Consider the following 51,708-nt stretch of genomic DNA (forward strand, 5'->3'; position numbering starts at 1 on the left):
AGGCCCCGATGCGGATAGCGTCCAGGTCGTGCCGACGCCCGACGGGGATGCTGTTTGCGGATGCAGGTGCTTGCTTGGGTCATGCCGTCATTGGCCCTACAGTGCCGCGCAGGACCAAGACTGTGGGGACAGCCGCCAATGCCGAGGGGACGAAACGGTGAGGGCTGTGACGAACGGCAGGCTGTCTGTGATGAATGGAGCGGACCTGAAAGACCTTTGGCGCGGCGGTGGTCTGATTGTCATCGGCGCGGCGCTGGCCGTGATCATCAACACGCTGACGACACTGTGGGGTACGCCCGACGCCAAACGCTGGGAGCCTTTGGTCTGGGAGGCGTCCAGTCTGGTTGGTTTGGTCGCGGCCCTGTGGGTGCCATGGCTGGCCGCGGCCAAGGCCTCGGCGGACGAAGTGCTGGCGGCGGGATGGCGGCCCAAGGTGCATTTCGTCGTGGTGCATGTTGCGGGGCTGTTCGCCTATACCGCGCTGCACGTTGGCCTGTTCGTGCTGATGCGGAAGCTGGCCTATGGTGTAGCGGGGCAGGCCTATCAGCTGAGTGATGGATTCTGGTTCGAATTCCGCAAAGATCTGTTGTCCTACCTGCTGTTTCTGTCGGTGTTTTGGGCCGTGATGCATGTGCGTAGAAACGCCAAGGACGAGGTTCGGCCCGTCAGCTTCGACATCCGCGACGGGGCACGGATCATCCGTGTACCACTCAATGACATTCTGGCGGTGACAGCGGCGGGCAACTACGTCGAGTTCGTGCTGGCCGATGGTCGCAAGCCGCTGATGCGCGCGACCATGGCGGCCGTAGAGGCTCAGCTGGCTCCGGTCGGGTTTGTGCGCACGCACCGCTCGTGGCTGGTCAATCCCGAGCGGATGACAGGGCTGGAGCCGTCCGGTTCAGGCGATTGGACGCTATCGCTTGGCGCAATGGATGTGCCAGTGTCCCGTCGTTATCCGCAGGCGTTGGAACGTCTTCGGGCTTAACGCTGGAACGGATAGAAGTCGTCGCCGAGGTGAAGGATGGACGTAAGTTCGTCCAACGCGCCTCGCGTCTCTGCCAGTAGGGCCGGATCGGCCAAATCGGCAGGACGCAGTTCCTCCCGATACCAGCGCAGCGCCCAGATCGTCAGGCGGGCGTGCAACTCATCGCACATGCGCATGGCAGGGTTTGTCGCGGCCAGTTCGGCTTCGGTCAGCACGACACGCAGGCGCAGACAGGCAGGGCCGCCGCCATTGGCCATCGACTGGCGTACGTCCACATATTCGACGCGGCCAATCGGACCGTTGGACGCGGCGATCTTTTCGGCCACGGCATAACTGCGAGGGTTGTCGCGGGTTTCCGTCGGACAGATCAGCGTCAGGCGATCTTCACCCGGCACGCGAATCAACATGGAGTTGAACAGATAGCTGCTGATCGCGTCGGCCAGCGGCAGGTCGGCGGCAGAAACCTCAATGAATATCGGCTCGAAGCCCTTGGCGGCTGCGCGGATGGCGACCTTGGTGGCCTCGGTGTTTTCAAACGCCAGCTCGTGGAAGAACAGGGTATTCAACGCTCCCACACAGACCACGTCATTGTGGAAGGTACCGCCCGCAATCGCTGCGCGCCCCTGACGGGCCAGCACCACGCCGGATGCTCCGTGACGGCGCATGATGGCGTCGCAGGCCTCGCGGGTCTGACGAGCAGGGAAGGGGCCGTCCCACGCCTCGAATGCTTCGCGTCCCCAGACGAACAGGTTCACCCCTTGCTCGCCGTGGTCGGCGCACAGTCGGACGTGATTGGCCGCGCCCTCATCCGCCAGATGGCTTACCGGCGTCAGGGCGGGATGGACGGCGAACTTGCTGGCGTCAGGGAAGAGGGCGTTCAGCGCGGCTTGCGTCTGCTCGTGTTCCAAACTGCGGTGCAGGTTGGTGACGAGGTTGGCGGGCGTGAAGTGCACGCGGCCATCGGCGCTGTCGGCACTAGGGGTCACGGTCGCCGCATTGGCTGCCCACATAGGGGAGGCCGAACAGGCGGCGGCGGCAAAGGAGGGCGCGTCCTTCCATGCCTCTTCCAGCACCTGCGCGTCGGTGCCAGCGAACCCTAACGATCGCAGGAAGGGGATGTTCGGACGCTCGTGCGGGGGCAGGACAAACTGCGGCAGGCCGAGGTCTGCAAGCCGCTTCATCTTGTCGATCCCCTGCAGGACCGCCGCACGCGGAGACGAAGCCTCGCCCTTGTTCAGGCTGGACGCCAGATTGCCCGGCGACAGGCCCGCATAGGAGTGCGTCGGCCCGATCAGGCCATCGGCATTGGCTTCGACCGCGTGCGAGGACATTACATCAGGCCTTTGATTTCACTGGCAATGTTCTTCACGCCCTGAGCCTCGAAGCTGGCGATCGGATAGGCGCAGTAGTCGGCGGCGTAGTAGGCGCTGGGGCGGTGGTTGCCGCTGGCACCGAGGCCGCCGAAGGGCATGTCACCCGCTGCGCCGGTGGTCGGGCGGTTGAAGTTCACCACGCCTGCGCGGATGGTGGTGATGAAGCGATCCCACAGCGTGGCATCATCGCTGATCAGCCCAGCCGACAGGCCGTAGCGGGTGTTGTTGGCGGCCTCCAGGGCGTCGTCGAAACTGTCCACACGGATGACCGACAGGAACGGCGCGAAGATCTCTTCATCCGGCACGTTCACGCCCGTCACATCGATGATGGCGGGTTTGACGAAAGCATCCGCCAAGCCGTCAATCGGACCCGAGGCGCGGATGACCTTGGCTCCCAGGTCGATACGTTCCTGAAGATCAGACAGAGCCTTCTTGGCGGCGCGTGCCGAGATCAGCGGGCCGCCGTAAACCTCTTCATCGCCGTTCCATGCGCCGTACCGCAGGCGGTCCGACAGTGCTGCCACAGCCTCGACTACCGCGTCACCCTGCGGGCCGTTCGGCACGATCAGGCGACGGGCGCAGGAGCAACGCTGGCCCGAGGTGATGAAGGCGGACTGAACAACGTGAGTGGCCGCAGCCTCGGGATCGGACACGTCCCAGACGACCAGCGGGTTGTTGCCGCCCAGTTCCAGCGCGAGGATCACATGCGGATCATCGGCGAACTTCTTGCGGAAGTGGGCTCCCGCTGCGCCCGATCCGGTGAACATCAGGGCGTCGATCTTCTGGTCCAGCAGGGCCGCGCCGACGTCCTTGCCCCCCTGTACCAGATTGATCACGCCGTCCGGCACGCCCGCTTCCAGCAGGCATTGCACCATCAGTTCACCCGTCTTGGGGGCTTCTTCCGAAGGTTTGAACACCACCGTGTCGCCCGCCAGAAGTGCCGGCACGATGTGCCCGTTCGGCAGGTGGCCGGGGAAGTTGAAGGGGCCAAGCACTGCAGCGACGCCATGCGGGCGGTGGCGCAGGACGGCGCGTCCAAACGCGGTGTCGCTGCTGCGTTCGCCCGTGCGCTCGTCATAGGCGCGGATGGAGATGTCCACCTTGCCCTGCATGGAGCCGACCTCGCCTTGCGTCTCCCACAGGGCCTTGCCTGTCTCGCGGCTGATGGTCTCGGCGATCTCGGCGGCGCGTTCCTTCAGCTTAGCCTGATATGCCTTTAGGATGGCGACGCGCTCTTCGCGCGGGCGTAATGCCCAGTCGGCCATGACCGCGCGGGCCTTGGTGACGGCGTCTGCGACCTGTTGCGGCGTGCTCTCTGCGCCTTCCCAGACGACTTCGCCGGTGGTGGGGTCGATGGATTGGAACGTGGTCATTGCGGCAACTCAGACTTTAACGCGGACGGTATCGCCAGCCTTGACCTTCAGGGCGGCGGCGGCATCTGCAGTGATGGTGACGGTTTCGGGATGCAGGTCGGCCTTGACGCGCACGGCGCGGAACCTGGCCAGACTGTCGGTGGAAATCAGGGCGGGCAGGTCGGCCTGAATATCTTGACCGATCTGGACCTTCAGCGGACGGGCATCGCGCACGGTACGGATGTTGTCGCGGCCGCAAGCGACGGTGGGACCGGCATCGAAAATATCGACGAGGCCGTTGGGGCGGAAACCTTCGGACTCCAGCAGGGCCATGGCGGGCACGCCTTGGGGGTGGACCTTGCCGATCACCGCACGGGCGGGTTCCGGCAGCAGCTCGACATAGATGGGGTGGCGGGGGGCCAGATCGAGGATGAACTGTTTGTCGGTCGATCCGGTCATGCGGTCGGCGTCGTCAAAGTCCATCGGGAAGAATTTGTGTGCGACGTGATCCCAGAAGGGGCATGCCCCGTCCGGCGTGAAAACGCCGCGCAACTCCGCCAGCACATTCTCGGCAAACATATCAGGCTGTGTGCCCATCAGCATATAGCGCGACTGTGCCAGCAGGCGACCGGCACCGCCGCGACGGCGGTCGGCCTTGAGGAACAGCGAGCCAACTTCCGACCAGCCAGCGCATTCGTTCACCAGCACCAGCGTCTGATGGTTCATTTTAACACCCAGAGAGGGCGATTGGGTGATGTTGTTCACGAGGCGGAAGGAGAAGAAGGGACGCTTCAGACCCACGGTCGCTTTGACGCCGCCGATGCCGTCGACATCGCCTGTGTCGCCATCTTCAAGCATCAGGGTGTACCAGGCTTCTTCCCACGGCAGTTCGCCACTGAAGGACTGTTTGCTGGTCTCCAGACGCTCGCTCAGGACATCGGCATCTTCGGGTAGGCTGGTGAAACCCGGACCTGAGAGGATCGCCAGTTCCATCAAGTCGTCGAGGTCCGTCGGCATAGCGGGGCGAACAATAAGCATGGCTTACAGGGTCTCCAGACGAAGCTGTTTCAGCCGTTTCGCATCGATTTCACCAGACGCGATCTTGCTGAGAATAAGGGCAGACAGGCGGGCGCGCTCAAGGAAGCTGTCAGGCCACGCATATTCCTGATCGGAGTGGATATCGCCGCCGATGACGCCCAGCGTGTCGACATTGGGCAGCCCTGCGGCGTGCAGGTTGTTACCCTCGCAGACGCCGCCCGAGGGTTGCCAGCGGATAGACTGGCCTAGCAGGTCGCCCGCCGACTTCACCGCGTTGAATAGGGCGGTCTGGCTAGCATCGATCGGTTTGGGAGCGCGGGTCATCCCGCCATGCAGATGCAGCGAAATGCCGTCGAAGGGGGGCTCGGATGTGATCTCGGCAATGGCATCGACCACCCATGAAGCAGACTGGGCATCGGGCACGCGCACGTTGAAGCGCACCACGGCATTGTCGGCCACGACGTTCAGCGGTGATCCGCCGTCGATCTTGGAAACGTTGACCGTCACACCTTCGCGCTGGCCGTTCAGAGCGTGCAGGCGGGTGGCGATAATGGCGGCGGCGGCAATGGCATTCGCACCTTCGTGGAAGGCGCGGCCCGCGTGGGCGGCCTTGCCGTTGACGATCAGGTGGTAGTTGCCGCTGCCTTTGCGTTCACCCGCCAGTGTGCCATCGGGGAGGGAAGGCTCATACGTCAGGCCAATATGACCCTTGGCACCCAGTTCAGCCAGCAACGGTGCGGAGCCCGGCGAGCCGATCTCTTCATCCGGCGACAGCAGGGCCGTCCAGCCGACATTGTCTTTCAAGGGGTGGGCCTCGAATGCTTCGAGGGCACCTAGCATCACACTGATACCGCCCTTCATGTCGGCGATACCCGGGCCGTTCAGCGCGCCGTCGTCGCGGACGCTCAGTGTCTGGAACGGGCTGCTGGCGTCAAAGACCGTGTCATAGTGGCCGGTCAGAACCAGTTGAACAGGGGCGTCAGGACGGCATGAGATTTTCAGCGCAGGGGCATAGTGGTCGGTTGTTATCGAACCGTCCGATGCCACCGATGTCGATGTCGCCGTACCTACACGTTCGATCTTTGCGGGCAGGGGCGAAAAGGCGAGTTCCAGCGCATCAAGCACGCCAAGCAGGCCATCGGTGTGTCGACTGCCCGAGTTCACGTTAACCCACGCGATAGCCCGTTCGATCAACTCTCCGGCACGCGGTGCCAGAGCAGCAAGGACGCGTTCGTCGTTCGGATGCAGCTCCATATCCAGCAGCCTATAGGCCCGAAGAACAAAGGTGAAGGAGCGATGATTTATGGCGCGGCGGATGGGAATCCGTGCAGTGCAGCGATAGGTTTTACCTCTTGAAGGCCGGAGTCGCGCATGAACCGTCGTTTTGTATCCCCGTTCGCATCTCTCGAATCGCGCCAGCAGGCCGAGTCGATGCAGGCCTGTTCAGTGACAGGGTTCGTGCTGTGGGCTGTTACGCTGGGAGTATTGGCGACGGCGATACTGGCAGGGATGGGGTCCGAACCCGAAGCCTCGCGAGGGGCAGCGGCAGGGCTATGCATATTTATGGCGGTGGTGGCGGCGGCCGCTGGCTGGGTGCAGTGGCGCAAGCCTAACCGCATTTTGCCGTCCTTCGGCGTGGCTTGGTCTCTGTATGAACTGTCTTCGTTGATGGTGGGCCTAATGGTGGGAGCACCCATGGCCGCGGGCGGGCTATCGTCCGCCTTTGCATGGGGAACGGCGGCTGTATTGGTGGTGTGCGCCGCACTGCATATCGGCGCTCTGCGGGCGACCTTCTATCTGGCGCGCGCACAGTAGGGCTCGAGCCGACAGGCTCAGACTTATTGCAAAGCTTGATCGAGCGCTTTAACACCGCTGCTATTCGTGGCGGGGGAACTACAGTGAAATCAGCGGGTTTTGCCGTCTGGCGGGCGTTCCTCCATGCACCGTCCACGTATGCGCAAGCTCGGTTTATGGCCAGAGTGGCCTGCGCGGCTGTCGCAATCCGCGCAATCTACACAGTCTATGCCTTTCTTGCCCTGCGGCCTTCCGGTGAAGAGGTCATTGCCGAACTGAGACGGGTTAAAGGGCCGGTGACGCTTGATGAAGCGGCCATCGACCAGGTGATCTTCGAGCGTGTCGCGGACATATTCGTCTGGCTCAGCGGAGGGATGACCGTAGCGGTGGTGGGCCTCTGCGCCGGGCTGGGAATCTGGCAATGGCGTCGTCCGGGGACGGCGATGCCGCTGACGTGCTTGTGCATCATCGCCTTTACTGTCCTGGTAACTCTCTTCGGTATCCAGAACGAACACGTGAGGGCCGCAGCACTGGAGCCTCAGAACCTGATCCTGCTGATGATGAAGCCGGTGCTTGTCGTGATGCTGTTTGCCGCCTATCGCGGAGGACGTTTCTGCCAACTCTATCGGAAGGACACGCCGTGACCGTGACCGTGACCGTCTATCACAACCCGAAATGCTCCACGTCGCGCAAGGCGCTGGAACTGCTGCAGGAAAAAGGCATCACGCCGACCGTCGTTGAATATCTCAAGACGGGGTGGGATGCGGCTACTCTGGATCGTCTGGCCAAGTCGACGGGGAAAGGCTTTGCCGGCATGCTGCGTATGCGCGAGGACGAGGCCAAGCAGTTGGCGGCGGATGGGGCATCGGACGATGTGATCCGTGCGGCCATGATTGCCAATCCGGTGCTGGTTGAACGCCCTATCGTCGAGACAGCCAAGGGGGCGAGGATCGGTCGTCCGCTGGAGACGGTGCTCGAAATCCTCTGACAGCCAAAAGAAAGGCCGGGCGATCTGCCCGGCCTTTTTGTTTAGCCTCTAGTCTCGCTCGCGACGCCAGCGGATCGAGATGTTGGAGGTGTTGTCACCGCTGAAGGCAGAGGTGACAGCGATATTGCGCCGGACTTGCCACTCTACCCGTACCGTCGCACCGGCTTCGCCGCCGCCGATGATTTCGAGGTAGAGGTTTTTGCCCAGACGGCGTCCACCGGCGATGGTCATGTTGGACGCCTCGCCCCCGAAGGACAGTCGATCCAGACCGGCCAGTTCGCGCAAGTTGCCGATGATGTCGAGGCCGCCACCCCCTGCGAGCGATGCCACACCGGAGGCCAGTTGTGCAGCCTCAAGAGCCGACAACTGCGAGACCGAGCGCCCGAACAGGACCCGCGCAAGGATTTCATCCTGCGGCAGTTCCGGCTCTGAGGTCAGGGCAATCTTCGGGCTGGCTGCCGTGCCGGTCACCTTGATGATCGCGGTGATCGACGGGTCCTCGCGGGTTGCGGTCAGGTTCAGCAGTATCTTCGCCGGATCGGTCGACAGGGTGATGCTGCCATCGTCGTCGAAGGTGAAGCGCTTGCCGGCGAAGTCGTAGTCGCCACGTACCACATTGGCCGTGCCCGAGAGCTCGGGCGAGGCGAGCGTGCCGCGAATACGGGCATCGGTGCGCAACAGGAGATCCAGACCGCGACCGCGCACTTCGATCTCGTCCGCCGTCAGATTGACGTTCAGAGCAATCGGGGTGGATAGCAGCGGGGTTGCCTCCGAACGTGAGCGGGTGGCGACCGGACGGCGCACCGCGTTGCGGTCGGTGACCGGCGCGCGGATGATGCCGTTGGAGCCGGGCAGGTTGGGCGTGATCTCTGCCTTGTCCACGTTCAATGTGCCGCGCAGGGTGATAGCGCGGGCATAGCGTTCCACCTGCACCGTGCCACTGGTGTTCACAGTGGCCACGTCGTTTTCGACGAGACGGAAGTTCTTCAGACCCAGCGTCAGGTTACCCAACGAGGCATCGGCATTGCGGTTGCCGCCAAGACGGTTGTCGGTCACCAGATCGCAGGTGAAGGTCTCGTTGAAGGTATTGGGCAGGGCCGCACCACGGCGCTCGAACCACAAGGTACCAAAACCGCACAACTGGCCGTTACCATAGTCCTTGGCGCTGAGGCGGGACAGGCGGACGCCTTCCTGATTGAAGTCGGCGTTCAGGAACACGTCCTTCAGGCGCAGGCCGGTAGAGCCTTCGTTGAACTTGCCGTCGGTCAGCGCAACGTTGCCGACGATGGTCGGCGAACGCACGCGACCGCTCAGGGTGACGTTGGCGCGTAGATTGCCCTCCAGCTTGCGGTCGATACCGTCCACCAGATCCCACAGCGGTTTGATCTCGCCATTGATCTTCAGATCGCCGGACAGGTTGAGCGTTTCGTCGGTAACCAGCTTGGCCGGATTGGCTTGGTTGATCATCGGCAGGGTCAGGTTCAGCAGGGCGAGAGCCCCCTGATTGGCCTGATTGAGCGGATCGCAAATCCCGCCGCGGTTGCCGTAGGCGGCACAGGCGCGGATGTTCATCTCGCGGGCTTGCAGGTCCGCAATCAGACGACCGTCGACAAGGACGTTGTTCTGGTCCGCACGCACGCTTGCGCTACCGGCGTTGGAGAAGACCACGTCGGCACCCCCATCCAGTGACGGTGCGCCGGTGTTCGACAGATTGGCCGTGCCGGTAATCAAGCCCTGCAGGTCGCTGTTGAGCGAGTTGAGCGGTACATTTTGCAGGTTCAGTTTGGCATCCCAGCCCGTGCGGCCACGACCGAGCGGGCGCGGGTCCAGCGCCAGTGTGGCCGTGCCGTCGCCCAGCTGTGCCGCAACCAGTGCGCGATTGGTATCACCACGTCGCTCCACAAAGGTGCTGGGCAACAGCTGAGCGCGGATGCCGCGAAAAACCGCATTTCCGCTGCCTTCCAGACGGTGGCCGTCACTCAGGCGGCGGTAAACCAGCGGGCCCTGGAAGGAGATCGGGTTTTCGCCCGTCATAACCAGATTGGTATTGAGCGTCAGCGCCGACAGATTGCCCTGACCAACCACTTCGATGCGGCTGAAATGCATGTTGCTGCCACGCAAAATCAGATCGCGGGCGCGAAGCGACACATCCACGCTCTCGGGACCGGCATTGGCAGGCAGCTTAATATAGCCGCGAACCTCGCCACGCTGGATGAAGGCACCGGGACGACCGGTGACTTCAAGGTCGGCGGTGGACGGGATCAGGTCCGACAAGGTGATGAACCCCTTGGCGGTGATGCCGCCGGCGTTCACATCCACATCGCTGAGGGCAATGGTGTCCTTGCCCAGACGGAAGCGGGCCTGACCGCGCGCGGCCTGACCTCGGTTCATGCCTGTCAGGGTGACGAAGCCGTCCGACGACCCGTCGCCGACGTTGAATTCCAGTCCCATCTTGGCGGCGTTGAGGATCAACTGGCCGATGGCAACTTTCTCGAAGTCGGCGTTGAAGCGGGTGCGCGGCGTGTTCAGCTTGCCAACGATAAAGCCGTCGCCCGCCATATTGCCGTCAATGGCGACAGGACCGACGCCAAACGGGCCGCGTGCCTTCCAGTCCAACGCAAGATTGAGCTGGTCGCCTTTGAGCGTACCCTTCGCCGCAACATCGGCCTTCTCGCCAATGAGGCGGCTGCCTTCAGTGAGGTGGATCGTGCCGTTGGCGAGGCTGCCGTTCAGCTTCAGCTTGGGCGAGCGGCCCAGCAGACGGTCGACCTCTTCAATGCCGAAGAAGAAGTCGCGGCCGCCACCGTCAAAGTTCAGTCCCCATGCACCGCCGGAGCGGGGCATGCTGCCACGCAGCTTGCCGCCAAAACGACCGCGCGCACCGGGCTTGATGACGCCGATATTGTTGACGTCGAAGTCTGCGTTGAATGACAGACCGCCCATCAGGTTGCGACGGCCCGAACCCGTTAGATTGAGCGCCGAGCCTTTCAAATCAACGTCTTGCAGCAGGATGTTGCCGTCGTTGAGGCGCGAGGCCGTTAGGTTCAGACGAGGCGAGCTGCCCAGCAGTCCGCCGATGACGCCCTTGGTTGTGCCACCCGCTCCGGCGAGCTGGCCTTTGACCGTATAGGTCTGGTCTTTGGCTTCCAGTCCCAGCGGGCCGCTGAGCCGGCTCAGGCCATAGCCCGCCAGTTCGGCATTGCGCACATCCACCGAGCCGTTGAGGGCAAACTTTTTGGCGTCGCCGCTGAACACGCCCTCATAGGCGGCGGCGTCGCCGATCTTGGTGCCTGCCAGACGGGTCAGGGACGGGGTGCGAACCGTAAGCTTGATATTTTCGGCATAGGATCCGCCAGTGGTGCGAACATATCCCGAAGCCGTGGAAGTGATGTTCTCTGCCACCAGCTTCCATGCCATGCCCTGATAGCCCTCGCGCTTGCTGTCAGGCGCGGCGGCAAGGCCGATGCTGGCCGTGCGGCCAAAGCGCTGGATGAAGGGCTCCATCAGGTCGGAACCCGAGAAGTTCACATAGCCCGACATATAGGAGTTGGCCTCGGAGAAGTGGCCGTTGATGCGCAAGGGCGTGAACTCGCCGGTGGTCATCACCATGCGCACGTTGCGGCCATCCATCAGGCCGGTCGCCGAGAAAGGTTGGTCCGGCGAATAACCGAGGCTGCCAGCCAGAGGTCCGCCCTTGGCTTCCTGCGCCTGCAGGTTCAGGCGGATATCTTCGGGTTTGTCGCTCAGTACGGCCTGAACTTTGAGGAAGTCACCCGGCCGGCTGAGGCTGAGGGCATCGACCTTGATGTCTTTGTTGCCGGTTCGCGGCAGACCCGCGCTGCCGGACAGCCGCCATTTGCCGTATTCCTTGGAGAAGTCCTCCATCAGTTCGACGTCAGCGGCGAATTTGTCGATGTCGATGGACAGCGCCTGCGGGCCGGAGGGCTCTAGGCTTGGTTCGAGTTCAGGACGGCGGATTAGGTGGATCGACTTGGCCGTGATTTCATCGGCATGGAAGCGTTTGACCAGAAGCGACCAATAGTTCCAGTCCACGTGAACGTCACGGGCTTCCAGCCACACGCCATCCTTGTCCGTTACTGTGACGCGCTGGATCGTGAAGTCGTCAAAGATATCGCCGCGAACGCCTTCGACATTGATCGCGCCATAGCGACCGATCTTCTTGCCGGCGACAAAGCTGGTGATCAGTTCGCGCCCCGCGTCAGACACCAGATAATAGCGGCCGCCGACCAGGGCGATGACCCCGATGCCGACGAGGGCACCCATGCCAATGCCGGTGAACACGGCCACCGTGCGGATCAAGGAACGCTTGCGCTTGGCCTTTTCGCGAGGCGAGGGTGTCGCCGCGTCGCTTGCGGAGTCAGGCGTTTCGGATTCGGGCGTGTCCGGCGGCAGATCGGTCAAAACGATTGGCCAATGCTGATGTAGAGTTGGAAGCTGGAGTCGCCCTCACGCTTGTTGAGCGGGAAGGCCACATCGGCCCGAACCGGACCGAACGGTAGTTTGTAACGCACACCGACGCCTGCGCCATAGCGCATATTGCCGAGGTTGGGGGCTTCGTCCGGGCCTGTGGCACCGCCGTCGATAAATCCGACGGCTTGCCAGCTTTCGCCGATGTTATGGCGCACTTCGAGAGAAGTTTCGAACAGGCTGACGCCCCCGCGGGGCGTGTTGTCCGGCAGGCGGGGGTTGATGCTCTGATAGGAGTAGCCGCGAACCGAGCCGCCACCACCCGAGTAGAACAGGCGGTCCGACGGCACATTCAGCTCGTTACCGCCGACAATGCTGCCAAGCTTGAGCCGACCGGCCAGAATGGTGCGACGGGCGCTGCCAATCGGGTAGTAGGCGGAGCCCTCGGCATGTCCGCGCAGGAAGTAGACGTTGTCCTCGCCCGCCACGATGGTCGGTTGCAGCGAACCGGAAACACGCCAACCCTCTGTCGGGTCCAGCAGGTCATCGGACCGGTCCAGCAGCGCCGATGTGCGCAGGGTCAGAATTGCGAGATTGCGGTCCATAGCAATCGCGTGCTCATCAATGGGGTCGTATCGCAGTTCCTGATAGCGACCGGCATCAAGCCCGATCCCGTACGAGAACCACGAGTTCGGCCCCCAACGCTGGTTCAGGTCGGCCCCAAAGGTCACGGCCTGACGCTGATAGGCGTCGGTATCTTCATTTACCAGCCATCCGCTGAGGCGCAGGGTGCGGTTCACCCGGCGGAAGTGCGGCAGGCTGTATTCGGCACCCAGGCGGCTGTCGATCGAGCCCCAGTGTCCGCCATAGGTCAGGGTCTCTGCGCGTCCGCTGCGGTTCAGGCGATTACGATACACACCCGCGCTAAAGCCGTCGTCGGTGGCATAGGTAGCGCGAGCGTCGATCTGGTCACGGCTCTTGTCCACCAGACTGACCGAGATCGGGACTGTAACCTCGGTCGCGGTGCGGACTTCGGGAGAGTTACCGTTGGGCAGGCTGACATCGACCGAGGCGTAGACGCCTGTATCGACCAGACGGCGCTCCATCTCTGCGAGAGCCTCCGGCGAGTAGATGTCGCCGTCCTTCCACGGTATCAGGCGTTCGACGAATTCCTTGCGCGTGCGGGTAGGCACGCGCGCGTTCTCGTTGGCGCGGTCGCCCGGGCGACGGCGACTGATGATGTCGCCGCGAATGTTGCGCTCCAGCCTGACCAGTGGGCCGGGGTCCAGATGGAACTCGGGACGCATCTGGTGATCGACAACGATATCGGCGTCGGGAGTATCCAGCGTCGCGCGTTCGCCCGTAGTGCGCGACAACGAAACATCTTCGATCTCCAGCAGACGAGGGTCGGCGGCGGCGTAGGCGAAGCCGTTGTTCTTGAGGACCACAACACCGCGCGCTTCGGCCGCCAGTACCGGCTCGAGGCGGGCAGGGGTGCCATCCTCTAGCTTTACGGCGTCGCGGGTTTTGGCGACGATATCGATCTCGGGGTGAACAGGGGCGGCGCCGAGGCGGACATAGGGAATGTCACCCGAAGCTTCGGCCATGCCCTCCGGAATGCGCACCTCGCCATCATCGTCGGTATCGAGAGAACTGTCTTCGGGCGCGACAGACTGACGACCGCCAGCGGCGTCGGGCGTGGCTTGAATGGCGGCTGTGGATGCCGAAGGCACGGTAGCCACGTCACGCGGCACACCGTCGGTCCACACCAGTTTTTGTTCGCGAATGACGAACTGGGGGCCGGGGTCGACCAGAACAATGGCGCGATTTTCCTCCACCGCCGTGGTCACTACTGGGCGGTAGTAGCCTTCGGTATTCAGGATAGCGACGGCCAGTTCCTGCGCGGAGCGCGCGCGGCGGCGCGCTTCGAGTTCGGACTGGGGGGCGTTGTCAATTTCGCCCACGGCCCGCTCCAGCTTGGATTGCAGGCCGTCGGGGAAGGTCACGCCCTCGGCGGGACGGACGTCGGCTCGGGGAACATCGGCGTGGGCGAGGGATGTGAACCCCATGAGAGCGCTCACCGCGCCGCCACAAAGAAGAAGCCCGATTTTCAAAGCCAAACCCCGTTTCTTAAGCCGAAAAGCCGCGAGGGGATCGCGGCGTCAGATCGTCAAAGTATGACGGGGGCGCATAGCACCCCCGACTGTCATCAATAGAAGAGGGTTTCGCTTTCCGGCTGAACCGACTCTTGGGAGGACTTCGGCTCCACCGGTACCGATTCAACCGGAGCAGCGTCGGTGGCCGGAGCCGGAACTTCGGCCGCTGCAGGCGCAGCCTGTTCGGCAGCTGCCGGAGTAGCCTCTTGGATTTCCTCGACTTCCGTTACGACCGGCTCGGAAGGCTGCTGCGGGTTATCGCACGCGGCCAGAGACAGGCTTGCCACAACGGCGAGGGCAGCGGGGATCGAAAGGAGTTTCATGCGCATGTTCATTTTTGACTCTTGAAGAACCGAAACGCGGGCTGAGGGGAGGGGGTTCCAGACTTAACCCACGCGGTTTGTGCAGACTTTGCCATGAATGGATTATGAAGTGATGACAGCCAACGGCACAACTTGCGGTGTGCCTGTTGATGAGGTGCGTTTGCTAGCGTCCACGATGGTGAGTCGAGAATCACGGCCCGCCGGTTCGATTCTAATGCGCCTAAAAACAAAGACTTCTGTTATCTGTTGTCCGTAACAGCTGAAAATCGGGTCTGATTTCTGCTCGAGCGCTAAAAAACGCATGGAAAACACGTTTTTTGTCGACGGCGGGCATAGAGGCCCTTGACCAACGAGGCGGAATACAACAGAAAGCCGCCTCACACGGAGCGGTCGCCGCGGTTCTCCACGGATCGGCAGCTAAGTGGTTGTTTTTACAGTGTGCGCCCCTAGCTCAGTTGGTTAGAGCATCTGACTTTTAATCAGAGGGTCCTCGGTTCGAGCCCGAGGGGGCGTACCACTGTAAACAGCCCGACTTCTTCCCCACATTACGATCCTTGCACTGCGCTCTTGTCGTTGATCGACAATGATTTTCGCAATGTCGACCCGAACGGGAACGAACCTTGGCAGGACGGGTTATCCCGCCATGAAAACTTCGAAAATCGCTATTCTCGCAATCGCAGGTCTTTCACTCTCGGCTTGTGCCACGACGGGTGCGACCTCTTCGGCCACGCGCGGCGTTGACCAAGTCAACGCGGGCCTCGGGAGTGCGCTTCAGGCACCGCTGGAAGATTTGAACCTTGTCCGTCAGGAAATCCCTGCCGTTCTGAACGAGGCCGCTGCAGCACCGTATAGCGTTTCGGGCATGGGCCGCTGTGCCGCTATCGCAGCCGAGATCGCGCGTCTAGACGAAGCGTTGGGTCCCGATCTGGATGTCGTCCAGCAGGCCGAGGAGACGGCTGTTGGCGATCAGGCCGCCGACGCTGCGGCGGACGCTACCCTGGACGCGGTACGCGATACGGTAACGGACTTCATTCCGGCGCGTTCGTGGGTACGCCGACTTACCGGCGCACATCGCCACAGCGAACAGGTCAAGGCTGCTGTGCGCGCGGGCCTGCAACGCCGCGCCTTCCTGAAGGGAATCGGGCAGCAAAAGAACTGCGCCCCGCCGGCGGCTCCGGCCGGATTTACCCGCCGATAACGAAAAAAGGGAGCCGGTTGGCTCCCTTTCTTTATTCTCTCACGCCTTGAGGTGGCGGGCGCGGAAGTCCTTGCGGAACTGTTCAAACTCGCCCTTTTCGATGGCCTCGCGCATGGCTGCGGTCAGGGCCTGGAAGAAGGCGATGTTGTGCCAGCTCAGCAGAATCTTGCCGAGGATTTCGTCGGCGCGGATCAGGTGGTGGATATAGGCGCGGCTATAGTCCTGCGAGGCAGGGCAGGGGACCATCGGGTCCAGCGGGCTTTCATCCTCGGCAAAGCGGGCGTTCTTGATGTTGACGGGGCCATCCCACGTCCATGCCTGACCGTGACGACCCGCGCGGGTCGGTAGCACGCAGTCGAACATGTCCACGCCGCGATAGACGGCCTCGACCAGATCAATCGGCTTGCCCACGCCCATTAGGTAACGGGGGCGCTCCTTCGGCAGAAACTCCGGCGCATAGTCCAAGACTTCACACATGGCCTCATGGCCTTCACCGACAGCGAGGCCGCCGATGGCATAGCCGTCAAAGCCGATTTCCTGCAGCCGCTCCGAGCTTTCCTTGCGCAGGTTCTCATAGGTCGAACCCTGTTGGATGCCGAACAGGGCCTGAGTGTCACGGGTGCCGAAGGCGTTCTTGGAGCGCACAGCCCAGCGGGCCGACAGTTCCATACCCTTACGGGCGCGCTTTTCGTCGGCCGGGTAGGCGACGCACTCATCCAGTTGCATCACGATATCGGAGCCCAGACGATCGGCCTGAATCTCGATCGAGCGTTCCGGCGTCAGGACGTGTTTGGAGCCGTCGATGTGGCTGGAGAAGGTCACAGCCTCTTCGGTCAGCTTGGAAATGCCCGACAGGGACATGACCTGAAAGCCGCCGGAGTCCGTTAGGATTGGCTTGTCCCAGCGCATGAACTTATGCAGGCCACCCAGACGCTCCATGCGCTCTGGCCCCGGACGCAGCATGAGGTGGTAGGTGTTGCCGAGGATGATGTCGGCGCCCGTTTGCTTCACCTGATCGACCGTCATGGCCTTGACCGTCGCGGCAGTGCCAACCGGCATGAAGGCAGGCGTGCGGATGTCACCGCGTGCGGTTTTCAGGACGCCGGTACGGGCGCGGCCATCGGTGGCCTTGATATCAAACGGGAAGGTCAAAGTGTTCTTACGCGGTTAGAGCAGGCGCTGAAGCTGTTCGGCGCGTTGCAGGTCCTTGGGGCGGCCAAACAGTTTGCAGGTTTCGATCTGCTCGGCGACGGAGGGGATATAGATGCGTCCGCCGTCGACCGCCACAGGGATACGACTATTGAAGGTCATCATGGTCCATTCGCCGCCGTTGCGGACTTCCATCTCGGCCATGACCTCGACGGGAACGGGCGTGGTCAGGATTTGGCCGAACACGCGCGAACGGAACATGCCTTCACCCGGATCGGGTGACACTTCGCCATACAGGCCCTCAATCAGTGTCTTGGCGTCCCGCGGGCTGCACAACACATCGACGTCCGGCACATGCCATTCCGTCAGCCCGCTGAGCGCCATCGCCGCCCCGCCAAACACCCACCAAGGATCGCGCAGCTCCGTGGCCGCCGAGGCCAGAATGTCGAGAGCGGCAGAGAGATCTTCGGGCAGGGTGTCGTAGTACGTAGGCATAAGACTTCTATAGTCCGCGAAGGTCAGCGAACGAAAGATCGCTGCTACCCGCAGACACAAAAAAGCGACGGCCGTGGCCGCCGCTCAATGTGATTGACCTTGGTATCAGCCGTATTTCTGCGCAAACGCCTGATCACTCATCGTGACGTAGATAATGGCTTCGATGAAGGCGATTAACGACGGGATGAAGGTCCAGCAGAAGAGCAGATAGATAATTCCCCAGCCGACGCGACCGAGATAGAATTTGTGAGCTCCAATACCGCCAAGAAGCAAAGCGAGCACTACGGCCATAACTTTGCTCTTTTGACCGGTCGCCCCGGCGACAATCTGCGGAGCGCCGCACTTAGGGCACTGGAAGGCGTCCTTGTGAAGAACAGTAGCGCAGCCACTGCAGTATTTTTGGCCGCCCATAATGGCATCAGTCATTTGATTTTCCCCGACTCATATTGTCTGGAGAGAAGTGTAACGCTGATATTCTTAACTGCGACCAAATACCGCAAAGCTTCCTTCAATTAGTGGGCTTTGAACAACAGGCTCCCGTCGCCATACGAATAGAAGCGGTACTCGTTTTCAATGGCGTGCTTATAGGCCGCGTGCATGGTCTCGAACCCTGCAAAGGCGCTGACCAGCATGAACAGGGTCGACTTCGGCAGGTGGAAGTTGGTCATCAGCACGTCGACCGCGCGGAACTTATAGCCCGGCGTGATGAAGATGGCGGTATCGTCGTGGAACGGACGGATGATGCCGTCCTCGCCGGTCGCGCTTTCCAGCAGACGCAGCGAAGTGGTGCCGACGCAGACGATGCGGCCTCCCTTGGCGTGCACTTCGTTCAGGGCATCGGCGGTTTCTTGCGAAACCGTGCCCCATTCGGAGTGCATCTTGTGATCCTTGGTGTCGTCAGCCTTCACCGGCAGGAATGTACCGGCACCAACGTGCAGGGTCACGGCATGGGTAGAGACACCGCGCTCCTTCAAAGCCGCGAGCAGTTCAGGCGTGAAATGCAGGCCCGCCGTCGGGGCGGCGACAGAACCGTCATGCTCGGCATAGACGGTCTGATAGTCCTTCTGGTCCTGATCGTCCTCGGGGCGCTTGGCCGCGATATAGGGCGGCAGGGGCATGACACCGACGTTGCGGATGGCATCGTCCAGCGCAGGGCCAGCCAGATCGAACTTCAGCGTGACAAGGCCGTCGTCGCCCTTGGCCTCGATGGTGGCGTCAACGCTGCCCATCTCGCAGGCGCGGTCGGTATCGGTGCCGAAACGCACGCGGTCACCGACTTTCAGCCGCTTGCCCGGTTTCATGAAGGCCGACCAGACATCCGGCGCATCGCGGTGGTGCAGGGTGGCCTCGACCTCGACCGTCAGCGTCTCGCCTTCGGGACCGACACGCTCGCGGATGCCGCTCATGCGGGCAGGGATGACGCGGGTGTCGTTGAACACCAGCGCATCGCCGGGCTGAAGCAAGTCCGGAAGATCGCGGACGATGCGATCCTCTAGCTGGTCATCCTTGACCACCAGAAAACGGGCGCTGTCACGCGGGGAGACGGGCCGCAGGGCAATGCGGTCCTCGGGCAGGTCGAAATCGAAGTCGGAAGTTTTCACAGGGCGGGGTGAACACCTGACCGCGCGGGCGGTCAAGTGCTGCCTTTATCGACCGTAGCGCGAAAGGTTCAGATCGCCCGTCTCGATGGCCGGTGTCTTGCCTGAAATGAGGTCGGTGACGACGGCCGCCGAGCCGCACGACATGGTCCAGCCCAGCGTGCCGTGTCCGGTGTTCAGCCACAGGTTGGAATAGCGGCTGGCCCCGACGATTGGCGTACCGTCCGGCGTGTTAGGGCGAAGGCCACACCAGAACTCTGCAGTCTCCAGATCTCCGGCACCGGGGAAGAGGCTGCCAACCGAATAGTTCAGCGTCGCACGGCGTCGAGCGACCAATTCCTTGTTGAAGCCGTTCAGTTCAGCCATGCCACCGGCGCGGATGCGGGTACCCAGCCGCGTGATGGCTATCTTGTAGCTCTCGTCCATCACGGTCGAAACGGGCGCGCGCGCATCGTCAACGATGTTGGCGGTGATCGAGTAGCCCTTCACCGGATACACCGGCAGTTTCAGATCCAGGTCCTTGACCATCTGCGGCGACCAGGAGCCCAACGCCAGCACATAGGCATCGGCCTTCAGGGCCTCCTTGTCGGTCACCACGCTGACGATCTTGTCTCCTTCGCGGTTGATCGACTTGACCGTCTCGTTCCAGCGGAACTTTACGCCAGCAGCTTCGGCCATCTTGGCAAGGGTTTGGGTGAAGATACGGCAGTCGCCCGTCTCGTCACCCGGAAGGCGCAGAGCGCCTACATACGGCACATCCGAGAAAGCCAATCCAGGCTCCGCACGTCGGCAACCATCGGCGTCCAACAGCTCATACGGGACACCCTCGGACTGAAGTACCGAGACGTCCTTGTGCGCGTCCTTAAGCTGCTTCTCGGTACGAAACAGTTGCAGCGTGCCTTGCTGGCGACCGTCGTACTGTATGCCGGTCTGTTTGCGCAGCAGGTCCAGTTCATCGCGGGCGTACTCGGCGAGGCGGACCATGCGGCCCTTGTTCACCGCATAGCGGGCAGGGGTGCAGTTACGCAGCATCTGTAGCGTCCAGCGGATCATCGCCGGATCAAAACGGGTATGCAGGATAAGCGGCGCGTGGCGCATCATCAGCCACTTCACTGCCTTGGTCGGAATGTTGGGAGCCGCCCACGGTGCCGAATAGCCTGGGGAAATCTGGCCAGCGTTGGCGTAGCTGGTTTCCAGCGCCGCGCCGGACAACCGGTCGACAACGGTCACCTCGTGACCGGCCTGGTTCAGGTACCACGCTGTCGTGGTGCCGATAACGCCTGCCCCTAGAACCAGAACACGCATGTTTCACGCTCGCCTTGTGCGGCCCTATCGGCCTGACGTTGCGAAAGCTACGCGCAGATATCAGGATTTTCCTGTCTTATTGCGCAATGTTCTGTGAATATGCGAAGCCAAACGCAACATTATTCAAGCTACACGGTGGTAAATTGTGCTGACCATTGACGAGGTGGATCGCCGTATCGTCCAGAGGCTTCGGGTAGATGGTCGCATCAGCAATGCAGACCTTGCTGATACTGTTGGACTTTCTGCCTCGGCATGCCTGCGTCGGGTTCGCCAGTTGGAGCAGCGCGGGGTTATTCGCGGATACACTGCTCTACTGGGTGCCGAGGAAGAGGAGGGGTTGGTAGCCTTCGTGCAGATTTCTTTGGAAAAACAGACCGATGAATATATGCGGCGGTTCGAGGAAGCCGTGCGCCACTATCCCGAAATCCGCGATTGCTACCTGATGGCGGGGGCGTCGGACTATGTGGTGCGCGCGGTTGCGCCGACGATGGCGGCCTATGAAGTGCTGCACAAGGACGTGCTGTCGCGTCTGCCGGGGGTGTCGCGCATCCACTCCAGTCTGGCCATCCGCAATGTGCTCAAGGCGCGATAGATCGCCAAAAACCGCCGGTGTGGGCATAAGTCTTCGTTGACCCCACGCGCGTGAGGCGGCAAACCCGCCCGATGCTTCAGAACCTTGAAACCCTGTCCCGTGAGGCCCGTTCGTGGCCGTTTGAGCAAGCCCGTAATCTTCTGGCGCACGTGCTCAAAAAACGGCTGTCGGACGCCGACCGCGCTGTTGCGCAGTCCCTGATCGATGCTGGCAAGGCGGACGAGGCTCTCAAACAGTTTGAAGGCCTTGGCCGTCCAGTCATTCTGGAGACCGGCTACGGCCCGTCGGGCCTGCCGCACATGGGTACGTTCGGCGAAGTCGCCCGCACCACCATGGTGCGCAATGCGTTCCGTGCGCTGACCGGGGACCACTGGGAAACCAAGCTGATCGCCTTCTCGGACGATATGGACGGCTTCCGCAAGGTGCCGGAAGGTATCCCGAACCCGGAGATGCTGCGCGAAGACCTGCACCTGCCGCTGACCAAGGTGCGCGACCCGTTCGGCACCCACGACAGCTTCGGTGCCCACAACAACGCGCGTCTGCGCGCCTTCCTCGACAGCTTCGGCTTCGACTACGAGTTTATGTCGTCGAGCGAGACCTATAAGTCGGGCCGTTTCGACCAGACTCTGCTGCTGATGCTCGAGCGTTACGACGCGATCATGGGCATCATGCTGCCGACGCTGGGCGAAGAGCGCCGCGCGACCTATTCGCCGTTCCTGCCGATCAGCCCGATCACCGGCCACGTTCTGCAAGTCCCGACGCTCGAGCGCAACTTCGAGAAGGGCACAATTGTGTTCGACGACCCTGCGGGCGGTCGCACCGAGGTGCCGGTCACCGGAGGCCATGTGAAGCTGCAATGGAAGCCGGACTGGGCCATGCGCTGGACCGCGCTGGACGTCGACTACGAAATGGCCGGTAAGGACCTGATCGAGTCGGTTCGCGAAAGCGGCAAGATCTGTCGTGCACTGGACGGCTCGCCGCCGGTGGGCTTCAACTACGAACTCTTCCTCGACGTCGAGGGCAAGAAGATCTCCAAGTCGAAGGGCAATGGCCTGACGATGGAAGAGTGGCTGCGCTACGGCCCGCCGGAATCGCTGAGCTGGTACATGTTCCAGTCGCCCAAGTCGGCCAAGAGCCTGCACTTCGGCGTGATCCCGCGCGCGACCGACGACTGGATGTCCTTCGTCGAGCAGTACAAGACTCAAGAGCCGAACAAGCAGATCGATAATGCGGTCTGGTCGATCCACGGCGGCAACCCGCCGGAGACGACGTCGCCGGTCAGCTTCTCGCTGATGATGAACCTTGTCGGCGTGGCGAATGCGTCGAGCAAGGAGCAGCTCTGGGCGTATTTCGCCAAGTATCTGCCGGAAGCGACGCCGGAAAACGAGCCGCTGCTCGACCGTCTGATGGACTATGCGCTGAACTACTACGAGGACTTCGTGAAGCCCACGAAGGTCTATCGCGCACCGACCGAGATGGAAAAGGCGGCTCTGCTGGACCTCGCCGGTCGTTTGAAGGCATTGCCGCAAGACACTACGGACGGCGAAGTCATCCAGAACGAAGTCTATGCTGTCGGTAAGGAGCATGGCTTCGAACCGCTACGCGCATGGTTCGGCGCTCTATACGAAGTGCTGCTAGGTGCATCGCAAGGCCCGCGCTTTGGTTCGTTCGCGGCCATCTATGGCCTGCCGCAATCGATCGAATTGATCGAGAAGGGTGCCAACGGCGAACTGGCTGCCTGATCGGTCGATCAGTTTTGAACATAAGGCCGCTTTCCCTCGGGAGAGCGGCCTTTTTTCTGCGCATGAACCAATCCTGACAGAGTTTGTCGGGGAGCCTTCAGACGGTCTGGCGCATTGTGTCTGCATCGACCAACTCGATGACAGGAGAGAGCCATGTCGAAGATTTTCAAGGCCGGTTTGGCCACCGCTTCACTGATCGCTGCACTGGGTGCAACGGCTGTCCCGATGACCGCTAACGCGCAAGCGAACGGCATCACCAACTGCGACGCCCCTGGCGGCCGTCAGCAGGCCGGTGCCGCTATTGGGGCCGTCTTGGGCGGTCTGGCCGGTAGTCAGGTTTCGCGTAATGAGCGTGCGTTGGGTGCCGTCGTTGGCGCTGGTGCGGGTGCAGCTGCTGGTTCGTATATCGGCTGTAACCAGCAACGTGCGCGCGCTGGCCAGCAAGGTGGGCAGGATATGTATCGTGCCTCGTCCAACCTGAACATCCGCTCGGGTCCGGGTACTAACTATCGCACCACGGGCCGACTGTCGGCCGGTCAGCCCTTCACGGCAATCGGTTCGCAAGGCGAGTGGGTGCAGATTGCTGGCGGTGGCTGGGTCAACGCCCGTTACGTGACCCAGTAATGAGCCACTCCTTAGTAAGCGTTTGAGCCGTCTCCATAACGGGGGCGGCTCGTTTGCTATCTGCAGCTACTGGCTGACCCAAACGATACGCGCCATCCACTGGATGTCTGCGCGCAGGAGCGTGCGCGGCGGATAGGCAGTATTCAGGGAGATGAGTTGGACATGCCGCGACGTCGTCGGCCCGAGTTCTTTGGCCAGCGTCTCGCCTGAAAGGGTTCGCACCGCGACCCTGTCGCCAGATCGCACACGCGTATCCAGCAGATCGACAATCACCTTGTCACCGGGGCGATACAACGGGTGCATGGAATCCCCGTCGATCTCCAGACTAAAGAGCCCTTCACGTAGCGAGGGGAGAGCTGTCCGTTCCCACCCCTCGGCAAGCGGCAGCCCATCGTCCGAGAAAAAGCCCGTCTCGCCAGCCTTGGCCAAGCCCAGCAATGGTAGGCTTTGGTCTTTGGCGTCGTCAGCCATGGCGGCAAACTCGGCCAGTGACGTGTCGCTGGCTGTGAGGACGCGCATCACACTTTCGGTCGAGGGCCATCGCGGCCTTGGCGGGTCACCCGGACCAAAGCGTTTAGAGGGGTTGAAGCTGGTCGGGTCCAGTCCGGCGCGTCGAGCCAATGCGGAAGGAGAAATGCCTTCCCGTTTGGCGAGAGCGTCCAAGCCTTTCCAGATCTTGGCGTGGGTGAGTGGCATTTGAACTTCCCGGGGGAAGTGCAAAATAGGTTAGGACGTTAGGAATATCTACCTAGTTCGTCAGAGGTGCTGTTGATTGCGACCCGCTCCTGCCAAGCGGTGACGCCGCCCCATACCAATGCAATGATAATTCCAAGCGATGAGCAGTTCACGACTGTCGAATAGGCCGACAGCGTAGGGGCAAAATTGATCAGAACCAGAAACTGGCAGGTCATGATTAAGAGCTGCAACGCTGCGGCCCATACCGGCCACGCGCTGTCGGATTTCCAGATCAGAGCTCCGAACGTGAACAGCAGAACGACATCGAGCACCCAGATCGCGATTGTTGCGTGGATCGCAAAGCCGTATTGCACGCGTAGGAATGTAGAGAGGAGCCAGCAGAGCAGATAGACTACCGCTCCAGTGCGCTCTTTAGCGCCCCCTAAAACCAACGCAAGGACACATCCGGCCAGCATCAAGGCCGCACCAATCCATCCGGCGATCGAAGTGAACAAAAAAGCCCCCAATCGAAATACTCGATGGGGGCTTTTTCACATTTTATTCCCTAACAAATAGTGCCGCTAGGGATTTTAACGAATTTTCCGGTGTTTAACTCACTGCGCGAAGCATGCCCTTGGTCGGACGGATCGGCGTGTCGTCCCATTCCAGCGGCTTATCGACCGGACCGGCTGCATAGACACCCCAGCCCATGCGGCGGTGGTCTTTTTGCATTTCAGCGTGGCATTCGACGATGGCTTCACGCGCAGCCGACAGCGCGGCGATGGTGGCCATTGCCTTCGATTGCGAGGCGGTGCCGGCAACCGGAGAAATCGAGAGTTGGTTACGGCCGGCGATCATGGCCTGAACCATGGCTGCGGCGTGGGCGATAGCCGCATCAACCGACTGTTCGGTTGCGTACAGCTCGCTCGAGATGCTGGTGACGACTTCGGTGCGGTCCATGTGTGTTCCCCATAAAACGCCGATCTGGCGAATTATGTTTAACAACGGTTAAGCTCGTTCGTAAAGACCTTATTAACCTTTTATTAACCAACTCATCGGTCCGCCGCACTAATCTCCTGTAGAATCATCAAGTTGGAAGTGGCCAGTAAGCGTTGCAATTGGCTTGTCGTGAGCCTCTTGCCAGGCCTCGGCTGTTACATATGCGACCTTCTTGCCTGCTTTGCGGATCTCTGCGCGGGCATAAACGTCGGTCGCACGGCCGACTCGCAGATAGGCGATCGACACATTGATCGGACGCGGAAGACGCAACCTTGGATAGAGATGCGACACCTTCGCCATGGCTGCCATTTCAAGCAGAGCGGCTGTCGTTCCTCCGTGGAGGGCCGGGATGAGCGGATTGCCGATTAAATGGTCGGAGAACGGCATGACAACCGTGACCTGATCGCCGAAGACCTCGGTCTTGAGGTTCAGGAACTGGGCATAGGGCAGGTGGTCGAGCAGGGGCTTGGTCATTCGGCGTCTCCTTGGCTTTGGTCACGCAGGGACGGCTTGTGAATGATGTAGGCGGCCTGTGAAGCCGCGACCGGATCGTTAGGGTCGTCTTCGAAAGCCCATGCGCGGACGAACGCCATGGTGCGATTCAACTGATAGCACTCTGCCTCTGCCAACAAATCACGACCGGGGGCAGCGGCGCGCATGTAGTCAACTCGCATGTCGAGCGTGGCGATGGACTGAAACTGGTTTAGCGCCAGCCATACCGACATGCCGCCAACGTGGTCCAACAGGGTGCTGACCAACCCGCCTGCAAGCACTCCGGAGGCCGGATCGCCGACCAGTTCGCGACGATAAGGCACGCGCATACGCACGCGACGATCCTCGTGGCCCAGAAACTCGAAACCCAGTGCGTGGGTGTGTGCAGAGCCCGCTGCCAACTGGGGCAGGATGGCGAGCAGTTCAGGATTAGTCATTGAAACTCCTTGGGGAGGGCGGTCCAAACTGTGGGGCCGACCGCAAGGTGTTGTCTAGCGACGCGGTTAAAGATTCACTGCGTGGAGATTTGGTTCGCCGAAGGCTTCAACTTCGGTACGCGATGCCATGGCACGGATCATCGCCATACGCAGACGCTCGGGCTTGATCGGCTTCTCGACCACGCAGATCATGCCGGCTTCGAGATAGCCGGTGACATCGTCAGGATCGGCATTGGCGGTCAGGGCGATAATTGGCACTGAAGCGCGATCATCACCCAGTGCCCGAATGGCGCGAGTGGCTTGCACCCCGTCCATGCGCGGCATCTTGATATCCATCAGGATGATGTCGAAGCGCCCGTCCTTGGCCGCTTCCAGCGCTTCGGCACCGTCTTCGGCTGTCTCGGACGTGCACCCGAACATTTCGCATAGAGCGCGGGCCACGACACGGTTGGTCGCGTTGTCGTCGGCGATCAGAACGTGCGGACGGCCCATGACGTCCAGCCCTTCAAGATGGGCTACGTTGGGTTCTTCCTCGACGGCAGCGGTCGCACGTTCAACCGAGACGTCAAAGCCATAGGTCGTGCCGCAGCCATTATTGTTCTCGGCAAAGATACGACCGCCCAGAGCGTTCAGTAGGTGCCACGCTGTGGCCGAGGCGATGTTGCCTGTTGTCGCAAGGTCGCCAAAGCACGTAGCCAGTTGTTCCACATCCAGACCCGGGCCATCGTCACGGACGCGGGCCTGAAGTTGGATGCCAGCCGCAGTCGGTTCAGCCTTCAGCCCAACCTCGATTACGCCGTTTCGCGACCAGCGCAGGGCGCTCTCGATCAAAGTGTCATAGGTTGCGCGGAAACGCGGAGGGTCGATGAGTGCCAGAAGATCGGTGTCGCCCTCATAGCTGGCCATGATCGTAACGCCGGCGCTTTCGGCGCGAGTATTCCAGTCTGCCGTGATGGAATCCATAAACTCTCGCAGCGGCGTGGGCTGCAGGTTCAGGGTAAAGTTCCCGGTTCCGGTTGCGGCGAGATCGCGGGCCTGTTGCAGCAGGCTGGTGCCCTCGGCAGCTGAGTTATGGATCGCGGCGACATATTCTGGGATCTGGCGGGACTGCGGTTGGCGTTTGATGAGTTCGGCAAACGCCTGAACATTGGCCAGGGGCGGGGCCAGTGCATCGGTCAGTGTGCGAACGAACAGGGCCTTTGCTTGGGCAATGGCCTGCTGATCCAGTTGGCGCGACTCGAGTTCCTGAATCCGGGCTTCTTGTTCCGCCAGCCGTTCGGCCTGCAGCCCGTTGACGAAGTGGAACAGCTTGATCGCTGTACCCACGCCGAAATACTGGCCGCGATGGGTCACGATGAAACCGCGCATCAGGGTGGACGCGCTGGATTTGAGAATGGTCTGGGAGAAGGACGCGATGCGGACGTCGGCATCCACAATCGCCGGCTCGGTATCCATGATCAGCGACACCGGTCGCGATGAATAACGGCTCTGGCCCAAGGGGGAGGCGAGTTTCAGCAGGAAGTCTTGACGATCGATCAGACCCACGGGGCGTCCGTTGTCGACCACGGGCAGAGCCATGGTGTCCGGATGCTGGGCAAACCAGCTAAAGACCTCGGGCACGGTGGCATGAGGGCTGACTGGAGGCACACGTTCTGTGAGCGTTTCAATCGTCGGCATTAGGCCGCACTCCACTATAGGAAAGGTAACATCGCGTGGAATTCTTTTCCGAACGGTTAAGCTGTTGGTTGTGCGGACGTTCACACCTGTGAAGCCGTAGAAATGCTGCTTTTTTGCAGCAAAGGGACGTTTACGCTATAAGCGCTGCTTCTTACCGAGCTTTCGTACTCTTTCTGGATGCGCGCGGCCCTATGGCCGACCGCAGGTTTCTCATGAACGCTTTCCAATCCTCGTCGCCTTCCCAAGCTGCCCTTGTCCTCTTTTCGGGAGGGCAGGACAGCGCCACCTGTCTGGCCTGGGCGTTGGCTAAATATAGCCGAGTCGAGACCATAGGATTTGATTACGGTCAAAGACATGCTGTTGAAATGTCTGCGCGTTTGTCGGTTCGTGAAGAGATGAAGCGGGTGCTTCCTCAATACGCAGAACGCCTCGGCGACGACCATGTGGTCGATTTGACGGGTTATGGACGTATTGCGGAAAGCAGCCTGACCAGCGAGGTCGCCATCGAGATGGACGCCCGCGGGCTTCCCGCGACCTTCGTGCCGGGGCGTAACCTGATCTTTTTGACGACGGCGGCAGCCCTGTCAGACCGTCGGGGTCTGGGCGTACTGGTGACTGGCGTGTGTGAGACGGATTACTCCGGCTATCCGGACTGCCGTCAGGCAACTATCGACGCCATGTCGCACGCCCTGACGCTGGGTCTGGATCGTCCGGTGCCGATTGAAACCCCGCTGATGTACCTGACCAAGGCGCAGACGTGGGAGTTGGCAAACGAGATCGGCGGCGAGCCGCTGGTGGACGCTATTATCGAAGCCTCGCACACCTGCTACGCGGGTGATCGCGAGCACCGCCACGACTGGGGCTATGGCTGCGGAACCTGCGCGGCGTGTGAACTGCGCGAAGCGGGCTACCGTGTTTGGAAGGAAGGCTGATGACCTATTCGGTCAAGGAATGCTTCCTGACGGTTCAGGGCGAGGCGGGACAGGCAGGGCGCGTCTCGGTCTTCCTTCGTTTTGCGGGCTGCAATCTGTGGAGCGGGCTGGAGCGTGATCGCGAAACCGCCGTCTGCACCTTCTGCGATACGGATTTTGTCGGCACCAACGGTGATGGCGGCGGCAAGTTCAAGACTGCGGACCTGCTGGCCGATCATGTGAACAGCTTCTGGACCGGCCGCGAGGGCGATCCGAAGTTGGTTGTCTGCACGGGGGGCGAGCCTCTGCTGCAGCTGGATGCACTGCTGATCGACGCCCTGCATGCGCGAGGCTTCGAGATTGCCATCGAGAGCAATGGCACCATCAAAGCCCCTGACGGCATCGACTGGATCTGCATCAGTCCCAAGGCCGATGCCGAAGTCATCCAGACCTCGGGGCAGGAGTTGAAGCTGGTCTATCCGCAGGTAAAGGCCATGCCCGAACGTTTCGAGCACATGGATTTCGAGCGCTTCTGGCTGCAACCGATGGATGGCCCGGATCAGGCCGCCAATACCCAAGCGGCCATGGACTACTGCCTCAAACACCCGCAGTGGCGTCTCAGTATCCAGACCCACAAATACATCGGGGTAAGATAAGGCGTTTGCCGAGTTGATTTGCCGTTGGCACCGTCAGGTCAGCATTCCTGACCACGGCGCTGACGGCGTTCGCAGCGGCGCTCTTCCTTTTTACGTTTGGCACGAAGCTCTTCGTCCGACGTGGTAACGGCATCTACACCCGCACCGATGACTGCACCCGTGGCCTTGGCGGTGCCACCGACAACGGCAGCGCCCGCGCCCACTACGGCTCCGGCCACGCATCCGCTGAGGCCGAGGGTCAAAACCATTACTGCGCCGATAGTGGCGATATAGGTTGATCGGCGGTGGTGAGCATTCATGGGATTATGTGCCATTATCGAAACCGGCGGAGCAGCTTCAGTCGGGGGAGTGATGATCCACATAGTACCGTTTGAAGCGGACCTACATAAGGCGGTACTTTCCGACATCTGGTTCCGCGCCTCGATGCAAGCGCATCCCTTTATCGGCGAGGCGACGTTGCGCGAGCAGCCGCTGCTGATGGAGGATGTCTATCTGCCCATGGCGACGACCAGCGTGGCTGTGAAAGATGGCCGGATTGCCGGTTTCGCCAGCCTTCTGAAAGACCACATCGCCGCCCTGTTCGTTGATCCGACGGCACAGGGTCAGGGGATCGGGCGCGAACTGCTGGACCACGCGGCGCGGGGGCGGGAGCAACTGTCTCTGGAAGTCTACCTCCATAATCCAAAAGCCGTGGAGTTTTACGAACGCTATGGCTTTGTCATCGAGAGCCGGCGCGAGGTCGATGATCAGGGGCAGCCGTTCCCGAACGCCCGCATGATTTGGCGCAGGCCATGAAAAAGGGCGCTGGAGTGATCCAGCGCCCTTTCGCTTTCGGGGAATCAAACGGCCTTACAGGCTGTCGACCATCACCAGTTCGGCATCTTCCTTGGCGGTGATGGTGATCACCGGCTCGTCGATGATACCAGCGCCGTCGCGGGCGTTCAGCGTGGTGCCGTTGACGTCGACCTGACCGACAGCCGGAACCAGATAGGCGCGGCGACCGGATTTCAGGTCATAGGTCAGGCTCTCACCCGCCTTCAGCGTCGCGGCCAAAATTTGGGCGTCGGCGTTGATGTTCAGCGAGCCGTCGTTGGTGTCGCCCGAAGCCACAACCGTGAACTTGCCCGAGCGGTCCGACTTCGGAAACTCGCGCTGGCCCCACGAAGGTTCGGCACCCGGGCGGTCCGTTTCGATCCAGATCTGGAACAGCGTCGTCAGCTCGTTCTCCATGTTGTACTCGGCATGGCGAACACCCGTACCGGCGCTCATGACCTGAACATCGCCAGCCCCCGTGCGGCCTTGGTTGCCCATGGAATCCTGGTGGGTGATGGCCCCCGTGCGGACGTAGGTGATGATTTCCATGTCGGCGTGCGGGTGGGGCGGGAAGCCCGACTTCGGACCGATTTCGTCATCGTTCCAGACGCGCAGACGGCCCCAGCCCATACGATTGGGATCGTAATAGTTGGCGAACGAGAAGTGGTGCTTGGCATTCAGCCAGCCGTGGTTGGCGCCACCGAGGGTATTGAAAGGACGGACATCGATCATGGTGATCTCCCCAACGCTTAAAGTGTGCAGCCCGTTGCTGCTTCGTTGAGAGCTATATAAGGAACAGTTACTGTTACGAATAGGGGTGTAATGATCACGGATTGTTACGTGCTGCTCCTTTCTAACGTAGCGGTGGAGAATTGGCGAGCAGTTCGGTTCTTCGGCACCGTCACATGGTCTGGCGGTAGATCACGACCGGATGCATGCCTTGACGACAATTAAGTATTGTCGTTCTCTGTGGGGCTTTCATCGGGAGCGCATACTTTGATCAATGGCTTGATGTTTGCGGGCGCGCTTCTGGCGATGGAGCCGGAACTTCAATGGGTATCGCTATTGAAGGTGTACGGCGACGAGGTTACGCAGGATGTATGGGCGGATAACGAACGGCTGCTTCTCAAGCTGATTGGCCACCACCTTTGGATCGAGGAAAGCGTTCTGGACCGACGTCCCATTCAGGGATGTATGACGTCCCATCAAAGAGGATGGGTCAGCCTTCCGGTCTGTGTCGGTGCCCGTCTAGAGGAAATGGAGGCACCGGAAGGAACAGTGTCTCTGACCATCGCCCCGTCACATGACAACGCCTCGGTGGAATGGACCTGTACCGGGACGGGTCGAGCCGGATTCGATGGATCGCGGCAGGTCGCCACTTTTAACCGAGCCGCCCTTGATAACCCTTCGATAGAAGACGTTCAGCGGGCCGCGCAGTGTTTACTGGCAGCAAGCAGAAGCGGAGAGTGATGATGGCCGGATTTGTCACGAATTGGGGAAGGGTGATCAGCCCAGTCGCCGTTGGCAGCGCCCTTTTAGCGGCTACCGCCGTTCAGGCTTCGATACCGCCCACCTATAACATCATGTTCATCGGCGATGCGCGCGAGGCACGCGCAATCGGCGCTGCCGTCAGCGCCTATATGATCCAGCACGACGCCTATTTCGATCAACCTCTGGAGATGTCGCGATCGTCTGTGGCGGGGTGTATGGAGACCGACACTTACGCCGCCTGCATTGCCGAGGCGTTGAGCGCCCCCGCGCATTCATCGGTTCATGCCCCGGTGGTGGTCTGGGCGAGAGTGGATGGTGACAGCTTGATCTGGAACTGTGCGGGTCGACTTGGCGAGGCTTCAGCCACGCTTGACGTATCTTCAACCCGCAGAAGGCCTTGTTCGGTTCGGGTGAAGAGCAGAGCGCCGAACTTCGCAAGGCCGTTGCCTGTATCAAGGATGCGGGCCGGTCGGGCTAGCCTCCGAACATTCTAAGCGTATAGCGGCTATCGCGACTGGACATATGGGATCGGACACTTAGCGAATAGGTGCCGGTCCGAGGCATCGTGTGCCGCAGGCCTTGAACATTCAGATAGACCTCAGCGTCCACACTTCGTGCCAGAACGCTGCCTTTACAGGCGTCATCGGAAAAGATCGTTAGCGTTGGGCCCAACATTTCCAAGGTAAACCGCGCCAACTCGCCTTGGGTGGCGGCAAATTGGTAGCAATCGAAAAGGGCACCCTCTGATGTCTGACGGTCGTCGGCTATCAGTTCGCCGTGATAATAGGAGCCGGGCGCAATTCGAACGCTTCTATCATCGTTGCTCGTTAGACGAAGACTGTAACGACCAGTCTCAATATTGCGAAGTCCGATACTATAGATCGCAACAGCGACTTTTATCGGGGTCTCCGCATGGAAGGTTAGAAAGGAGATTTTTTGGCCACCTTGACCTTCCACGCCATCAGAAAAGCTTTTGCAGTCCGGAGCGGCTGTATCATCTCCGGGAATGACAATCAGTTTAGGGTTAAGGGTGGTTTCACCTTGAACATCAATCGCATAGTTGGTTCCTGCGCGCAGGCTGATTGTGTAGCAATCGACCGGCATGCGAAGGTTTGGATCGACGTCGCTGGCCGTCAACTCCCCGTGATGCAGACGGCCCACGGTCAGTGTTTCCTGGGATATCGCGGGCGATGCCAGAAACAGGGATACACATAGGACTGATAGGGGCTTTTTCACCGTACTATCCTTAGTGAATGGCGCGCGTTTGGAACATCAGCGCGCAGCTTAACACTCATTTGAATAACGGTAATCTGTAAAATGGTCGATGGCGCAGGATGCCGACACCTGAGGTGTCAGTCTTCAAGCGGTATCCCGTGCGCTTGGCAGTACATATGCCGCGCGTTTCGCGCCGAGTTACCCATTTTAACCTGCTCGACGGTCCAGGCGTCGAGGTAGCGGCCATCGGGATGACGTAGATCGACGCCCGCGCGTCGCAGTCGGCTCAGTAGGACTGAAGCACCGTAGTTAGCCGCTGAAATCCAGCCCAACATGTCACTGATGTCATCGGGTGAGAGCCCGTCCTTGTCAGGATTGTAGGCGTCGGAATCCAGAGCGTCGCCAAGCTGCTGAAGAACATCTGTGATGTTGACGGCCATTGGTACGCTCTTGGGTTGGTGTGGAAGTCTGAATGAGTTCACGCAACAACTTTAAACCAATACTGACGCCCTTACGGCTCCTTAGCCCACCTGCGCCCGATGCCGCAACTTGGCATCCGCCAGCACAATCGCTGCCATCGCTTCGACGACCGGAACGCCGCGCAGGGCGACGCAGGGGTCGTGGCGGCCCTTGGTGCGTAGGTCCACTTCGGCACCATCGCGATTGATGGTCTGGCGGTGGGTGAGGATCGAGGAGGTGGGTTTGAAGGCCACGCGAGCGGTGACGGGCTGGCCCGTCGAGATGCCGCCGAGGATGCCGCCCGCCTTGTTCGACAGGAAGACAGGCTCGCCATCGGGGCCGATACGCATTTCGTCGGCGTTTTCCTCACCTGACAGCATGGCGGCCTCGAAGCCCGCGCCGATTTCCACGCCCTTGACGGCGTTGACGGTCATCAGGCCCGATGCCAGTTCGCTATCCAGTTTCGCATAGAGCGGTGCGCCCCATCCGGCAGGCACGCCGGTGACTTCCAGCGCAACGACCGCACCGATGCTGGAGCCAGCTTTGCGGACGGTATCCAGATAGGCTTCCCATTCCGGCACCACTTCGTTCGACGCAGCGAACAGGGCGTTGTCGTAAGCGGCGCTGAAGTCGATCTGATCGTCAGGGATGCGGTGCGGACCCAGCTGCACCACGCCCGCGCGGATTTGGATGCTGTCCCCCAGAACCTTGCGTGCCACGGCTCCGGCCGCCACGCGGCCGGCCGTTTCGCGGGCGGATGAGCGGCCACCGCCGCGATAGTCGCGGATGCCGTACTTGGCCTGATAGGTGAAGTCGGCGTGACCGGGACGGAAGGCGTGGGCGATCTCGCCATAGTCCTTGGACCGCTGGTCGGTGTTTTCGATCATCAGGCTGATCGGCGTTCCCGTGGTGACGGGGCCGTTACCGTCGTCGAACACGCCCGACAGGATTTTGACCGCGTCGGCCTCTTGGCGCTGGGTGACAAAGCGGCTGCCGCCCGGTTTGCGCTGATCCAGAAATGGCTGGATGTCCGCTTCGGTCAGCGGGATCAGCGGCGGGCAGCCGTCAACGACGACGCCAATGGCCGGCCCGTGGCTTTCGCCCCAAGTGGTGATGCGGAACAGGTGACCGAAGCTGTTATGTGACATGGGTACGGGGATTAGGCCGCGCTGGCCTGTGTCGTCCAGTGCTGAGTGAACTGCTGGCGCATATGCTGAGCGTCGCTCAGGTGCTCGTCGCGGGCTTCGAGCGTGATGAACAGGTCGCCCGCAGGGTGTGAGCCACGGGCGGGCAAACCCTTGCCGGGGAAGGAAAGCTGCACTGGCTCTTGCATGTCTGGCACCAGCCAAGCGGTTTGCGGGCCGACAGGGGTATCCATCTCGATACGGCCACCGTCACGCAAGTAATGGGCCGGTACGCGCTTGTGCACGAAGAGATCGGACCCGAACACTTCGATGCCGAACTGGGGGCGGATGCGGACAGGGATGGTGGCGATATTTTTGAGCCGCAGACGGTCACCGTGGCGAAGACCCGCAGGAATGCGTAGGCGATACAAGCGTTCTTCGATCCATACCTCTGCGGTGCCGCCAGTAATGGCCTGAAGCGGGGTAATGACCGCCACCGGAGCGGGGCGCACGACGTGCAGATTGCGCGTGGGTGCACCGAGGGCGGGGCGGGGAAGCGGCTGGTTTTGCAGTAGGTGGTAGGCTTCGACCACATAGCGGAACAGCACCACGTCACCATTGGGCGAGTCGGGGTGAACCGCCTTCGCCACGCGCCGGAAAGCGGTCGACAAATCCGCAGCCGATGTGGGCCCTGTAAGGCCTAAAATCTGGCGGGCCTCGAAAATTGTTAGCCGTCTTTGCTCCATGACAAAGACTGTTGCGGCAATATGGTCAAAGGGTCGTTAACCGTAACGACGCCGTTGGCGGACTTGGGTCCGACAGGCGAGAGAGTTATAACGCACGCCATGAGTCACGCAGCCATTCCACCCAGCCCGTCCCGCGCCGATTATGAGGCGCAACTGGTCCGTAACTCGGATGACAGCATCTTTGACGGTGCAGACCCGATGGCTGTCTTCGCGGACTGGCTGAAAGAGGCTGGCACGACCGAACTGAACGATCCCAACGCCATGACCTTGGCGACTGTGGATTCCCGCGGCATGCCCGACGCCCGCATCGTCCTGTTGAAGGACATCGATGCACGCGGCTTTACCTTCTATTCCAATCTGGAAAGTGCCAAGGGGCAGGAACTGGCGGACCATCCGCAGGCCGCGCTGGTGTTCCACTGGAAGTCGCTTCGCCGTCAGGTGAGGGTGCGTGGGGTCATCGAGCCTGTAACCGCCGAAGAGGCGGACGCCTATTTCGCCAGCCGTGCGCGTGAAAGCCGCATCGGCGCATGGGCTTCGTCACAGTCCCGCATGCTGGAAAGCCGCGACGTGCTGGAACAGCGCGTGGCAGAGGAGACCGCCCGCTTCGAGGGCAAGGATGTACCGCGTCCGCCGCACTGGTCCGGTTGGCGACTGGTACCCGTGTGCATCGAGTTCTGGCGCGACCGACAGTTCAGACTGCACGACCGTATGCGGTTCGTCCGCCACAACGGCCAATGGGACGTTGAGCGGCTCTATCCGTAAATCAGGTGCCGTAGCGCGCCCAGAAGGTTTCGACCGCATCCTCGGCGATAGCGCGGGCAGTGCGTGACTGAACCGGATCCTTGTCTGTCGCCAACGGCAGCAGCAGGACTGGATACTCGACCATGCCCAGAAGTTGGCTCACCGCCCAACTGGGTTTTTCCAGCTTCAGCAGACCATCCGACGCCATCGCATCGAGCAGGGTGATCAGTTTGTGCGCGATATCTCCGCGTCCCTGATCAAAGAAGTTTGCCGCCTTGGCGCTAAAACGGGGTCGTTCTGCAACCACCAGCCGGAACATCTTGCGCACGAAGCCGTCGGACAGAAACTCGATATAGCGCGTCAAATATTCGACCAACGAGGATCGCGTGGGGCCGGTGGCCTCGGCGACCGACAGGATTCGGTCATAGAACTCGTTCGCGGCTGTATCGATAACGGCCTCGAACAGATCGGATTTACTGGCAAAGAAGCTGTACAGGGTCGCGGTCGAGACACCTGCAGCCCGCGCGATCGGCTCGATGCGCGCGGCTGCGTACCCTTCGGCCACAAACCGCAGGCGGGCCTCTCGGATGATCGTCTGGACCCGGGGGTCCTGGGGGGTGTTCATGAAGGTCCAATGGGCTGATGAGCTTTCATCTGTGCCGACATTGGACCAGCTTTGCTATTGACGCAACATAACAATGTTATGGAAAGCGCGAATATTGTCCCGCTTTGTCAAGATGACCGGTTATCGGACATACGGCTCAAGTAACGGGTGTAAAAGCACTGGTGCTACCAGACGTAGTACGTCGTTGCGATCTACCAGTCGAACAGCGGCAGTAGCATCGGCAACAATAAAGTCTGCGTGGACACGCGACGGCTCTGTAAAGGCCTCGTGACCGGGGCGTACAGTCAGCAAATATTGGTTCACAACAGAGTCCGCTGTGCGCCCGCGCTCGATCTGATCACGCAATAAACGACGGATGAAGCGAATGTCCGCAGGCGTATCCACGAACACCTTCACATCAAACAGCGCGGCCAACTGGACGTTGCACAGAAGGTGAGTACCTTCGATGATCACAACATCGGCGGCGGGGACGTGTTCGCCGCCCGGCTCCCGCCCGTGGGTGATGAAGGAATAGATCGGAGCCGTAATCGCCTTACCGGCCTTGAGCGACGTTAGGTCGCGGATCAGTAGATCGTGATCGCGCGCGTCGACATGGTCGAAGTCGTGGGTCGCCGGATCGAAGCCGGGCACCGAAGCCGCATCGCGGTAATAGGAATCCTCGCGCAGGAGCGCGGCAACGCCTTCGGGAAGGGCTGAAATCAGGGCTTCTGCAAGCGTGGACTTGCCCGAGCCCGAGCCGCCGGTAATGGCAATAAGAATGGTCATAGGCCGGTTTCATTCACCGTTGCGGCCCGCGAAGCAAGACGACGAACGGCGAAAAATCCCTTTGAAGCCCCAATCCTGACGCTAGGTCACGTTGCATGGCCTTGGCTTAATGGCTTAGCGTCGCTGATAGCGCCGGTCGAAGAACAACAAGAGCGCAATACAGGGTCATATTTAAAGAGGAAACGCTTGATGCTGGGATTGATGCAGGACTGGCCGCTGACGGTAGATCGTATTCTCGATCATGCGCGCGAGTGGCATCCGCGATCAGAGGTGGTGACGCGCTCCGTCGAGGGGCCAATCACACGTGTGACCTATGCCGACTTGCACCAGCGCGCGAAGAAGGTGTCCAACGTCCTGAAGGCCTGGGGGATCAACGCCGGGGATCGCGTGGCGACCCTGTGCTGGAACACCGACCGCCACGTCGAGGCATGGTACGGAATTATGGGTATCGGGTCGGTGTGTCACACCCTGAACCCGCGCCTGTTCGCCGAGCAACTGGTCTACATCATCAATCACGCCGAAGACCGCGTGATAATGACGGACCTGACGTTTGTGCCATTGCTGGAAGCCATCCTGCCGCACATTCCCAAGGTCGAACGCTTTGTCATCATGACCGACAAGGCGCACATGCCCCAGACCAAGCTGCCGAACTGCGAGGCGTATGAAGACCTGATCGATCAGGCTTCGGCCGATGTTGTCTGGGGTGGCTTCGACGAGAACACTGCCTGCGGCCTTTGCTATACGTCGGGTACGACGGGCAATCCCAAGGGCGTACTCTACTCGCACCGCTCCAACTTCCTGCATACGCTCATGACCATGCAGGCCTCGGTGCTGGGAGCCACGCCGGACGACGTGATCCTGCCGGTCGTGCCTATGTTCCACGCCAATGCGTGGGGGATCGCCTTTGCCGCGCCTGCTACGGGGACCAAGCTGGTCATGCCCGGTGCCAAGATGGACGGTGCCTCCATCTACGAGTTGTTGGAAACCGAGGGCGTGACTTTCTCGGCCGCCGTCCCGACGGTCTGGCAAGGGTTGCTGCAGTATATGCGCGAGACGGGCTCGCGCCTGTCGACGGTGAAGCGGGTGCTGATCGGTGGTGCTGCGGTGCCTGAAATGCTGATCCGCGCCTTCGAGGACGAATACGGAGTGGAGGTGGTTCAGGGCTGGGGCATGACCGAGACGTCTCCGGTCGGCACCATCTCCAACCTGCGGCCTGAAATGCGCGGCTGGACCAAGGACGACCAGATCCGCCAGCGCGTTAAACAGGGCATTCCGCCTCTGGGCGTCTCGCTCAAACTCGAGAACGACGAAGGTAATGAACTGCCGCATGACGGCGAGACCTTCGGTCGCCTGCTGATCAAGGGGCCGACCGTGGCCAAGGCCTATTTCAAAGGTGACGGGCCTATCGTCGACGCCGACGGTTGGTTCGATACCGGAGACGTGGCCACCATTGACGATCACGGCTTCATGCAGATCACCGACCGCGCCAAGGATGTGATCAAGTCCGGCGGGGAGTGGATCAGCTCCATCGAAATCGAAAACCTGGCGGTGGGTCATCCCAAGGTGGTATTGGCGGCCGTTATCGGTGCGGCTCACCCCAAATGGGACGAGCGTCCGCTATTGATCGTGAAGTTGAAAGAGGGCGAGGCGCTGGACAAGCAGGAGCATCTCGACTTCCTGCAAGGCAAAATCGCCAAATGGTGGATGCCTGACGATGTTGTCGCGGTGGAAGAGATTCCGCTTGGCGCAACGGGCAAGATCGACAAGAAGCTGTTGCGTGAACGAATGAAGGATTATCGCCTTCCTTCAATCGGCTAGCGGATTCGAGAGGTCCTGGTCCATGTCCCGAAACAAATCCCTGGTTGGTCTTTCGCGACTGCTCCTATTGGTCACCCTTCTGACGCCACTGATGGTGTTGGGGGCTGTGCTGGCGACGCGGACGGGTTTGATCAGCCTTGCGACGGGGTATGGCACCTTGGGCCTCAAAGTCGCGCCGGTACTGGCGTGGGTCGGGGCAGGGGCGGGCATCGTCTCGCTTCTGCTGCTGATCAAGAACCGGTCTTTGTGGCTCTATGGCGTTTTGTCGGTAGTCATCGCCGCCGTCTCGCTGGGAGCGGTGCAATACCAGTTGGCGCGTTTCGGGCCTTCGCCCCGCGACGTGACGTCCAATGTGGAGGATCCTCCCGCCTTTGGCCGTGCGCTACTGTCCGAGCGCCGCGCTGCGGGCGTTCGTCCAACGGTCGCCGCGGACTGTGATGGCCTTGAGGCTATCGACAGCCAGTTGGCACCCGATGTTGCCGCCTGGGCCCTGAAGCAGTCGGGCGTGACGGTCATGGGGATGTCTCCGTTCCGCGTCGATGGATGGAAAGAGGGTATGTGGTTCGGCATTCAGCACGACGTCACTGTGCGCATCCGTCCGGGACGCACGGATGTGCGCGTCGCGGCCCGCGACGGTCTGCCGATCGGTCCTCAGGCCTGTGATCTGGCCAAGCGCATCATCAGCGAGATGAATGCCCTGCGTTAAACGCTATGAAATAAGGTGCCAGTGCCCCGAAAGGCTGTACTCGTCGTCGGTGGTCACCCGACCATCCTGCGCCAGTTTAATCAGGTGTGACAGTACCGACAGGCTGGCGGCGGGCCATAGGGTCTGGCTGACGACGGCATAAAGCACGGGGACCATCTGGGCGATGGTGGTGTCACCTGCTTCGAGCCGCTCCAGCACCTGCGCTTCCCGGCCCGTGCGGTGGGCATGATACCCTTTCAAAAAGGGCTCGACGTCTGTGATGGGAGCACCGTGCGTGGGCCAGATCACATCAAAGCCACGCGCCATCACTGCCTCAAGACTAGCCATGTAGTCCGACATGTCGCCATTGGGGGGAGCGACGATTGTGGTGGACCAGCCCATGATGTGGTCGCCACTGAACAAGCCGTTCTCCTCGCGCAGCACAAAGGCCAGATGATTGGAAGCATGGCCGGGCGTCGCCATGACCTCAATCGTCCAGCCGTCGCCCTCGATGACTTCACCGCCGGAAATGATGACATCGGGCTGGAAGTCTTCATCGTCGTGTTCATCCAGACGAACCGCCTCTAATCCATCACGCATCGGAGGTTGTGCGGCGTAGATGGGAACTCCGCCGCATGCAGCCGCCAGGGCCTTGCTGAGCGGGGCATGATCAGAGTGGGTGTGGGTCACCAGAATATGGCTGACCGTACGGTGTCCGATGGCGGCCAACAGCGCAGACAGATGCGCTTCATCTGCGGGGCCGGGGTCGATAACCGCAACCGCTCCTCCAGCACCCACGATATAGGTCCCTGTGCCGGTGAAGGTGAAAGGTCCGGGGTTGTTCGCGATCACCCGTTCCACCCGCGCCGATACGCGATCGTTGCGGCCGTAACTGAAATCGAATGACTTGATGAACTGCATGGTTTGTCCGGTCGAGAGGCGGTCCGGGTTTGATACGCACATGGGGCTGGCCTGCCTATAGACAGCCTTGTTTCCTTAAGCTGACCAAGGCTCCGCAATCGGTCCGGTCAAAGGAGAACAGCTGAGTCGCGCAAGTTCTGTGTCTTCAGCTCGACAGTGTCTAAAGTCGCAAACCTGATTCGACGAACCCGGATAGTTAATTCGAATACTGTCAAGTTTGAAAATGGTGCCCTCGGGGTAGCATTCCGTGAGCTTCAACCGGTGCAGCAGCGCTGCGGGGGGCGTGGGGGAAGCAGCTGAAAATGTTCGAAAAACTACATCATTGTGGCGTAATGCAAATGTTCCATCGACTGCGGACTGCTTGAAAAAGCCTGTGAATACTTAACGAAAAAGATCTCAGGCTTTGCCGTAATATGACTGTGATCCAAATGTGACGTAATTACCGCGATGTAGCCATATTTGGCCTAATTCCGTTACGGGCCGTTGACGACGTTTTGTGGATAGGGACGTATCGGCGTTCCACGGAGGAGGACTCAATATGTCGAATTTTAACGGGCGTAAGTGGTTGCTCGCCAGCAGCGTGCTGGCTGGAGCCGCCCTTGCCGGTGTGGGAACGGTTGCGCACGCGCAGTCGAGCCAGGAAGAAGTCGCTCAAGTCAGCGACATCGTCGTCACCGGTTCGCGTATCTCGCGTCAGGACTACAAGTCGGCCAGCCCGATTGTGACCGTCGACGCAGAAGACATTCAAGCGACGGGTTCGGTCACGATCGACTCGCTGATGAACGACCTGCCGCAATTTACGCCGTCGATCTCGTCGACGTCGAACAACCCGTCGAACGGCGGTCAGGCTAACCTCGACCTGCGCAGCCTGGGTTCCAAGCGTACGCTGGTGCTGGTGAACGGTCGCCGTCTGGTTCCGTCGAACGGCGACGGTTCGGCTGATGTCAACTTGATCCCGTCGGCTCTGGTTCGCAGCGTTGAAACCATCTCGGGCGGTGCTTCGGCTGCCTATGGTTCGGACGCTGTTGCCGGTGTTGCCAACTTCATCCTGAACGACCGCTTCTCGGGCGTGCAGATCGACGCCCAATACGGCCAGACCGACCGTGAAGATGGCGTGACCCAAAGCTACACCATGACCGTCGGCGGCAACTTTGCCGATGACAAAGGTAATGCTGTATTCTCGGTCAACCGTTCGACCCGCGACCTGATCTTCAACGCTGCACGCGATTTCTCGTCGATCTCGGGTGCTTCGGGCACCTCGCCGATGGGCTCGGTCGTGTTCGACAGCGCCAACCTGCCGTCGGCCGCTCTGGTTCGTGGTTACTTCAACGATCCGGCTCTGGCCCTGACCGGCGCCTTCGGCTTTAACAACGACGGCACCGTCTTCAGCCACGCCAAGGCCCTGAACTTCAAGAGCCCGGGCGGCATCGAGTATGATGGCTTCTATGAGCCGGGTTCGAACTATCTGTTCAACACCGGTGCTCTGAACTACCTGTCGCTCCCGATGGAGCGCTGGAACGTTTATTCGGCCGGCCGTTACACCGTCAGCGAGAACCTCGAGTTCTATGGCGAAGCCCTGTTCAACCAGTACGAAGCTTCGCAAGAACTGGCTGCAACCCCGGCCGCATCGTCGACCGGCTTCCGCGCTCCGGCAACGAACCCGTTCATCCCGACGGACCTGAAGAACTTCCTCAACAGCCGTCCGAACCCGCTGTCGTCGTTCCAGCTGAACAAGCGCTTCACCGACCTCGGTGGCCGTCATGCTTCGTATGACTATAGCGTTTACCAGCTGACCGGCGGCATCCGCGGTACCCTGCCGAACACCGACTGGACCTATGACCTGTACGCCCAGTACGGTCGCGTCAGCAACGCTGAAACCCAAACCGGCAACGTGTCGCGTTCGGCTGTTCAGACCCTGCTGGACGCACCTGACGGCGGTGCCAGCATCTGTGAGGGCGGCTTCAACCCGTTCGGCGTACAGCCGGTGTCGGCTGACTGCTTGAGCTACATCGGTCGTACGTCGCGTACGGCAACCGAAATCGAACAAACCGTTGTTGAAGGTACCCTGCAAGGTAAGGCCTTCGACATGCCGGCTGGCGAAGCCCGTCTGGCTGTCGGTGTTCAATACCGTGAAAACAGCTACGACTTCGCTTCGGATCCGTCGCTGGCGCGTATCAACCCGATCACCCCGCACCTGGGCGCAAATGGCCTGCCGGACGGTGGTAACATCGGTGGGGTGGAAATCGCCGGCTTCAACGCCGCTGACTCGCTGAACGGTTCGGTTCGCAGTATCGACCTCTTCGGCGAACTGCTGCTGCCGCTGCTGGCTGACAAGCCGCTCGTCAAGCAGCTGGACCTGACCCTCGGCTGGCGCTACGCCGACTACAGCTCGATCGGTGGCACCACGGCCTACCGTGCTGACATCGACTGGGAAGTGGTTGACGGCTTCCGCGTTCGCGGTGGCTTCAACCGCGCTGTTCGCGCTCCATCGATCGGTGAACTGTTCTCGCCGGCAGGCGTAGGCTTCCCGGCCATCGGTAACGCTAACGCGACGGCTCCGGGCGGCGACCCGTGCGACGTCCGCGGCTTCTTCCGCCGCGGTGCAGACGCCGCTCAGGTTCGCTCGCTGTGTATCGCTCAAGGCCTGTCGGCTTCGGTCGTAGACAGCTACGAGTTCTCGAACAACCAGGCTAACGGTTGGTCGGGCGGTAACCCGGACCTGCAAGAAGAAACTGCTGACACCTTCTCGGTCGGCCTGGTTTGGCAGTCGCAATGGCAATCGCCGTGGCTGTCGCGCTTCTCGGCTTCGGTCGACTACTACAGCATCGAAATCGAAGACGTGATCTCCAGCATCGCCATCTCGGACGCTCTGCTGGGCTGCTTCAACGGCACCGGTGAGAACCCGAACTACGACGCTAACAACAGCTACTGCCAGCTGTTCAGCCGTGATCCGCTGAACGGTTCGATCGTCAACGCGATCGAAAACCTGGACAACCTGGGTGTTCTGAAGACTTCGGGCGTCGACCTGCAAGTCGACTGGGGCGTCCAACTGGCTGACATCGGTGCACCGGACTGGGGCATGATCAATGTCAACGCCGTCGTGGGTTGGTTGGGTACCCGTGAAGACTCGGTCGTCGCCGGTGGCGTTCTGACCGATCGTAAGGGCACCATCTCGGACAGCTTCGGCAACACCTTCCCGGAATGGAAGTCGCTGGTTTCGGCGAACTGGAAGCAAGGTCCGTTCGGCGTAACCGCTCGCTGGCGCCGTGTTGGTGAGATGACCGTTTACGGTTCGGACGAAGTTCTGGATGCAACCCACTACTTCGACCTGACCGGCAGCTGGGACATCAACGACACCGTCTCGCTGCGTGGCGGTATCAACAACCTGACCGACCAAGAGCCGCGCACCTGGGATCCGGGTGTTCAGGCCAACACCGACCCGTCGACCTACGACATCCTGGGTCGTCGTTACTTCGTCGGTCTGACGGCCAAGTTCTAATCCACGAAGGGGAGGCGGTTCGCCGCCTCCCTGACGGATCAGGCTTTTTAGGGCGGTGGTCTTCGGATCGCCGCCCTATTGGTTTGAGCGCGTATAGCGAGCGCAAAAAAGCCGCCCGTTTGGGCGGCTTTCTCGTATCAGGGTCGCAACCTAGTAGTTGAGGATCGGTGCCAGCCAGCGCTCGGCCGTCGCGACATCCCAGCCCTTACGGGCCGCATAGTCCTCGACCTGATCTCGATCGATCTTGCCGACGCCGAAATAGTGGCTCTCTTCATGACCGAAATAGAGGCCGCTGACCGAGGCAGGCGGGTTCATCGCATAGCTTTCGGTCAGTTCCATTCCGGCTTGAGATTCAGCGTCCAGAAGGCGGAAAAGCGTGGCTTTTTCGGTGTGATCTGGCTGGCAAGGATAGCCGGGGGCAGGGCGGATGCCCTTGTACTTTTCTTCGATCAGGTCCTGAACAGACAAGTCTTCATCGGCGGCATAGCCCCATAGCTTGGTACGGACTTCCTTGTGCAGGCGCTCGGCAAATGCCTCGGCCAGACGGTCGGCCAGTGCCGTGGCCATGATGGCCGAATAGTCGTCACCTGCCGCCTTGAATTCGGCGGCCTTGGCCAGTTCGCCATGACCCGCAGTCACCGCAAACGCCCCGATGTAGTCCTTGCCATCTTCGGCCACGAAGTCGGACAGGCAAAGGTTGGGCTTGCCGTTGGTCTTGGCGATCTGCTGGCGCAGGCCGTGGAAGGTTGCGACCTGCTCGCTGCGGCCTTCATCGGCCCAGACGACGATGTCGTCGCCCTTGGCATTGGCAGGCCAGAAGCCAACCACGCCCTTTGCCGTGTACCATTTCTCGTTGACGATCCGGTCCAGCATGGCGCGGGCGTCTTTGTACAGATCGCTCGCAGCCTCGCCGACGATCTCGTCTTCCAAGATCTGCGGGAAGCGGCCGATCAGTTCCCAGCTTGCGAAGAACGGGGTCCAGTCGATGTGATCGGCCAGATCCTTCAGGTCCCACTCATAAGCGCGGGTGCCGAGGAAAGTCGGGGCGGGCGGCGGTGCAGGATTTGCAGCGTTGAAGCGGTTTGCGCGCGCTACAGGCAGCGGGGCACGGGCCTTCGCTTCCTGACCGCGGGCATACTGCTCGCGGATGCGGGCGTATTCTTCGCGGGTCGAGGCTTCGTTCTTGTCTTTTTCGGTCTCGGACAGCAGGCCCGACACCACCCCGACGGCGCGGCTGGCATCGATGACATAGGTAGTCGATCCGGCCTTGTAAGCCGGCTCGATCTTCACCGCCGTATGGGTCCGGCTGGTGGTGGCACCGCCGATCAGCAGCGGGATGTTCATCCCGCGCCGCTCCATTTCGGAGGCGACGAACACCATCTCATCCAGCGAAGGCGTGATCAGGCCCGACAGGCCGACAATGTCACAGTTGTGAGCGATAGCCTCGTCGAGAATGCGGTCCGCGGGCACCATGACGCCGAGGTCCACGACCTCATAGTTGTTGCACTGGAGCACGACGCCGACGATGTTTTTGCCGATGTCGTGGACGTCGCCTTTAACAGTCGCCATCAGGATTTTGCCGGCCTGCTGGCGCGGTTTTCCGGCCTTTTCGGCCTCCATGTAGGGTTCGAGATAGGCGACGGCCTGTTTCATCACGCGGGCGGATTTCACCACCTGCGGCAGGAACATCTTGCCCGCACCGAACAGGTCGCCGACCACGTTCATGCCGTCCATCAACGGGCCTTCGATGACGTGAAGCGGGCGCTCGGACTGGGCGCGGGCTTCCTCGGTATCGGCCTCGATATACTCGGTGATGCCGTTGACCAGCGCATGCTCGATACGCTTGCCGACTGGCTGTTCGCGCCATTTCAGGTCCACGACCTTGGCGGCACCTTTTTCGCCCTTATAACGCGGTGCCATGTCGACCAGTCGCTCGGTGTTGGACACGTTCGTGCGCTGAGGGCGGTTCAGGATGACGTCTTCAACGGCCTCGCGCAGTTCCGGATCGATGTCGTCATAAACAGGCAGGTCGCCCGCATTGACGATGCCCATGTCCATGCCTGCATTGATGGCGTGGTAAAGGAAGACCGAGTGGATGGCGCGGCGCACCGGCTCGTTGCCACGGAAGCTGAACGACACGTTGGACACGCCGCCCGAAACGCGAGCGTAGGGCAGGGTGGCCTTGATGACCTTGGTCGCCTCGATGAAGTCCACGGCATAATTGTCGTGTTCTTCGATCCCCGTCGCCACGGCGAAAATGTTCGGGTCGAAGATGATGTCTTCGGGCGGGAAGCCGACCTCATTGACGAGGATGTTGTAGGCGCGGGTGCAGATCTCGATCTTGCGGGCGGCGGTGTCGGCCTGACCCTGCTCGTCAAAGGCCATGACCACGACCGCGGCACCGTAGCGCAGGCATTGCACGGCGTGATGGCGGAAAGCGTCTTCGCCTTCCTTCATCGAAATCGAGTTGACGATCGGCTTGCCCTGGACGCACTTCAGGCCTTCCTCGATCACCTCCCATTTGGAAGAGTCGATCATGATCGGCACACGGGCGATATCAGGCTCAGCGGCGATCAGGTTCAGGAAGTTTTTCATGGCCTTGGGGCCATCCAGCAGCCCTTCGTCCATGTTCACGTCGATGATCTGGGCACCGGCCTCGACTTGCTGACGGGCGACATCCAGAGCGGCGGTGTAATCGCCCTCCACGACCAGTTTGCGGAACTTGGCCGAGCCGGTGACATTGGTCCGCTCGCCGACGTTGATGAAGACAGGACGCATCAGGCGTTATCCAGTTGAGCTAGGCGGCGGACGATAGCAGCGAGGTAGCCTCTGCTGTGGCAGGCGGCGATGTGACCCTCGCTGAAGCGCTCGCTTCTGACGATATAGGTGGCGTAGCCGAGCAGGGTGGCCTGATCGGCGGCGGAAATGGTTTCGATCGAAGGGTTCGGCACACGCTCGCCCTTCAACATGCGGTCGTAGACATCGGACGGTCCGCCAAGGCCGAGGGCCCCGAGCGCCCGTTCCCACGCGTAATAGACGGGGTGATATTTGGCGTAGCTGAACCCGGTTCCGGTGCGTTCCCACTTGACGAATTGATCGTCGGTGGTCGCATCCAACTCTTCGGCCAGTTCCAGCAGGCTAGACATCAGGCAACCAGTTCGAACGGTTCCAGACCCGACAGGCGAAGGGCGACGGGGCGTTCGGGAATAGCGCGCGGGGCAACGCCAGATACTTCCTCGGCGATGTGCTTGATGTGGTCCGGCGTGGTGCCACAGCAGCCGCCGACGATGTTCACCAAGCCCGACTTGGCCCACTCCTCGATGAAGTGGCCGGTTTCGTGGGGTTGCTCGTCGTATTGGCCCATGGCGTTGGGCAGGCCAGCGTTCGGATAGGCGCTGACGAGGGTATCGGCGACGCGCGAAAGCTCGGCAATGTGCGGGCGCATCAGTTCGGCACCCAGAGCGCAGTTGAAGCCGACCGCGAACGGTTTGGCGTGACGCACGGAGTTCCAGAAGGCCTCGGCCGTCTGGCCCGACAGGGTACGGCCCGAACGGTCGGTGATGGTGCCGGAAATCCAGATAGGCAGCGGCTCGTAGCCTTCGTCTTCGAGGTCCTTCACGGCCTTGATCGCGGCCTTGGCGTTCAGGGTGTCGAAGACGGTTTCGATCAGGAACAGGTCCACGCCGCCGTCGTGCAGAGCCTTCGCCTGTTGCTTATAGGCGTTGTAAACCTCGTCATAGCTGACGGCGCGATAGCCGGGGTCGTTGACGTCGGGGCTGAGCGACAGGGTGCGGTTCGTGGGGCCGATGGCACCGGCCACAAAGCGCGGCTTGTGTGGTTCTTTCTCGGTCCAGCGGTCGGCGACTTCGCGGCCGATGCGGGCGCCTTCATAGTTCAGGTCATAGACCGCATCTTCGAGGCCATAGTCGGCCTGGGCGATGGTGGTGGCCGAGAAGGTGTTGGTCTCGGAAATGTCCGCGCCGACGCTGTAATAAACGTCGTGCAGACCCGCCACGATATCGGGACGGGTCAGGATCAGAAGGTCGTTGTTGCCCTTTTGCGGGTGGCTGTGATTGGCGAAACGCTCACCACGGAAGTCTTCTTCCGTCAGGTTCTCGCGCTGGATCATTACGCCCCAGCTGCCGTCCAGAACCAGAATGCGTTCCTTGGCCGCGTTATAGAGGGCGGCGATGCGTTCGGAGCGGGTCAGAGCCATAACTCAAGCAGCCTTTTGTTCGCGCACGCCCAGAACACGGCAGATGGCATAGACCAGATCGGCGCGGTTCAGGGTGTAGAAGTGGAAGTCCTCGAAGCCTTCTTCCTGAAGGCGGGCGCATGTCTCGGCGGCCACGGCGGCGGCCAGCAGTTTGCGCGTTTCCGGATCGTCATCCAGACCGTCGAAGTGGGCAGCCAGCCAGTCGGGCAGGGCGGCACCACAGGCCGAGGTCATGCGCTGAAGACCTGCAAAGTTCGACACCGGCATGATGCCCGGAATGAGTTTCAACGTAATGCCCGCAGCGCGCACCTGATCGCGGTAACGCAGGAAGGCATCCAGATCGAAGAAGAACTGCGACACGGCGCGGGTGGCACCGGCGTCTTGCTTGGCCTTCAACACATCCAGATCATGCTGGATTGACGGGCTTTCAGGGTGCTTTTCCGGATAAGCACCGACGGTAATGTCGAAACCGCCGACAGCATTGATCGCCTGAGCCAGCTCGGTCGCATTGGCATAGCCATCCGCCCGCGGGGTGTAGGCACCGCCAATGCCCGTGGCACCGGGCGGGTCACCGCGCAGCGCAACGATGTGGTCGACGCCGATGGACTTATAGCCCTCGATCACTTCATCGACTTCGGCGCGGCTGGCCTCGACGCAGGTCAGGTGCGCGGCGGGGCGCAGCGAGGTTTCGGTGATGATGCGCTGAACGGTGCGGTGCGTGCGCTCGCGGGTCGAGCCGCCTGCGCCATAGGTCACCGACACGAATGCCGGATTGAGCGGCTCCAGACGACGGATCGCCTTCCACAGATTGGCTTCGGCTTCGTCCGTCTTCGGCGGGAAGAACTCAAATGAAACGTTCACCGCCTTCTTGCTATTTCCGGCGCGGGCGACGGGGCCCAGCGGCGACAGCAGCAGGGCGCGAGCTTCGGCGAGAGAGGAAGGGGCCATGTCAGGCGCTCTTTCGGGCTTGTTCAGCGAGGCGGGTACCGGTCCAGACATGGACCGTCAGCCCCTCGCGGTCAGGCGGCAGGATGATGGGTTCGGAGGGCGTAAGGCCGCCCAGTTCGAGCCATTGGGCAATTTCAATGTCGGCGAAACCGAGGCGGCGATGCTGATGGGCCTCGCGCAGATGCTCGAAATTATGCGGCGCGAAATCGACGATCAGCAGCTTCCCACCGTCGGACACGAGGCGTGCGGCCTCGGCGACGGCGGCGGCCGGATCATTCAGATAGTGCAGAACCTGATGCACGATCACCAGATCGGCGCTGCCGAGGGGCAGGCGGGTCGAAAAGATGTCGCCGTGGCGCAGTTCGACCTTGTCCATGCCCGCCGCGGAAACATTGGCGCGGGCGATGTTCAGCATGTTCTGGCTCAGGTCCAGACCCACCGACATCTTGGCCTTTTTGCCCAACAGGGTGAGCATCCGGCCTGAGCCGGTGCCCAGATCGACCACGCGATCAAACGGACCGGGGCCCACAGCTTGTTCTACAGCGCGTTCGACGTCAGTCTCGCACACATAGAGCGAACGCATCTTGTCCCACTCGGGCGCGACCTGTTCGAAATAGCGGGCGGCTTCCTCGGCCCGTTCCTGACGAACCTCTTCGAGGCGGCGATGGTCCGCTTCGCCTTCACCGTCAGACAGGATGTCCAGCACCGTATCCGTCAGGCGGCGGGCGAGGGCATCGTGCGACAGGCGATAGAAAACGCGGGCACCGTCCGGAAAACGCTCGATAAGCCCGGCATCGGCCATCAGCTTGAGGTGACGCGAAACGCGCGGCTGGCTCTGGTCCAATACGCGGGACAGTTCCATGACCGACAGTTCTTCGGCAGCCAGCAGGGACAGGATACGCAGGCGCGTAGGCTCACCCGCGGCGCGGAGAATCTCTACAGTCTGGTCGGCACTAAGGTTCATGCCCCATATAAAGATATCTTTATATGATTATGCAAGGAAAAACGAAGCGGGAGCACACACTTATGCTTCGCATGCGCCCCATCTCCTGCACAGATCATCCAATAACGCGCTGTAGGACGCGTGTAGACACACTTTTTAATCCGCTATCGGCGTAACCAAGGGTTGTCCCGCGAAATGGGCCGCCAGATTCTGCATCGTCAGGAGCAGCATGCCCTGAACTCCATTTGTGGTCGCGCCGCCTGCGTGTGGAGACAGAACAAGATTTGGAACGTCGGTCCAGCGGTCAGCGGGGGTAGGTTCGGTCTCGAACACGTCCAGAGCGGCACCGCCCAACGCCCCTGACTTCAGGGCCTCGATCAAGGCACTCTCGTCGACGAGGGACCCGCGCGACACATTGATGATGATACCTTGAGGGCCAACCGCACGGATAATTTCTGCGTCGATCAGGCCGCGGTTACTGTCATCTGCCCGGCAGGCGACAACCAGAATGTCTGTGTCTGCGGCGAGTTGCTTCAGGCTCTCGGCGCGCGTCCATTCAGTGTCCTTGGCACGCGGACCCCACCATTGGACATCGAGGTTGAAGGCTGACGCGCGTTTAGCCACTGCCGCGCCGATGGCGCCTAGACCGACGATGCCCACCTTCTGGCCCTGCAATGATCCGGTGATATTGCGCTGGTCGAGGCTCCAGTCACCGGAGATGACCATGGCATGCCCCGCCACAATCTCGCGGCGGGCCGCCAGCATAAGGCCCATAGCCATATCGGCGACGTCCTCGTGGTTCACATTGGGTGAGTGGCTGAGTTTCAGGCCGCGTTCACGGCACCACTCAACATCCAGCCCGTCGTATCCGGCGGTGAAACAGGCCACCAGTTCGAGGTTCGGCAACTTTTCGATGACGGGCTTGTCCAGCGGCTCTTCGCCCGCCGTGACAATGGCGCGTATCTCGTGAGCCGCTTCTACGGGCGGGCCTTCCCACAGACGAAAGACGTCATACTGGGTTTCAAGGAACGGGCTGAGCGGTGCCAGCATCCGGTTCATGATCAGGACGGCAGGACGGGTCATGCCTCTACACTATCGCCGTTATCCAATCTGACCAGAGCAAAGAAAAACGGCCCCGCCCGTGTGGGCGAGGCCGTCGATCATTTCAGCTTAGGATCGGCTTAGCGGCCGAACTTCTGGTGCTGGATACGCTTCGGAATGATGCTGTCTGCACCAAGGCGACGCATCTTGTCCTGTTCGTAGGCTTCGAAGTTACCTTCGAACCATTCCACATGGCCGTCACCTTCGAAGGCGAGGATGTGGGTGGCCAGACGGTCGAGGAACCAGCGGTCGTGGCTGATGACCACGGCGCAGCCGGCGAACTCTTCCAGAGCCTCTTCGAGGTTCTGCAAGGTTTCGATGTCCAGATCGTTGGTCGGTTCGTCGAGCAGGATCAGGTTGCCGCCGGTGGCCAGCGTCTTGGCGAGGTGGACGCGGTTGCGCTCACCACCCGACAGTTGGCCGACCTTCTTCTGTTGGTCGCCGCCCTTGAAGTTGAACGAGCCAACGTACGCACGCGTATTGATCTCGCGCTTGCCGACCATCATCACGTCGGTGCCGCCCGAGATCGCTTGCCAGATGCTGTCATCCGGCTTCAGATCGTCACGCGACTGGTCAACGTAGGCCAGCTTGACGGTTTCACCGACCTTGAT

The 51,708-nt window shown here is 61.1% G+C and carries 50 protein-coding genes and 1 tRNA gene; 17 read left to right on the top strand and 34 right to left on the bottom strand.

The features are described from left to right. Positions 1-166 precede the first annotated feature (166 nt). The gene (locus tag OB03_RS09100; RefSeq protein ID WP_461343919.1) at positions 167-985 is read left to right on the top strand and encodes a LytTR family DNA-binding domain-containing protein; all 819 of its coding nucleotides are present in this window, start codon (positions 167-169) and stop codon (positions 983-985) included. Here the strand turns inward: OB03_RS09100 and astB are convergent. From astB to OB03_RS09120, 4 genes are read right to left on the bottom strand one after another with little or no spacing between them, the layout of a single operon-like run. Continuing rightward, positions 982-2,316 carry an N-succinylarginine dihydrolase gene (astB, locus tag OB03_RS09105; RefSeq protein WP_461343920.1) on the bottom strand — a complete coding sequence of 445 codons (1,335 nt, stop codon included), beginning with the start codon at positions 2,314-2,316 and terminating at the stop codon, positions 982-984. The genes OB03_RS09100 and astB overlap by 4 nt on opposite strands. Then, positions 2,316-3,731: a succinylglutamate-semialdehyde dehydrogenase gene (gene astD / locus OB03_RS09110; RefSeq protein WP_461343921.1), complete on the bottom strand. Its 1,416-nt coding sequence runs from the start codon at positions 3,729-3,731 to the stop codon at positions 2,316-2,318. Before astD ends, astB begins: the two co-directional genes overlap by 1 nt. Positions 3,732-3,740: 9 nt before the next feature. Continuing rightward, positions 3,741-4,748 (bottom strand): arginine N-succinyltransferase, encoded by a 1,008-nt coding sequence (locus OB03_RS09115; RefSeq protein ID WP_461343922.1) that lies wholly within the window; start codon positions 4,746-4,748, stop codon positions 3,741-3,743. Between the two features lie 3 nt (positions 4,749-4,751). Beyond that, positions 4,752-6,002: a hydrolase gene (locus OB03_RS09120; protein ID WP_461343923.1), complete on the bottom strand. Its 1,251-nt coding sequence runs from the start codon at positions 6,000-6,002 to the stop codon at positions 4,752-4,754. Positions 6,003-6,119: 117 nt separating this feature from the next. Here OB03_RS09120 and OB03_RS09125 point away from each other — a divergent pair, with 117 nt between their 5' ends. The 3 genes from OB03_RS09125 (at position 6,120) to arsC (ending at position 7,530) form a co-directional block, all read left to right on the top strand. Next, complete coding sequence (locus OB03_RS09125) at positions 6,120-6,563, top strand: hypothetical protein (protein WP_461343924.1); 444 nt, start codon at positions 6,120-6,122, stop codon at positions 6,561-6,563. Between the two features lie 155 nt (positions 6,564-6,718). Then, complete coding sequence (locus tag OB03_RS09130; RefSeq protein WP_461343925.1) at positions 6,719-7,186, top strand: hypothetical protein; 468 nt, start codon at positions 6,719-6,721, stop codon at positions 7,184-7,186. Beyond that, entirely contained in the window at positions 7,183-7,530 is a 348-nt protein-coding gene (gene arsC, locus OB03_RS09135; RefSeq protein WP_461343926.1) for an arsenate reductase (glutaredoxin), read from the top strand. Before OB03_RS09130 ends, arsC begins: the two co-directional genes overlap by 4 nt. Before the next feature lie 48 nt (positions 7,531-7,578). On the opposite strand, the gene OB03_RS09140 is transcribed toward arsC, so the two are convergent. The 3 genes from OB03_RS09140 to OB03_RS09150 form a co-directional block, all read right to left on the bottom strand. Next, positions 7,579-11,952 (bottom strand): translocation/assembly module TamB domain-containing protein, encoded by a 4,374-nt coding sequence (locus tag OB03_RS09140; RefSeq protein ID WP_461343927.1) that lies wholly within the window; start codon positions 11,950-11,952, stop codon positions 7,579-7,581. Next, a complete protein-coding gene (locus tag OB03_RS09145; RefSeq protein WP_461343928.1) occupies positions 11,949-14,027 on the bottom strand; it encodes an autotransporter assembly complex protein TamA in 2,079 nt (692 codons plus the stop codon). Before OB03_RS09145 ends, OB03_RS09140 begins: the two co-directional genes overlap by 4 nt. A gap of 140 nt (positions 14,028-14,167) precedes the next feature. Next, positions 14,168-14,437, bottom strand: coding sequence for a hypothetical protein (locus tag OB03_RS09150; RefSeq protein ID WP_461343929.1), 270 nt, complete (start codon positions 14,435-14,437; stop codon positions 14,168-14,170). A gap of 440 nt (positions 14,438-14,877) precedes the next feature. Here OB03_RS09150 and OB03_RS09155 point away from each other — a divergent pair. Both OB03_RS09155 and OB03_RS09160 read left to right on the top strand, forming a co-directional pair. Further along, a tRNA-Lys gene (locus OB03_RS09155) sits at positions 14,878-14,954 on the top strand. A gap of 126 nt (positions 14,955-15,080) precedes the next feature. Then, on the top strand, positions 15,081-15,635 hold the full coding sequence (locus tag OB03_RS09160) for a hypothetical protein (RefSeq protein ID WP_461343930.1): 555 nt from the start codon (positions 15,081-15,083) through the stop codon (positions 15,633-15,635). Positions 15,636-15,674: 39 nt separating this feature from the next. Here the strand turns inward: OB03_RS09160 and tgt are convergent, their stop codons facing one another. The 5 genes from tgt to OB03_RS09185 all read right to left on the bottom strand — a co-directional run bounded on the left by tgt (position 15,675) and on the right by OB03_RS09185 (position 20,182). After that, positions 15,675-16,787: a tRNA guanosine(34) transglycosylase Tgt gene (gene tgt, locus OB03_RS09165; RefSeq protein WP_461343931.1), complete on the bottom strand. Its 1,113-nt coding sequence runs from the start codon at positions 16,785-16,787 to the stop codon at positions 15,675-15,677. 15 nt (positions 16,788-16,802) lie between these two features. Then, positions 16,803-17,279: a hypothetical protein gene (locus OB03_RS09170; RefSeq protein WP_242913169.1), complete on the bottom strand. Its 477-nt coding sequence runs from the start codon at positions 17,277-17,279 to the stop codon at positions 16,803-16,805. 105 nt (positions 17,280-17,384) lie between these two features. Next, a complete protein-coding gene (locus tag OB03_RS09175; protein ID WP_242913170.1) occupies positions 17,385-17,705 on the bottom strand; it encodes a TM2 domain-containing protein in 321 nt (106 codons plus the stop codon). An 86-nt stretch (positions 17,706-17,791) separates the two neighbouring features. Beyond that, entirely contained in the window at positions 17,792-18,880 is a 1,089-nt protein-coding gene (gene queA, locus OB03_RS09180) for a tRNA preQ1(34) S-adenosylmethionine ribosyltransferase-isomerase QueA (RefSeq protein WP_461343932.1), read from the bottom strand. Between the two features lie 45 nt (positions 18,881-18,925). Then, positions 18,926-20,182 (bottom strand): D-amino acid dehydrogenase, encoded by a 1,257-nt coding sequence (locus OB03_RS09185; RefSeq protein WP_461343933.1) that lies wholly within the window; start codon positions 20,180-20,182, stop codon positions 18,926-18,928. Positions 20,183-20,327: 145 nt separating this feature from the next. On the opposite strand from OB03_RS09185, the gene OB03_RS09190 reads away from it, so the two are divergent. The 3 genes from OB03_RS09190 (at position 20,328) to OB03_RS09200 (ending at position 23,140) form a co-directional block, all read left to right on the top strand. Then, positions 20,328-20,774: an Lrp/AsnC family transcriptional regulator gene (locus OB03_RS09190; protein WP_461343934.1), complete on the top strand. Its 447-nt coding sequence runs from the start codon at positions 20,328-20,330 to the stop codon at positions 20,772-20,774. Positions 20,775-20,845: 71 nt separating this feature from the next. After that, a complete protein-coding gene (locus OB03_RS09195; RefSeq protein ID WP_461343935.1) occupies positions 20,846-22,516 on the top strand; it encodes a lysine--tRNA ligase in 1,671 nt (556 codons plus the stop codon). Positions 22,517-22,669: 153 nt separating this feature from the next. Further along, positions 22,670-23,140 (top strand): SH3 domain-containing protein, encoded by a 471-nt coding sequence (locus OB03_RS09200; protein ID WP_242913175.1) that lies wholly within the window; start codon positions 22,670-22,672, stop codon positions 23,138-23,140. Positions 23,141-23,206: 66 nt separating this feature from the next. Here OB03_RS09200 and OB03_RS09205 read toward each other — a convergent pair whose 3' ends face one another. The 6 genes from OB03_RS09205 to OB03_RS09230 all read right to left on the bottom strand — a co-directional run bounded on the left by OB03_RS09205 (position 23,207) and on the right by OB03_RS09230 (position 27,420). Next, on the bottom strand, positions 23,207-23,836 hold the full coding sequence (locus tag OB03_RS09205) for a S24 family peptidase (RefSeq protein WP_461343936.1): 630 nt from the start codon (positions 23,834-23,836) through the stop codon (positions 23,207-23,209). A gap of 38 nt (positions 23,837-23,874) precedes the next feature. After that, on the bottom strand, positions 23,875-24,330 hold the full coding sequence (locus OB03_RS09210) for a hypothetical protein (RefSeq protein WP_242913177.1): 456 nt from the start codon (positions 24,328-24,330) through the stop codon (positions 23,875-23,877). A gap of 94 nt (positions 24,331-24,424) precedes the next feature. Beyond that, complete coding sequence (locus OB03_RS09215; protein WP_242913178.1) at positions 24,425-24,775, bottom strand: hypothetical protein; 351 nt, start codon at positions 24,773-24,775, stop codon at positions 24,425-24,427. A gap of 108 nt (positions 24,776-24,883) precedes the next feature. Continuing rightward, positions 24,884-25,288 carry a PaaI family thioesterase gene (locus OB03_RS09220; protein ID WP_461343937.1) on the bottom strand — a complete coding sequence of 135 codons (405 nt, stop codon included), beginning with the start codon at positions 25,286-25,288 and terminating at the stop codon, positions 24,884-24,886. Further along, complete coding sequence (locus OB03_RS09225; protein ID WP_242913180.1) at positions 25,285-25,743, bottom strand: PaaI family thioesterase; 459 nt, start codon at positions 25,741-25,743, stop codon at positions 25,285-25,287. The genes OB03_RS09220 and OB03_RS09225 overlap by 4 nt, the downstream gene beginning before the upstream one ends. 66 nt (positions 25,744-25,809) lie before the next feature. Continuing rightward, entirely contained in the window at positions 25,810-27,420 is a 1,611-nt protein-coding gene (locus OB03_RS09230; protein ID WP_461343938.1) for a response regulator, read from the bottom strand. A 212-nt stretch (positions 27,421-27,632) separates the two neighbouring features. Here OB03_RS09230 and queC point away from each other — a divergent pair, with 212 nt between their 5' ends. Both queC and queE read left to right on the top strand, forming a co-directional pair. After that, a complete protein-coding gene (queC, locus tag OB03_RS09235; RefSeq protein ID WP_461343939.1) occupies positions 27,633-28,352 on the top strand; it encodes a 7-cyano-7-deazaguanine synthase QueC in 720 nt (239 codons plus the stop codon). Continuing rightward, on the top strand, positions 28,352-28,987 hold the full coding sequence (gene queE / locus OB03_RS09240; RefSeq protein ID WP_461343940.1) for a 7-carboxy-7-deazaguanine synthase: 636 nt from the start codon (positions 28,352-28,354) through the stop codon (positions 28,985-28,987). Before queC ends, queE begins: the two co-directional genes overlap by 1 nt. Before the next feature lie 38 nt (positions 28,988-29,025). Here the strand turns inward: queE and OB03_RS09245 are convergent, their stop codons facing one another. Then, positions 29,026-29,286 carry a hypothetical protein gene (locus OB03_RS09245; protein ID WP_461343941.1) on the bottom strand — a complete coding sequence of 87 codons (261 nt, stop codon included), beginning with the start codon at positions 29,284-29,286 and terminating at the stop codon, positions 29,026-29,028. A 52-nt stretch (positions 29,287-29,338) separates the two neighbouring features. On the opposite strand from OB03_RS09245, the gene OB03_RS09250 reads away from it, so the two are divergent. Beyond that, the gene (locus tag OB03_RS09250) at positions 29,339-29,782 is read left to right on the top strand and encodes a GNAT family N-acetyltransferase (RefSeq protein WP_461343942.1); all 444 of its coding nucleotides are present in this window, start codon (positions 29,339-29,341) and stop codon (positions 29,780-29,782) included. 54 nt (positions 29,783-29,836) lie between these two features. On the opposite strand, the gene OB03_RS09255 is transcribed toward OB03_RS09250, so the two are convergent. Further along, a complete protein-coding gene (locus tag OB03_RS09255; RefSeq protein ID WP_461343943.1) occupies positions 29,837-30,532 on the bottom strand; it encodes a pirin family protein in 696 nt (231 codons plus the stop codon). 264 nt (positions 30,533-30,796) lie between these two features. On the opposite strand from OB03_RS09255, the gene OB03_RS09260 reads away from it, so the two are divergent. Continuing rightward, complete coding sequence (locus OB03_RS09260; protein WP_461343944.1) at positions 30,797-31,270, top strand: hypothetical protein; 474 nt, start codon at positions 30,797-30,799, stop codon at positions 31,268-31,270. Between the two features lie 495 nt (positions 31,271-31,765). Here the strand turns inward: OB03_RS09260 and OB03_RS09265 are convergent, their stop codons facing one another. The 4 genes from OB03_RS09265 to OB03_RS09280 form a co-directional block, all read right to left on the bottom strand. Further along, entirely contained in the window at positions 31,766-32,452 is a 687-nt protein-coding gene (locus OB03_RS09265; protein WP_242913189.1) for a hypothetical protein, read from the bottom strand. A gap of 191 nt (positions 32,453-32,643) precedes the next feature. Continuing rightward, positions 32,644-32,946, bottom strand: a complete 303-nt coding sequence (locus tag OB03_RS09270) for a hypothetical protein (protein ID WP_461343945.1) — start codon at positions 32,944-32,946, stop codon at positions 32,644-32,646. 81 nt (positions 32,947-33,027) lie between these two features. Continuing rightward, entirely contained in the window at positions 33,028-34,113 is a 1,086-nt protein-coding gene (aroC, locus tag OB03_RS09275) for a chorismate synthase (protein ID WP_461343946.1), read from the bottom strand. Positions 34,114-34,124: 11 nt separating this feature from the next. Continuing rightward, on the bottom strand, positions 34,125-34,760 hold the full coding sequence (locus tag OB03_RS09280) for a J domain-containing protein (protein WP_242913192.1): 636 nt from the start codon (positions 34,758-34,760) through the stop codon (positions 34,125-34,127). 174 nt (positions 34,761-34,934) lie between these two features. Here OB03_RS09280 and pdxH point away from each other — a divergent pair, with 174 nt between their 5' ends. Then, the gene (pdxH, locus tag OB03_RS09285) at positions 34,935-35,597 is read left to right on the top strand and encodes a pyridoxamine 5'-phosphate oxidase (protein WP_461343947.1); all 663 of its coding nucleotides are present in this window, start codon (positions 34,935-34,937) and stop codon (positions 35,595-35,597) included. Between the two features lies 1 nt (position 35,598). Here the strand turns inward: pdxH and OB03_RS09290 are convergent, their stop codons facing one another. Then, positions 35,599-36,201, bottom strand: a complete 603-nt coding sequence (locus OB03_RS09290) for a TetR/AcrR family transcriptional regulator (RefSeq protein ID WP_242913194.1) — start codon at positions 36,199-36,201, stop codon at positions 35,599-35,601. Positions 36,202-36,321: 120 nt separating this feature from the next. After that, a complete protein-coding gene (gene udk / locus OB03_RS09295) occupies positions 36,322-36,966 on the bottom strand; it encodes a uridine kinase (RefSeq protein WP_461343948.1) in 645 nt (214 codons plus the stop codon). 189 nt (positions 36,967-37,155) lie between these two features. Here udk and OB03_RS09300 point away from each other — a divergent pair, with 189 nt between their 5' ends. Both OB03_RS09300 and OB03_RS09305 read left to right on the top strand, forming a co-directional pair. Next, positions 37,156-38,784, top strand: coding sequence for a long-chain-fatty-acid--CoA ligase (locus tag OB03_RS09300; protein WP_461343949.1), 1,629 nt, complete (start codon positions 37,156-37,158; stop codon positions 38,782-38,784). A 22-nt stretch (positions 38,785-38,806) separates the two neighbouring features. Then, positions 38,807-39,490: a DUF1499 domain-containing protein gene (locus tag OB03_RS09305; protein ID WP_461343950.1), complete on the top strand. Its 684-nt coding sequence runs from the start codon at positions 38,807-38,809 to the stop codon at positions 39,488-39,490. A gap of 3 nt (positions 39,491-39,493) precedes the next feature. Here OB03_RS09305 and OB03_RS09310 read toward each other — a convergent pair whose 3' ends face one another. Beyond that, positions 39,494-40,432, bottom strand: coding sequence for an MBL fold metallo-hydrolase (locus OB03_RS09310; RefSeq protein ID WP_461343951.1), 939 nt, complete (start codon positions 40,430-40,432; stop codon positions 39,494-39,496). 496 nt (positions 40,433-40,928) lie between these two features. Between OB03_RS09310 and OB03_RS09315 the strand changes: the two genes are divergently transcribed. After that, a complete protein-coding gene (locus OB03_RS09315) occupies positions 40,929-43,889 on the top strand; it encodes a TonB-dependent receptor domain-containing protein (RefSeq protein ID WP_242913199.1) in 2,961 nt (986 codons plus the stop codon). Between the two features lie 150 nt (positions 43,890-44,039). On the opposite strand, the gene metH is transcribed toward OB03_RS09315, so the two are convergent. The 7 genes from metH to OB03_RS09350 all read right to left on the bottom strand — a co-directional run. Continuing rightward, positions 44,040-46,667, bottom strand: coding sequence for a methionine synthase (metH, locus tag OB03_RS09320; protein WP_461343952.1), 2,628 nt, complete (start codon positions 46,665-46,667; stop codon positions 44,040-44,042). Beyond that, positions 46,667-47,035, bottom strand: coding sequence for a DUF6508 domain-containing protein (locus OB03_RS09325; protein WP_242913201.1), 369 nt, complete (start codon positions 47,033-47,035; stop codon positions 46,667-46,669). The genes metH and OB03_RS09325 overlap by 1 nt, the downstream gene beginning before the upstream one ends. After that, positions 47,035-48,105 carry a homocysteine S-methyltransferase family protein gene (locus tag OB03_RS09330; protein WP_461343953.1) on the bottom strand — a complete coding sequence of 357 codons (1,071 nt, stop codon included), beginning with the start codon at positions 48,103-48,105 and terminating at the stop codon, positions 47,035-47,037. The genes OB03_RS09325 and OB03_RS09330 overlap by 1 nt, the downstream gene beginning before the upstream one ends. 3 nt (positions 48,106-48,108) lie before the next feature. Continuing rightward, positions 48,109-49,053: a methylenetetrahydrofolate reductase [NAD(P)H] gene (gene metF, locus OB03_RS09335; protein ID WP_461343954.1), complete on the bottom strand. Its 945-nt coding sequence runs from the start codon at positions 49,051-49,053 to the stop codon at positions 48,109-48,111. Position 49,054: 1 nt separating this feature from the next. Further along, the gene (locus tag OB03_RS09340; RefSeq protein WP_242913204.1) at positions 49,055-50,017 is read right to left on the bottom strand and encodes an ArsR/SmtB family transcription factor; all 963 of its coding nucleotides are present in this window, start codon (positions 50,015-50,017) and stop codon (positions 49,055-49,057) included. 135 nt (positions 50,018-50,152) lie between these two features. Next, entirely contained in the window at positions 50,153-51,079 is a 927-nt protein-coding gene (locus OB03_RS09345) for a 2-hydroxyacid dehydrogenase (RefSeq protein ID WP_461343955.1), read from the bottom strand. A 98-nt stretch (positions 51,080-51,177) separates the two neighbouring features. Further along, positions 51,178-51,708, bottom strand: a 531-nt coding sequence (locus OB03_RS09350) for an ATP-binding cassette domain-containing protein (RefSeq protein ID WP_461343956.1), incomplete at its 5' end; no start/stop codon positions are given.

This window comes from Brevundimonas sp. GN22 (assembly GCF_054824005.1).

Bases quoted from the DNA above. Each gene is read 5' to 3' on its own strand.
- metF (WP_461343954.1), bottom strand. From the start codon at position 49,053: ATGGCCCCTTCCTCTCTCGCCGAAGCTCGCGCCCTGCTGCTGTCGCCG.
- OB03_RS09270 (WP_461343945.1), bottom strand. From the start codon at position 32,946: ATGGCCGTCAACATCACAGATGTTCTTCAGCAGCTTGGCGACGCTCTG.
- OB03_RS09340 (WP_242913204.1), bottom strand. From the start codon at position 50,017: ATGAACCTTAGTGCCGACCAGACTGTAGAGATTCTCCGCGCCGCGGGT.
- OB03_RS09290 (WP_242913194.1), bottom strand. From the start codon at position 36,201: ATGAACACCCCCCAGGACCCCCGGGTCCAGACGATCATCCGAGAGGCC.
- OB03_RS09205 (WP_461343936.1), bottom strand. From the start codon at position 23,836: ATGCCACTCACCCACGCCAAGATCTGGAAAGGCTTGGACGCTCTCGCC.
- OB03_RS09310 (WP_461343951.1), bottom strand. From the start codon at position 40,432: ATGTGCGTATCAAACCCGGACCGCCTCTCGACCGGACAAACCATGCAG.
- queC (WP_461343939.1), top strand. From the start codon at position 27,633: ATGAACGCTTTCCAATCCTCGTCGCCTTCCCAAGCTGCCCTTGTCCTC.
- aroC (WP_461343946.1), bottom strand. From the start codon at position 34,113: ATGTCACATAACAGCTTCGGTCACCTGTTCCGCATCACCACTTGGGGC.
- OB03_RS09130 (WP_461343925.1), top strand. From the start codon at position 6,719: ATGGCCAGAGTGGCCTGCGCGGCTGTCGCAATCCGCGCAATCTACACA.
- OB03_RS09305 (WP_461343950.1), top strand. From the start codon at position 38,807: ATGTCCCGAAACAAATCCCTGGTTGGTCTTTCGCGACTGCTCCTATTG.
- queE (WP_461343940.1), top strand. From the start codon at position 28,352: ATGACCTATTCGGTCAAGGAATGCTTCCTGACGGTTCAGGGCGAGGCG.
- OB03_RS09195 (WP_461343935.1), top strand. From the start codon at position 20,846: ATGCTTCAGAACCTTGAAACCCTGTCCCGTGAGGCCCGTTCGTGGCCG.
- OB03_RS09300 (WP_461343949.1), top strand. From the start codon at position 37,156: ATGCTGGGATTGATGCAGGACTGGCCGCTGACGGTAGATCGTATTCTC.
- OB03_RS09345 (WP_461343955.1), bottom strand. From the start codon at position 51,079: ATGACCCGTCCTGCCGTCCTGATCATGAACCGGATGCTGGCACCGCTC.
- astB (WP_461343920.1), bottom strand. From the start codon at position 2,316: ATGTCCTCGCACGCGGTCGAAGCCAATGCCGATGGCCTGATCGGGCCG.
- pdxH (WP_461343947.1), top strand. From the start codon at position 34,935: ATGAGTCACGCAGCCATTCCACCCAGCCCGTCCCGCGCCGATTATGAG.
- OB03_RS09170 (WP_242913169.1), bottom strand. From the start codon at position 17,279: ATGCCTACGTACTACGACACCCTGCCCGAAGATCTCTCTGCCGCTCTC.
- metH (WP_461343952.1), bottom strand. From the start codon at position 46,667: ATGCGTCCTGTCTTCATCAACGTCGGCGAGCGGACCAATGTCACCGGC.
- OB03_RS09255 (WP_461343943.1), bottom strand. From the start codon at position 30,532: ATGATCGATGTCCGTCCTTTCAATACCCTCGGTGGCGCCAACCACGGC.
- OB03_RS09150 (WP_461343929.1), bottom strand. From the start codon at position 14,437: ATGAAACTCCTTTCGATCCCCGCTGCCCTCGCCGTTGTGGCAAGCCTG.
- OB03_RS09125 (WP_461343924.1), top strand. From the start codon at position 6,120: ATGAACCGTCGTTTTGTATCCCCGTTCGCATCTCTCGAATCGCGCCAG.
- OB03_RS09325 (WP_242913201.1), bottom strand. From the start codon at position 47,035: ATGTCTAGCCTGCTGGAACTGGCCGAAGAGTTGGATGCGACCACCGAC.
- astD (WP_461343921.1), bottom strand. From the start codon at position 3,731: ATGACCACGTTCCAATCCATCGACCCCACCACCGGCGAAGTCGTCTGG.
- OB03_RS09145 (WP_461343928.1), bottom strand. From the start codon at position 14,027: ATGGGGTTCACATCCCTCGCCCACGCCGATGTTCCCCGAGCCGACGTC.
- OB03_RS09115 (WP_461343922.1), bottom strand. From the start codon at position 4,748: ATGCTTATTGTTCGCCCCGCTATGCCGACGGACCTCGACGACTTGATG.
- OB03_RS09250 (WP_461343942.1), top strand. From the start codon at position 29,339: ATGATCCACATAGTACCGTTTGAAGCGGACCTACATAAGGCGGTACTT.
- OB03_RS09225 (WP_242913180.1), bottom strand. From the start codon at position 25,743: ATGACTAATCCTGAACTGCTCGCCATCCTGCCCCAGTTGGCAGCGGGC.
- udk (WP_461343948.1), bottom strand. From the start codon at position 36,966: ATGACCATTCTTATTGCCATTACCGGCGGCTCGGGCTCGGGCAAGTCC.
- OB03_RS09230 (WP_461343938.1), bottom strand. From the start codon at position 27,420: ATGCCGACGATTGAAACGCTCACAGAACGTGTGCCTCCAGTCAGCCCT.
- OB03_RS09330 (WP_461343953.1), bottom strand. From the start codon at position 48,105: ATGGCTCTGACCCGCTCCGAACGCATCGCCGCCCTCTATAACGCGGCC.
- OB03_RS09245 (WP_461343941.1), bottom strand. From the start codon at position 29,286: ATGAATGCTCACCACCGCCGATCAACCTATATCGCCACTATCGGCGCA.
- OB03_RS09175 (WP_242913170.1), bottom strand. From the start codon at position 17,705: ATGACTGATGCCATTATGGGCGGCCAAAAATACTGCAGTGGCTGCGCT.
- OB03_RS09220 (WP_461343937.1), bottom strand. From the start codon at position 25,288: ATGACCAAGCCCCTGCTCGACCACCTGCCCTATGCCCAGTTCCTGAAC.
- OB03_RS09160 (WP_461343930.1), top strand. From the start codon at position 15,081: ATGAAAACTTCGAAAATCGCTATTCTCGCAATCGCAGGTCTTTCACTC.
- OB03_RS09200 (WP_242913175.1), top strand. From the start codon at position 22,670: ATGTCGAAGATTTTCAAGGCCGGTTTGGCCACCGCTTCACTGATCGCT.
- OB03_RS09185 (WP_461343933.1), bottom strand. From the start codon at position 20,182: ATGCGTGTTCTGGTTCTAGGGGCAGGCGTTATCGGCACCACGACAGCG.
- OB03_RS09120 (WP_461343923.1), bottom strand. From the start codon at position 6,002: ATGGAGCTGCATCCGAACGACGAACGCGTCCTTGCTGCTCTGGCACCG.
- OB03_RS09315 (WP_242913199.1), top strand. From the start codon at position 40,929: ATGTCGAATTTTAACGGGCGTAAGTGGTTGCTCGCCAGCAGCGTGCTG.
- OB03_RS09215 (WP_242913178.1), bottom strand. From the start codon at position 24,775: ATGGACCGCACCGAAGTCGTCACCAGCATCTCGAGCGAGCTGTACGCA.